Origin of the sequence: Endozoicomonas sp. ALE010 (assembly GCF_049310165.1) — a bacterium.
Taxonomy (GTDB): Bacteria; Pseudomonadota; Gammaproteobacteria; order Pseudomonadales; family Endozoicomonadaceae; genus Endozoicomonas.
Genome location: NZ_JBLYNV010000004.1, coordinates 1 through 57,671, shown reverse-complemented (window position 1 = coordinate 57,671; position 57,671 = coordinate 1). Strand labels below are relative to the sequence as shown.

At 47.8% G+C, this 57,671-nt stretch carries 54 protein-coding genes (1 of these 54 running past the window's edge); 30 read left to right on the top strand and 24 right to left on the bottom strand.

Annotated features, from left to right (window positions below; translation table 11 throughout):
- The 10 genes from nhaA to ACO6UY_RS03120 all read left to right on the top strand — a co-directional run.
- A protein-coding gene (gene nhaA, locus ACO6UY_RS03165) for a Na+/H+ antiporter NhaA (protein WP_422449444.1) crosses the window boundary here: on the top strand, positions 1-52 show its 3' end. It extends 1,124 nt beyond the left edge of the window; only the last 52 of its 1,176 coding nucleotides appear in the window; its start codon lies off the left edge, out of view; its stop codon occupies positions 50-52.
- Positions 53-249: 197 nt separating this feature from the next.
- Positions 250-1,272: a ferrochelatase gene (gene hemH, locus ACO6UY_RS03160; protein ID WP_422466015.1), complete on the top strand. Its 1,023-nt coding sequence runs from the start codon at positions 250-252 to the stop codon at positions 1,270-1,272.
- Between the two features lie 431 nt (positions 1,273-1,703).
- Positions 1,704-3,257: a 2-isopropylmalate synthase gene (locus tag ACO6UY_RS03155; RefSeq protein WP_422466017.1), complete on the top strand. Its 1,554-nt coding sequence runs from the start codon at positions 1,704-1,706 to the stop codon at positions 3,255-3,257.
- Between the two features lie 287 nt (positions 3,258-3,544).
- Complete coding sequence (locus tag ACO6UY_RS03150; protein ID WP_422489027.1) at positions 3,545-4,477, top strand: hypothetical protein; 933 nt, start codon at positions 3,545-3,547, stop codon at positions 4,475-4,477.
- Between the two features lie 30 nt (positions 4,478-4,507).
- Positions 4,508-4,975 carry a ribosomal protein S18-alanine N-acetyltransferase gene (gene rimI, locus ACO6UY_RS03145; RefSeq protein ID WP_422449452.1) on the top strand — a complete coding sequence of 156 codons (468 nt, stop codon included), beginning with the start codon at positions 4,508-4,510 and terminating at the stop codon, positions 4,973-4,975.
- Positions 4,976-5,239: 264 nt separating this feature from the next.
- Positions 5,240-6,211, top strand: coding sequence for a GIY-YIG nuclease family protein (locus ACO6UY_RS03140; protein ID WP_422449454.1), 972 nt, complete (start codon positions 5,240-5,242; stop codon positions 6,209-6,211).
- Between the two features lie 67 nt (positions 6,212-6,278).
- Entirely contained in the window at positions 6,279-6,479 is a 201-nt protein-coding gene (locus ACO6UY_RS03135) for a hypothetical protein (RefSeq protein WP_422449456.1), read from the top strand.
- A gap of 36 nt (positions 6,480-6,515) precedes the next feature.
- A complete protein-coding gene (gene trmA, locus ACO6UY_RS03130; RefSeq protein ID WP_422489025.1) occupies positions 6,516-7,643 on the top strand; it encodes a tRNA (uridine(54)-C5)-methyltransferase TrmA in 1,128 nt (375 codons plus the stop codon).
- 83 nt (positions 7,644-7,726) lie between these two features.
- Positions 7,727-8,905 (top strand): hypothetical protein, encoded by a 1,179-nt coding sequence (locus ACO6UY_RS03125; RefSeq protein ID WP_422449460.1) that lies wholly within the window; start codon positions 7,727-7,729, stop codon positions 8,903-8,905.
- Between the two features lie 89 nt (positions 8,906-8,994).
- The gene (locus ACO6UY_RS03120; protein ID WP_422449462.1) at positions 8,995-9,663 is read left to right on the top strand and encodes a SanA/YdcF family protein; all 669 of its coding nucleotides are present in this window, start codon (positions 8,995-8,997) and stop codon (positions 9,661-9,663) included.
- A gap of 121 nt (positions 9,664-9,784) precedes the next feature.
- Here the strand turns inward: ACO6UY_RS03120 and ACO6UY_RS03115 are convergent, their stop codons facing one another.
- The 4 genes from ACO6UY_RS03115 to ACO6UY_RS03100 all read right to left on the bottom strand — a co-directional run bounded on the left by ACO6UY_RS03115 (position 9,785) and on the right by ACO6UY_RS03100 (position 14,199).
- Positions 9,785-10,492: a CpsD/CapB family tyrosine-protein kinase gene (locus ACO6UY_RS03115; RefSeq protein WP_101744791.1), complete on the bottom strand. Its 708-nt coding sequence runs from the start codon at positions 10,490-10,492 to the stop codon at positions 9,785-9,787.
- Complete coding sequence (locus ACO6UY_RS03110) at positions 10,489-13,332, bottom strand: SLBB domain-containing protein (protein ID WP_422466029.1); 2,844 nt, start codon at positions 13,330-13,332, stop codon at positions 10,489-10,491. The genes ACO6UY_RS03115 and ACO6UY_RS03110 overlap by 4 nt, the downstream gene beginning before the upstream one ends.
- Positions 13,329-13,688, bottom strand: a complete 360-nt coding sequence (locus ACO6UY_RS03105; protein WP_422489023.1) for a hypothetical protein — start codon at positions 13,686-13,688, stop codon at positions 13,329-13,331. The genes ACO6UY_RS03110 and ACO6UY_RS03105 overlap by 4 nt, the downstream gene beginning before the upstream one ends.
- A gap of 178 nt (positions 13,689-13,866) precedes the next feature.
- Positions 13,867-14,199: an STAS domain-containing protein gene (locus ACO6UY_RS03100; protein ID WP_209199922.1), complete on the bottom strand. Its 333-nt coding sequence runs from the start codon at positions 14,197-14,199 to the stop codon at positions 13,867-13,869.
- Between the two features lie 338 nt (positions 14,200-14,537).
- Here ACO6UY_RS03100 and ACO6UY_RS03095 point away from each other — a divergent pair, with 338 nt between their 5' ends.
- The 11 genes from ACO6UY_RS03095 to ACO6UY_RS03045 all read left to right on the top strand — a co-directional run bounded on the left by ACO6UY_RS03095 (position 14,538) and on the right by ACO6UY_RS03045 (position 27,680).
- Complete coding sequence (locus tag ACO6UY_RS03095; protein ID WP_422449469.1) at positions 14,538-16,634, top strand: putative bifunctional diguanylate cyclase/phosphodiesterase; 2,097 nt, start codon at positions 14,538-14,540, stop codon at positions 16,632-16,634.
- Positions 16,627-17,730: a glycosyltransferase family 4 protein gene (locus ACO6UY_RS03090; RefSeq protein WP_422460897.1), complete on the top strand. Its 1,104-nt coding sequence runs from the start codon at positions 16,627-16,629 to the stop codon at positions 17,728-17,730. The genes ACO6UY_RS03095 and ACO6UY_RS03090 overlap by 8 nt, the downstream gene beginning before the upstream one ends.
- A 5-nt stretch (positions 17,731-17,735) precedes the next feature.
- On the top strand, positions 17,736-19,166 hold the full coding sequence (locus tag ACO6UY_RS03085) for a lipopolysaccharide biosynthesis protein (RefSeq protein ID WP_422466030.1): 1,431 nt from the start codon (positions 17,736-17,738) through the stop codon (positions 19,164-19,166).
- 12 nt (positions 19,167-19,178) lie between these two features.
- Positions 19,179-20,675: an O-antigen ligase family protein gene (locus tag ACO6UY_RS03080; protein WP_422489021.1), complete on the top strand. Its 1,497-nt coding sequence runs from the start codon at positions 19,179-19,181 to the stop codon at positions 20,673-20,675.
- Between the two features lie 85 nt (positions 20,676-20,760).
- Complete coding sequence (locus ACO6UY_RS03075; RefSeq protein WP_422489019.1) at positions 20,761-21,363, top strand: acyltransferase; 603 nt, start codon at positions 20,761-20,763, stop codon at positions 21,361-21,363.
- On the top strand, positions 21,356-22,486 hold the full coding sequence (locus ACO6UY_RS03070) for a glycosyltransferase (protein WP_422489017.1): 1,131 nt from the start codon (positions 21,356-21,358) through the stop codon (positions 22,484-22,486). Before ACO6UY_RS03075 ends, ACO6UY_RS03070 begins: the two co-directional genes overlap by 8 nt.
- Before the next feature lie 229 nt (positions 22,487-22,715).
- A complete protein-coding gene (locus tag ACO6UY_RS03065) occupies positions 22,716-23,228 on the top strand; it encodes a hypothetical protein (RefSeq protein WP_422460887.1) in 513 nt (170 codons plus the stop codon).
- On the top strand, positions 23,218-24,723 hold the full coding sequence (locus tag ACO6UY_RS03060) for a GumC family protein (protein WP_422449483.1): 1,506 nt from the start codon (positions 23,218-23,220) through the stop codon (positions 24,721-24,723). The genes ACO6UY_RS03065 and ACO6UY_RS03060 overlap by 11 nt, the downstream gene beginning before the upstream one ends.
- A complete protein-coding gene (locus ACO6UY_RS03055; protein ID WP_422449485.1) occupies positions 24,720-25,814 on the top strand; it encodes a glycosyltransferase in 1,095 nt (364 codons plus the stop codon). Before ACO6UY_RS03060 ends, ACO6UY_RS03055 begins: the two co-directional genes overlap by 4 nt.
- Positions 25,811-27,007, top strand: coding sequence for a glycosyltransferase family 2 protein (locus ACO6UY_RS03050; RefSeq protein ID WP_422449487.1), 1,197 nt, complete (start codon positions 25,811-25,813; stop codon positions 27,005-27,007). The genes ACO6UY_RS03055 and ACO6UY_RS03050 overlap by 4 nt, the downstream gene beginning before the upstream one ends.
- A 31-nt stretch (positions 27,008-27,038) precedes the next feature.
- Positions 27,039-27,680 carry a sugar transferase gene (locus tag ACO6UY_RS03045; protein ID WP_269673307.1) on the top strand — a complete coding sequence of 214 codons (642 nt, stop codon included), beginning with the start codon at positions 27,039-27,041 and terminating at the stop codon, positions 27,678-27,680.
- 171 nt (positions 27,681-27,851) lie between these two features.
- On the opposite strand, the gene yvcK is transcribed toward ACO6UY_RS03045, so the two are convergent.
- Positions 27,852-28,766 carry a uridine diphosphate-N-acetylglucosamine-binding protein YvcK gene (yvcK, locus tag ACO6UY_RS03040; protein WP_422449489.1) on the bottom strand — a complete coding sequence of 305 codons (915 nt, stop codon included), beginning with the start codon at positions 28,764-28,766 and terminating at the stop codon, positions 27,852-27,854.
- A 92-nt stretch (positions 28,767-28,858) separates the two neighbouring features.
- Positions 28,859-31,060, bottom strand: coding sequence for a type III secretion system outer membrane ring subunit SctC (gene sctC / locus ACO6UY_RS03035; protein WP_422449491.1), 2,202 nt, complete (start codon positions 31,058-31,060; stop codon positions 28,859-28,861).
- Between the two features lie 160 nt (positions 31,061-31,220).
- Here sctC and ACO6UY_RS03030 point away from each other — a divergent pair, with 160 nt between their 5' ends.
- The 3 genes from ACO6UY_RS03030 to sctV are packed head-to-tail and all read left to right on the top strand — an operon-like array spanning position 31,221 to position 34,125.
- The gene (locus ACO6UY_RS03030) at positions 31,221-31,694 is read left to right on the top strand and encodes a hypothetical protein (RefSeq protein WP_422449493.1); all 474 of its coding nucleotides are present in this window, start codon (positions 31,221-31,223) and stop codon (positions 31,692-31,694) included.
- 12 nt (positions 31,695-31,706) lie between these two features.
- Positions 31,707-32,000, top strand: a complete 294-nt coding sequence (locus ACO6UY_RS03025; protein ID WP_269673303.1) for a hypothetical protein — start codon at positions 31,707-31,709, stop codon at positions 31,998-32,000.
- A 43-nt stretch (positions 32,001-32,043) separates the two neighbouring features.
- Positions 32,044-34,125 carry a type III secretion system export apparatus subunit SctV gene (gene sctV, locus ACO6UY_RS03020; RefSeq protein ID WP_101744773.1) on the top strand — a complete coding sequence of 694 codons (2,082 nt, stop codon included), beginning with the start codon at positions 32,044-32,046 and terminating at the stop codon, positions 34,123-34,125.
- A 397-nt stretch (positions 34,126-34,522) separates the two neighbouring features.
- On the opposite strand, the gene ACO6UY_RS03015 is transcribed toward sctV, so the two are convergent.
- A complete protein-coding gene (locus ACO6UY_RS03015; protein ID WP_163369423.1) occupies positions 34,523-35,038 on the bottom strand; it encodes a GNAT family N-acetyltransferase in 516 nt (171 codons plus the stop codon).
- 848 nt (positions 35,039-35,886) lie between these two features.
- Here ACO6UY_RS03015 and ACO6UY_RS03010 point away from each other — a divergent pair.
- The gene (locus tag ACO6UY_RS03010) at positions 35,887-37,590 is read left to right on the top strand and encodes a serpin family protein (RefSeq protein WP_422449496.1); all 1,704 of its coding nucleotides are present in this window, start codon (positions 35,887-35,889) and stop codon (positions 37,588-37,590) included.
- 460 nt (positions 37,591-38,050) lie between these two features.
- Here ACO6UY_RS03010 and ACO6UY_RS03005 read toward each other — a convergent pair whose 3' ends face one another.
- Complete coding sequence (locus tag ACO6UY_RS03005) at positions 38,051-38,956, bottom strand: TIGR01212 family radical SAM protein (protein WP_422449498.1); 906 nt, start codon at positions 38,954-38,956, stop codon at positions 38,051-38,053.
- Between the two features lie 93 nt (positions 38,957-39,049).
- On the bottom strand, positions 39,050-39,355 hold the full coding sequence (locus ACO6UY_RS03000; RefSeq protein ID WP_163369420.1) for a hypothetical protein: 306 nt from the start codon (positions 39,353-39,355) through the stop codon (positions 39,050-39,052).
- 260 nt (positions 39,356-39,615) lie between these two features.
- On the opposite strand from ACO6UY_RS03000, the gene ACO6UY_RS02995 reads away from it, so the two are divergent.
- The 3 genes from ACO6UY_RS02995 (at position 39,616) to ACO6UY_RS02985 (ending at position 42,478) form a co-directional block, all read left to right on the top strand.
- Positions 39,616-39,900 carry a hypothetical protein gene (locus ACO6UY_RS02995; protein ID WP_101744768.1) on the top strand — a complete coding sequence of 95 codons (285 nt, stop codon included), beginning with the start codon at positions 39,616-39,618 and terminating at the stop codon, positions 39,898-39,900.
- Between the two features lie 265 nt (positions 39,901-40,165).
- Entirely contained in the window at positions 40,166-41,989 is a 1,824-nt protein-coding gene (locus ACO6UY_RS02990; protein WP_422489015.1) for a DUF1631 family protein, read from the top strand.
- 165 nt (positions 41,990-42,154) lie between these two features.
- On the top strand, positions 42,155-42,478 hold the full coding sequence (locus tag ACO6UY_RS02985; RefSeq protein ID WP_209199942.1) for an Hpt domain-containing protein: 324 nt from the start codon (positions 42,155-42,157) through the stop codon (positions 42,476-42,478).
- Here ACO6UY_RS02985 and ACO6UY_RS02980 read toward each other — a convergent pair.
- Positions 42,473-43,132, bottom strand: coding sequence for a hypothetical protein (locus ACO6UY_RS02980; protein ID WP_422460876.1), 660 nt, complete (start codon positions 43,130-43,132; stop codon positions 42,473-42,475). The genes ACO6UY_RS02985 and ACO6UY_RS02980 overlap by 6 nt on opposite strands.
- 23 nt (positions 43,133-43,155) lie before the next feature.
- Positions 43,156-43,851, bottom strand: a complete 696-nt coding sequence (locus ACO6UY_RS02975) for an SDR family oxidoreductase (protein ID WP_422449505.1) — start codon at positions 43,849-43,851, stop codon at positions 43,156-43,158.
- A 130-nt stretch (positions 43,852-43,981) separates the two neighbouring features.
- Here ACO6UY_RS02975 and ACO6UY_RS02970 point away from each other — a divergent pair, with 130 nt between their 5' ends.
- Complete coding sequence (locus ACO6UY_RS02970; RefSeq protein ID WP_422449507.1) at positions 43,982-44,401, top strand: hypothetical protein; 420 nt, start codon at positions 43,982-43,984, stop codon at positions 44,399-44,401.
- A complete protein-coding gene (locus ACO6UY_RS02965; protein WP_422460874.1) occupies positions 44,398-44,718 on the top strand; it encodes a hypothetical protein in 321 nt (106 codons plus the stop codon). The genes ACO6UY_RS02970 and ACO6UY_RS02965 overlap by 4 nt, the downstream gene beginning before the upstream one ends.
- Before the next feature lie 49 nt (positions 44,719-44,767).
- Here ACO6UY_RS02965 and frdD read toward each other — a convergent pair whose 3' ends face one another.
- The 13 genes from frdD to sctE all read right to left on the bottom strand — a co-directional run.
- Entirely contained in the window at positions 44,768-45,121 is a 354-nt protein-coding gene (frdD, locus tag ACO6UY_RS02960) for a fumarate reductase subunit FrdD (RefSeq protein WP_422449511.1), read from the bottom strand.
- 19 nt (positions 45,122-45,140) lie between these two features.
- On the bottom strand, positions 45,141-45,530 hold the full coding sequence (locus tag ACO6UY_RS02955; RefSeq protein ID WP_101745957.1) for a fumarate reductase subunit C: 390 nt from the start codon (positions 45,528-45,530) through the stop codon (positions 45,141-45,143).
- Positions 45,530-46,279: a succinate dehydrogenase/fumarate reductase iron-sulfur subunit gene (locus ACO6UY_RS02950; RefSeq protein ID WP_422449513.1), complete on the bottom strand. Its 750-nt coding sequence runs from the start codon at positions 46,277-46,279 to the stop codon at positions 45,530-45,532. Before ACO6UY_RS02950 ends, ACO6UY_RS02955 begins: the two co-directional genes overlap by 1 nt.
- A gap of 9 nt (positions 46,280-46,288) precedes the next feature.
- Positions 46,289-48,088: a fumarate reductase (quinol) flavoprotein subunit gene (gene frdA, locus ACO6UY_RS02945; RefSeq protein ID WP_422449515.1), complete on the bottom strand. Its 1,800-nt coding sequence runs from the start codon at positions 48,086-48,088 to the stop codon at positions 46,289-46,291.
- Between the two features lie 277 nt (positions 48,089-48,365).
- Positions 48,366-49,562 carry an amino acid permease gene (locus ACO6UY_RS02940; RefSeq protein WP_422449517.1) on the bottom strand — a complete coding sequence of 399 codons (1,197 nt, stop codon included), beginning with the start codon at positions 49,560-49,562 and terminating at the stop codon, positions 48,366-48,368.
- A 181-nt stretch (positions 49,563-49,743) separates the two neighbouring features.
- Positions 49,744-50,403 (bottom strand): HrpE/YscL family type III secretion apparatus protein, encoded by a 660-nt coding sequence (locus ACO6UY_RS02935; protein ID WP_209199951.1) that lies wholly within the window; start codon positions 50,401-50,403, stop codon positions 49,744-49,746.
- Positions 50,382-51,074: a SctK family type III secretion system sorting platform protein gene (locus ACO6UY_RS02930; RefSeq protein ID WP_422449519.1), complete on the bottom strand. Its 693-nt coding sequence runs from the start codon at positions 51,072-51,074 to the stop codon at positions 50,382-50,384. Before ACO6UY_RS02930 ends, ACO6UY_RS02935 begins: the two co-directional genes overlap by 22 nt.
- Positions 51,075-51,171: 97 nt before the next feature.
- Positions 51,172-51,963, bottom strand: coding sequence for a type III secretion system inner membrane ring lipoprotein SctJ (gene sctJ / locus ACO6UY_RS02925; RefSeq protein ID WP_101745963.1), 792 nt, complete (start codon positions 51,961-51,963; stop codon positions 51,172-51,174).
- A 164-nt stretch (positions 51,964-52,127) separates the two neighbouring features.
- Positions 52,128-52,550 (bottom strand): EscI/YscI/HrpB family type III secretion system inner rod protein, encoded by a 423-nt coding sequence (locus ACO6UY_RS02920; RefSeq protein ID WP_101745964.1) that lies wholly within the window; start codon positions 52,548-52,550, stop codon positions 52,128-52,130.
- Positions 52,551-52,635: 85 nt separating this feature from the next.
- Complete coding sequence (locus ACO6UY_RS02915) at positions 52,636-53,004, bottom strand: hypothetical protein (RefSeq protein WP_101745965.1); 369 nt, start codon at positions 53,002-53,004, stop codon at positions 52,636-52,638.
- Positions 53,005-53,013: 9 nt separating this feature from the next.
- A complete protein-coding gene (locus tag ACO6UY_RS02910) occupies positions 53,014-55,596 on the bottom strand; it encodes a TyeA family type III secretion system gatekeeper subunit (RefSeq protein ID WP_422489013.1) in 2,583 nt (860 codons plus the stop codon).
- Positions 55,597-55,694: 98 nt separating this feature from the next.
- Positions 55,695-57,227, bottom strand: coding sequence for a hypothetical protein (locus tag ACO6UY_RS02905; protein ID WP_422446242.1), 1,533 nt, complete (start codon positions 57,225-57,227; stop codon positions 55,695-55,697).
- 47 nt (positions 57,228-57,274) lie between these two features.
- Positions 57,275-57,671: type III secretion system translocon subunit SctE (gene sctE, locus ACO6UY_RS02900; protein WP_422489012.1), on the bottom strand; the 397-nt coding region annotated here is incomplete at its 5' end.

The window sequence follows — 57,671 nt, the reverse complement described above, 5'->3', positions numbered from 1 at the left end:
CGCTGTCTTTGGCTTTATCACTCTTTACTGGGCCGGACGCAAACAGGCCTGAGCCTGTTTCCGGCCTCTGAACAGAGGCCGGAACTCTCAACCAACAAGAAATGACACCATTCTCACCAAAGTCTCTGCAAAGCTGTTAAACTCGCTGTCAATTAATCAATCCTGAAGTACTCCACCCATACGATCCAACCTGAACAATGAAAAGGAATTGGCGGTACTTCTGACAAATCATAGAGAGCTCTTTAGCCCATGGAAAACAGAGGCGTTTTGCTGGTTAATCTGGGGTCACCGGACAGCACATCTGTTGAAGATGTTCGAAACTATCTCAATGAGTTTTTGATGGACAAGCATGTGATTGACCTGCCATGGGTGATTCGCAGGCTTATCCTCAGCCTTTTTATCTTACCTTCCCGTCCGGCAAAATCCGCTGAAGCTTACAGCGCCATCTGGACTGAGCAGGGCTCACCACTCATTGTCAACAGCGAAAAGTGCGCGGAACAGCTCAGAGAGCGCACCAGCATCCCGATTGAGCTGGCCATGCGCTACGGCAAACCGGATATGGCAAAGGCCCTGAGCAATCTGGCAAAGCAACCGGGCATTGAAGAGATCCTGCTGTTCCCACTCTACCCACACTACGCCATGTCATCGGTAAAAACCGTGATTGAACGGGCCAAAAGCCTGATGCAGGAAATGGGCATCACCCTGCCGCTTCGCGTCCACCCGGTGTTCTATGATCACGATGGCTACATTGAGGCGCTGGTCGAAAGTGCAAAGCCCTGGCTGGAAAAAGAGTTTGATCACCTGGTGTTCAGCTACCACGGCGTACCAGAGCGCCACATTACAAAAGATGACCCAACCGGCAATCACTGCCTGAAAGATAAAAGCTGCTGCCAGAAAACCTCCATTGCCCACAAAACCTGCTATCGACATCAGGTATATCAGACAACAGAGGCCTTTGTTGAAAAAGCAGGCGTCCCGATCGATAAATACAGCGTTAGCTTCCAGTCCCGACTGGGAAAAGCCAAGTGGCTGGAGCCAAATACTCTGGATGTTCTCAAGCAACTGGCAGATCAAGGAGCCAGAAAAGTACTGGTTATCTGCCCTTCTTTTGTTTCTGACTGCCTGGAAACGCTGGAAGAAATCGGCATTGGGGCCAAAGAGGAGTTTATTAAAGCCGGGGGTGAGTCACTGGAACTCATTCCCTGCCTGAATGATCATCCAGCCTGGATAGACCTGTTGAAGCAATGGTCAGAACACCCTCTGACTCATTGATGATAAAAATGAGTGGGCATGAAACATGCCCACCACCCCATATCCATCTTGTATCCTGCAAACTCTGCCTTTATAGTACAACTACCTGGCCGATCTACGTATTTCCCTCAAGAGAAGGGCGCAATGAGTAGCGTGATAAACTGGCAAAGACTGTACGTTGATATCAAAAGTAATAATAAGACTTCTTACCAGGAGGGAGTTCTTCTCCTGCCTGAAACTTTCTTCGCTCCTGCTCGCCTGCTACTTCTACTACTGCCTTAGGGCATATTAATTACTATCTCCCCCAATACCCGGCCTTGATGGCCAAACCGCAAGACCACTGATAAAGCGGACTTGCCAGACAAGATTGCTGCGCAGACAAAACAAGTTACAGCAGCATAGCCAATAAGAAATTGACCAGCCTTTCGGACAGCAAAGGCAAGGGATACACCATGAACAACAATCAAGTTGTGATTTTTGATACCACCCTGCGCGATGGAGAGCAAAGCCCCGGCGCAGCCATGACCCGTGATGAAAAATTACGCATAGCCAGAACCCTGGAAAAACTGCGGGTAGATGTTATTGAAGCCGGTTTCGCCATGGCCAGCCCGGGTGACTTTGAAGCCGTCAAAGCCATTGCCACCAATATCACGGAAAGCACCGTATGCAGTCTCTCCAGGGCACTGGAAAAAGATATTGATCGGGCCGCCGAAGCCCTGAAACCAGCCAGACGGGGCCGGATTCATACCTTTATTGCCACCTCTCCCATCCATATGCAGCACAAATTGTGTATGAACCCGGACGATGTGATCAAACAGGCCGTATTTGCCGTCAAACGGGCCAGAAACCACATTGACGATGTTGAGTTTTCCTGTGAAGACGCCGGCCGTTCCGAAATAGATTTTTTGTGCCGTATTATTGAAGCAGCCATTGATGCCGGTGCCAGAACCATCAATATTCCAGATACCGTTGGCTACGCCCTGCCACACCAGTTTGGAGAAACCATCAAAACCCTGATGGAACGTATCCCAAACGCTGATAAAGCCATCTTCTCCGTTCACTGCCACAATGACCTTGGCCTGGCTGTAGCTAACTCACTGTCTGCCGTTGTGAACGGGGCACGTCAGGTTGAATGCACCATCAATGGATTAGGGGAAAGGGCGGGCAATGCCTCGCTTGAAGAGATTGTCATGGCCATTAAAACCCGGTCGGATTGTCTGGGAGTAACCACCGGTATTAACACCACTCAGATTGTACCGGCTTCACGACTGGTTTCCTCCATCACCGGCTTCCCGGTTCAACCCAACAAAGCCATCGTGGGAGCCAACGCCTTTGCCCACGAGTCTGGCATCCATCAGGATGGTGTACTGAAGCACCGGGAAACCTATGAAATCATGTCTGCCGAAGATGTCGGCTGGAATACCAACCGGCTGGTACTTGGTAAACTGTCTGGTCGCAATGCCTTCAAAACCCGAATGGAGGAACTGGGCATATCGTTCAGCAGCCAGGACGACCTGAATGATGCCTTCCAGCGTTTTAAAGTTCTGGCGGACAAAAAATCGGAAATCTACGACGATGACCTTCAGGCACTGGTGAGTGATGCCCGCAGCAGCAGCGAGCTGGTGGAGAAATATAAACTGATCGATCTGAATGCCAGCTCAAAAATTGGCAAAACACCGGAAGCAACACTCACCCTGGCAATCAACGGAAAACAGCAGACGGTATCCAGCAGCGGTGATGGTCCTGTTGACGCCATATTCAAAGCCATTGAAAAGCTGGCCAACTCCCGGGCCAGGCTGGCACTGTATAACGTCAGCGCCATTACAACGGGCACTGACTCCCAGGGTAAAGTCTCTGTCCGGCTTGAGGAAAATGGGCAGATTGTCAATGGCTCCGGGGCTGACACCGATATCGTCATTGCTTCCGCCAAAGCCTACATCCATGCCCTCAACCTGTTGGAAGCCGATATCACCAAAGCCAATCCACAAACCGGGGGAACGGTTTAATCAATTTGGTTTGATTAAAATGCCAACAGGATCTTTCAATGATATTATTGGCGTTTTAATCTTCCTTCTGCTCTTAACCTAGGAGGCTGTCCGAGAATAGCGCCCGTAGCGAGGATGGCAGAAAATTGAGGATAAAAATTTCGTTTTGTGAGGTGAATAGCGGGGCTATTTGCCGAACAAAACGGAATTTTTAGACCAATTTTCTGCCACCGCAGTAGGGCAGTCTATTCTCGGACAGCCTCCCAGAGAGCAGTAACCGTAAATAGCGGCAACCATTGAGAACCGACATGCAGGGCGAAACCGTTGACCACCCTTCACCATCCAACAGTGATCAGGCTGTCGACAGTTCTGCAGCAAACATTCAGATTGCCCACCGGGAAAAACTCAGACAGAACTATTTGGGAGCCATGGGCATACAAACCTGGTTTCCCAGGTATCAACTGACCAATGCTCAACCGGCCAGACCTTTTGACTGGATAGCAGAGGACGCCCGGGCACTTGCCGAAGCAGAGTCAGCTCAGGCTGTTTCTGCCACTGAAATCAGCTCAGCGTTTAACCAGCAGAATGCCAGAGAGCAGCCCCAGACAGGATACTCGCCGACCAAGCCAGTAGATATCCTTGGGCAATTTATTACCCCATCCAAACCTGTTGAGGACATCAAACAGGAAGCTCAACCTTCACCAGAGCCTGTAAAACAGCTGTCAGGCTCCGTCAGCAAATTCCGTCTGGTGATAAAACCCGTCAGCGATGACTGCCTTGTGGTGGCCGAAATGCCACACTCCGGGCTCAACCAATTCAGCCGCTACCATCAACGCCTTTTAGATGACATTCTCAGAGCACTCAAGCTCAACCCGGAAGGTGCACAGACTGTTCGTGAATTTGTCTGGCCCATGAGCGAAAGCCGGGGCCTGCTGAGCCAACTAAGCCAGGATGACTACGCTGCCGCCGATGCCGTCTGTGCTTATCTGAGCAACCAATACGGCTTATCCCGCAGAAAGGTGATTCTGTTATTTGGACAGTCAGCGGCCAAGTTTGTTATGGACCCGGAAAAAGATTTTGAGCAACTACGGGGCATCCAGCCGGGCACTCATACAGGCCAGTGGTTTGCTGTAACCCATGGGCTGAATGAACTGATGAAACAGTCCATACTCAAAAGGGAAGCATGGCAGGATCTGGCTCCGCTACTCACCAAAACACCAGACACACAGGGCAATGCCTGAAGATCAAACGATTCAGATAAATCATCAACCATGACACAACCCTCACTCACGTTTCGCCCCATGCTGGAAAGTGACCTGGAACAGGTCAATGCCGTGGAGCAACAGTCAGCAGAACACCCCTGGCGAAAAGCACACTTTTCCGCCAGCCTGTCCTCCGGCTATACCTGCGAACTGGCAGTGCTTGATGGCAGAATTGTAGGACACTGCGTCATGATGACGGTAGCCGGCGAAGCCAGCATTCTGATTCTGACGGTGGACAAATCTTTTCAACGGCGAGGTATCGGTCGGCAGCTATTGCAACACATGCTGCAGACAGCAGGACAGTCTGGCTGCAACACCATTCTGCTTGAAGTCCGCCGCTCCAATATCAAAGCCTTCAACCTTTATCTTCATGAAGGCTTCAGCGAGATCGGCATCAGGAAAAACTATTACCCCATGGGCAGGGGTTGGGAAGATGCCATCGTGATGGCAATGGAACCTGATACTTTCCTCAGCTGACAACAACTGACAACAACTGAAAACAACAGCTGCTCTGGAAGCGACTTATTCCTAATAAACTCGTCAAGTTACCGCATTAAACGACAATTGCATCGTATTAGCGCAATGGGTCTTCGTGTGAACGATAAAGTCATCGACCAGGCTTCAAAATCAAACCGGACATCGTAAAAAAAAACTACAAAATACGAGCTTTCCACCCCTGCACAGGGATAAATTGACAGGTATAATCGCGCCCCTGTTTCAGTCACAGCAAGGTCTTAAGCGTTGATTATCTTCACCGTCACCAACAAAACCACCTCTCAAGTCTATGTTGGGTCAACCCGCAATGACCTGGTTGACCAATGGGAAAAAATGGTGGCTGCAGCCGAGCAGAATCTTGACTACCCGCTATACCAGGAGATCCGTGTACACGGCAGGGATGGCTTTGTCGTTGAAGAGTGGGATTTCGTAGAAGACCGCAATGAGCTGAACGCGCTTGAACAGGAAGCCATTGAAACGCTGGGTGCTCGCAGTCTCCGTGGCTATAAAACCAGCACCGTCAAGATCCAGCCTAAAAAGAAAACACGAACCCGCAAGTCCAGCGTGGAAAAAGAGCTTGCCAGCATCTTTGACGAGTTCGACGGCGACATGGATGACTTTGATGAGATTTCTCCAGAGCCGAAAAAGCAGACGGAAGAGAAAACCGCAACACCACAACAGCCCGGCATTGCACAACCAGTGACGCCTGTTTCTGTTGAACGCGTCAGATCACCGGACATCAAACTGGATGTTTCTACCGCACAGGAAAACGCAGCAGAAGCCCGGAAAGAAAAGCTGGTGGCAAAACCGGAAAACGGCTCTCAGGTGAATGCCGTTGTGCAAATGAACAACATCTGTCTCAGCGACGACATTTCGGCCCAGCTTGAAGCCATTCAGGCAGCAGCCAACGCCGTCCTGTCAGGAGACAGCAATGCGGTTGAACTCCTCAACAGCAAACCAGCCGCTCCCGTAACGGTTGAGATCGAAGTGGCTGAACCGCAGCCTGAGCCAGTGAAAGCGGCTGAACCAGAGATCATTATTGAGCTTGACCCACGGGAACAACGCATCCGCGAAGCCATTGAGCGGCACCGCAAAGCCAGGGCCCAGAAGACGTCGGATAGCCAGGCATCCGATCGCCAGCAAATTGAACAACTGCTGGCAGAACTCACCGCAAGAGCCATGGGCATGAATAGCCAGAGCGTGGCTGTCGCTGCCTGATTCCTTATACCGGCATTTTCTTCCCCTGAACGTGCCGGCCACCCTACCTCACATCTATACTTGGGCTATGAACAAGCCCAACGATCGCTCACTTGAACATCTTCAACGAACACTTCCTGACAAACTCCGGGCAGCCTGCCATGTTCTGCAACGATTTGAGCAGAGAATGATCCTGATCAGCCATCGCAGTGATCAAATCGCCTTAAAAATGCAGCAGATCCGAAAAGACATCCAGCAGTCAATGCATGGCCACTCAAATCAATCATAAACCACGCTTCACGCCCATGCTATTACGGCCCATAATATGGGCCGTTTTTATTTGATCACGAGCGCTATGTCCCTACCAACAGTCCAACCCGAAAGGTATGAACAGCAACTGGCCCAAAAGGCCAGCAGCATTTGCAGCGAGTTTGCCGAATTCGATATGCCTGAACTGGAACTTTTCCGCTCCAGGTCGGACCATTACCGGATGAGAGCAGAGTTTCATGTCTGGCATGAGGGCGATCACTGCTACTACCGAATGTTCGATCCACAAACCAGGCAGCCCTTTGAAGTCACCTCCTTTCCCAGCGGCTCCGAAACCATTAACCGGTTAATGATGCCCTTGATGGAGGCTATCATCGCCAGCAGCCATCTGAAGAAACGGCTTTTTCAGGTTGAATTTCTCACCACCCAGACAAAGGAAGCCCTGGTTTCACTGATCTATCACCGCCAGCTGGATGATCAGTGGCAACAGGAAGCAACAGCACTGCAGGAACAGTTTGGCATTGCCATTATTGGACGTGCCCGCAAACAGAAACTGGTGCTGGATAAAGAATATGTCACTGAAACATTGACCGTGGATGGCAAACCATTTTATTACACCCAGGTAGAAAACAGTTTTACCCAGCCTAATGCCAGTGTTAATGAGCACATGCTTGCCTGGGCCAGTGGCACCGCACGAGCGATTACGTCCGACCGTAGCAGTGATCTGTTAGAGCTCTATTGCGGAAATGGTAATTTCACCTGCGTGCTTGCCAGACATTTTACCCGGGTACTGGCCACTGAAATTGCCAAAACCTCAGTCCATTCGGCCCGGGAAAACTTTAAGCTGAATAATGTAGAGAACGTAGAAATCGCCCGTCTATCCAGTGAGGAGTTGACCCAGGCCATGAACAGGGAACGGGCATTTCGCCGCCTGAGTGAGATCGACCTGGACAGCTATGATTTCTCAACCATTCTGGTGGATCCTCCCAGGGCAGGTCTCGATGAAGGAACAGAAAAGCTGGTGCAGAATTTCGACAATATCCTGTACATTTCCTGCAACCCTGAAACGCTCAGGAAAAATCTGTCAACCATTTGCCAGACCCATAGAATCGAAAAAATCGCCCTTTTTGACCAGTTCCCATACACTCATCACGCTGAAATGGGCGTTCATCTGATTCGGAAATAGTCAGATTTACACTCCCCGGCGGGACTCCTACCTTGATTCTTAGGAAGAAAAAGTTTTAAGGAAGTTCTCCGGGGTAGCCTCACGTGAAAAACAACAAGCTGAAATATCTGCCAGCATCCATCATTTTCTCTGTTTTCTGGCTTTTCTTTGCACCGACTTCTTACAGCAGCGATGCGGACTATATCAAAACTGCGGTATTGTTCGTGGCCTATGACCAGGGGGAAAGCAACGCTTTCCTGCGTATTCAGGAAAAACTGAAAAACGCCAATATTCCCTACCGGATATTGGCGATGGGCCGTGCTGCTGAAGTCTTCAAAAATGACCCGGCTCTGATTCCATTCGATAGATTGACCCACAACGAAGCGCTGTATGAAAATCGCGACCATCTGCTTAACCAGAAGCTGGTTTACCAACTCGCTGAAAGCATCTCGACCAAAATTGTCTATACCGGTATGGCAAGTCGGGCACAGGCTCAGATTGCCAATATCTGGGAGAGAAGAGGTGCCAGGGTCATCGCGTTTTATGATAATTTTGAGCCAGTTGATTCCATCAGCTATGTACAGCCTTTTTTAGAAGAGCTGAGCTACCTGGACGAGTTCCATGTCCCCAGTAAAACCACCGCGCTTAGCTTTCAGAGCATCGCTGCCTCCCTGGGAGCAGCAGTGACCGTTACCGGACAGCCCGCACTGGAAGACTGGGACAAAGTCTATGATGAGACCGATATTTTCCTATTACGCGACACCCTCAATATACACCCGGAGCAGCCTGTAGTGTTGTTTGCCGGTGATTACAGCAGCAGCTATCCCAAGGCTTTTCAAACCTTTATTGCAGCAACAAGGAAGCTGCCCAACATTCTTTTTCTGGTTTCATATCACCCCAAGTTTGATGGTGAGCTTGAGCGCAGGATCATTGAGGCTCAATCGGACGGCAATGTCCATCTGTTACACCACGGCACTTATTCCACCGCATCACTGAGCACCATTGCCTCTGCGGTTATTGTCCATAAATCATCCGTCGCCCAGCAGGCCATCTACCGGGGCAAGCCGGTCATCTATGTGGCTGATGAAAACTATCAGAACCTGATGCTGACCGAACAGCTGGCCATTCGCGCATCAAACCCGGATCCTTTGGCCGTCATGATTTATGCTCACATCAGGGGCTTCAGGCCACCGGCGGTTGCCGAAAGCCTGGGCATACCGGATGCGCCCAGCAAAACCATAACAAAGCTGATGATTGATGAGCTAAGACGAATGTCTGATTAAAAATAGAGAGTTTTTTGATTCACTGGCTTTATAGAATGTACGCAATGTGATCTACTCAGGAATGATGTGACTCGCATTGAAGGTATACGATGGGTGTCCGAATACCCCATGTACTGATTTTTGTCAGGCTGGCCATTCTCTCTACCATTGTCTTGCTGGCATTGACTGTACTTTGCAACTTGATGGTGGCCAGGGCAACCAATAACGCCCTGTACTCTAACCTGAGCAAGCTCCCCTATAATCAGGTTGGTGTTTTGCTGGGTACCAGCAAATACTCTCGCCTGGGCGGCTTTAATGACCACTACCGGCTCCGGCTGGAAGCAGCCTTCCAACTCTACCAAGCGGGTAAGATTGATTACATTCTCATCAGCGGCGATAACAGCACCCGTTTTTACGATGAACCAAGCACCATAAGGCGTGACCTGCTCAAGAAAGGCGTCCCTGCAGAACGCATATATCGGGATTATGCCGGTTTCAGAACGCTTGATTCCGTTCTCAGGGCACATCATGTTTTTGATTTGGATAGCTTTACTATTATTTCCCAGGCTCCACACAATAAGCGGGCTCTGTATATCGCCATGAATCATGATATTGACGCCATTGCCTTTAATGCTGGCGAGGGCTATGACATTGATATCAGCAATAGAGCCAGAGAGATGCTTGCCAGAGTGCTGGCTGTGCTGGAGGTACATTTTCTCAATACTGGCCCTAAATTCCTTGGCCCGACCATTGAGATTGGTGTTACGCCCCCTACCTGATAAACAATACCGTTTTCATCTATCTACGGGACAAAACACTACCAGCAGAGCCCCTTTGATATTTCACTGTGTGCTACGACAACCTGTTTGATGACGCAGATAACCAAAGGGAACACAGCCCCTAAAGGTCAATATTAAAGAACGAAGATTTTTTAACGTAATTTCTGACTTTCTGCATGGCATTAGGAAACCAGTTGTCCAGGCGACGGGTTTCCCGGCAAATTTCATCCGCCAGACGAGGATTTAGAAAATCATTATAAACAACACCTACTAATGACACATCATGCTGGGTCAGCCTGTCCAGTGCTGTTTTGAATTGTGTTTGTCGAGTCACTCCAGCCATGACGATCATGATTGTTCCATCAACCATGGCACAAATGGACTCTGCGGGAATATTATTACGATTCCTGGCATTTACCGGGGAGGTATCAAAAATCACCGCGTCATAGTTTTCCAGCCAATGCTCCATAAGCTTGCTCATGTTGGTAATACTGCGAAATCCAAGCACATCCGTATCACAAGGAGCCGGCAGTATATCCAGGTTCACATCGTCCGAACGCATAATACAGCCATCAGCAGACTGAGGATTGGGCAACCAGTCGGTATGAATATGCCCGGAAATATCACCCAGTTCAGGGTGCAGCATGTTCACTTCCACCAGTAACGTTCGCTTGCCATCGATTTCACTGCGCTGACTTAACGCATAAGCCAGGGTACTGCAGCCCTCTTCCGCATTGGCGGAAGTAATAGCGACCGAACGCAACCCTTTACCAATACTGTTGCCATATACCTCTTCAATCTCCAGATAGTTAATGGGTAGCTTGATCATGGCGTAAACCATCCCAGATTGGTGAGGAATTGAATTACCGTCAAAACAGCGGCCGCATCAGCAACCAGCCCCATGAGAACATTCCAGTTTGATTGTGATAATTCTGGCACAAAGACCGTATCACCAGCCCTTAACACCGGTAACCGTGAAGCATCCGGGTCTTTCATAAATTCCACCAGATCAAATGTCGCCGTCCGGTTCTCACAACAGGAACTGTTGACTATGAGTATTTTCTCAACATAAGCGGTCTCCTTTGGTCCTTTCGCCTCTGCCAGTAAATCCAGAATGGTCATGTTATTGGTAAATTCATAACGGCCTGAGACAAAAACAGCACCCATAATCCTGACCGTATCTTCAGGTTTTTTCTCAACCCATTTACGTGCTCTGGATGGGAAAAAGATAGAGTCACCGGGTTTCACTTTTGGTAGCAAACTGTCATCACCCGTTTCAAAATATCTCACAAGGTCAAACTTGGTGACTCTGGGGGCTCCCTCATTGCGATGAACGATTCGAATCTGGCTCAGGTCTGCTTCTTCTGAAGGTCCTGAAGTAGCACCGACTATATCCAGAAAGCCCATTTCATTGTTAAAAGCGTAGCGCCCCGGTGTTTTAACAGCACCCATAACGTAGATGGCATTTTCCTTTGGTAACTTAACCCAGCTGGAAGTATTGGCTGATGGGTTCTCCGGCAACTCGGGAATAACGATCGTTGTACCACCCGTCAGTTGAGGCATATCTGACCATGACCCACCAACTTCAATAAACTCCTGCATATTGAACTCAATGATATTCCGCTGATCATTGGGGCCTGGCTTAATAACTTTCACATGGGCGAGGTCTGCTTTATCAGTCGGGCCACCAGCGTTACTGATATAATCCATAAAATCTACCGAAGGTGCCCACTCATAGCGGCCGGGCTTTTTAATAGCCCCGAGTATCTTCAGTGAGTCATCAGTTTCAAGCTTGAGCCAGGACTTATCATCCTCAGGACCTTTTTCGGGGAAAAACACCGCATCGCCCGAGTCAATCGAGGGTATGCTGCTGGTTCGTCCTTCGGTAAAATCCTGAAAGTTAAATGGTACTACTGTACCATTATTTTTCAAAATCCTGACCGAACGAATATCGGCATATTGGGTAGGGCCCCCTGAGCTAGCGAGAATATCCAGAAAACCAACGCCTTCAGATGTTTCGAATGCACCGGGCTTCTGAACCTGTCCCATCACATACACTTTACGCGCGCCACCAGAAACAGAATCAACCTGCTGAGCAACATAGATGGTTGATCCCGGCTCCAACATTGGTAAATCTTCATCTTTTCCACTGTCAAGAAACTTCTTAAGGTCAAACAGCTTGGGCTCTGTACCAGAAAGCAACCGAATCTGTTCAACATTGGCATAGCGGGTAACCCCCCCGCCTTTCAAAATGGCATCCACAACATTAATGCCTTCCTGGTAAGGAAAGCTAACGGGCTTCAGCACTTCACCAAATACCTTGATCACGGTCCTGTCAGAAACAGAATCAAGCGCCTTATCATCTACGGCTCTGGGCTCTCCGTGCACACTGCTCAAACCAGGTGAGGTAGGCACAAAAATCTCATCCAGAGACTTTATCTCCGGAAGAACAGAGGGGTCCCCGGTATCCAGATAGCGTTTAAAGTTAAAGACGTTTTTCTTACCATCCCTTCTCAACTGAAGCCTATCCAGCTGGGCACCATCAACGAAGCCCCCTGCCTCGGTAATCGCCATTTGGATATTACCGGTACTGGGCAGTTCGACCTCACCCGGGTTGTTGACAAAACCCAATACAGTGATCAGTAGCCGTTTTTCCTTCAAATGAATGGTCAGTTTATCAAGCCCGAGAAACACATCGGACAACGCCGTATAAATGGCTTTATCTGCAGCCCTTAACGTAAGGTCGGCTACTTTCAACTGCCCTACTTCAGGCAGGTGGATAGTCCCATCTCTGCCAATAAGGAAGTTCGTATTAAACCCCTCTTCCCCCGGCAGCCCTATAACCAGAATATCCCCTGACTGCAACTGATAATGTACAGGGTCTCTCGTCCGCCCTGATGATTTATCAACCTCAACGCCTGATACGTCAGCTACTTCCGGGGTAGCCACCTCCGCAGTCGCCGATTCTGGCCCCGTCAGAACAGTCTCCTCTTCGCTTACCGGTGCAGCCAACATGTGAGCTTCTATGCCAGCGCTTTGATTGTTTTTCAAACCAGGTTGAGGTGAAACTTCTTTTTTACTGCCCGTCTGCTTCTGCGGATCAACTGTTTTTTCAGGAGTTTTCTCCCGTAAAGAAATCAGCACAGCATCATCGGCTTCCAGCTGCCATTCCCCTGACTGTGCGGCTGGCACTTTAATATGCTGGCTGTTCCTGATCAGGGTAAAATCTGCATCAACATCAGTATCGTCAAAAAAAGTGTGGTACGAATTAAGACTGGTTAACAATGAGTCAATGGGAAAAGGGTACTTCCCGGGATTTTGGATATCACCGAGGATGGCAATGTTGATCAAACGTTCCGGGGCAATATAGTTTATGCTCTCTACATTATAAGATTCACCAGTTTTACTGAGTATTTCAGAGGAAGCAGCCTCTTCATCCATTCCCATCAAATTGAGAACCATTCCATCAGGAAAAGTGACTGCCACCGCCTCATCAACTCGAAGAAGCGGCACAGATTCTCCACCATCACTCAGCTTTATGAGGAACACTCCACCTTTTTCGATGGGTGCATTGGCAAGTACTCCGCCAGAATAGACGACGAATAACAGGAAAACTGCCAGAGTCTGCAATAGCCTGCTGCAAATACCTGTGCAATGGAGAGTCTTCATTGAGGCACCCGCATAAACAGCCATAAATTTACAGGTCTTGGCCAGTCTGAAAGCCCCAGAACAGAGTCTTTCGACCGTAATGGTTTGTGGCCCTCTTGAATCAGCCCTGAAGCATACTGTAAAGGGCATCCGCCATCTTCAGCCATCGCCTCCATGATCAAACGAACCTTTTCCAGGGCCACAAATGATTCACTGAGTTGATGACTGGCATCGCCCAGAAGGTCACCATCAATCTCATGCCTGATAAGCCGATGCTTATCATTGATTAAGCTCATCTGCCCGGGAAGGCAATATTCACCACCAGCGTCTTTGAGCTCAATATATCTGGATTGGCTGATATTCAATAACTTAATCACATGAGACCGGTTAATATCCCTGATATTGCGTTTTTCATCAACTGTAAGGCTAAAATCACGGTCAGCATGAAATGGCCATAGAAATGAGCATGAGGAGAGTAAAGGAAATAAAAAACAAACAAACAGATACCCGGCAGATTTACCACCCGATATCAAAATAGAAAAAAATAAAAATAATTTATTTTTTCGACAGATACTCTTCAATACTCTCATATTGCTTGATCGTCTGGTTAATCCTGAGCATTGTCAATAACTCGTCAGGCTTTCCATTAACACCAAGCAATCCAAGATTTCTGCTCTCAGTCTTTAGACGCTTATAAAGAAAAACCAGCGCACCGATGCCTGAAGAATCAAGTTCATTAACAGAACTCATATCAACAAGGACATCTCCTGCACACTCTTTAATTAAATGATCAAAGTGACCTCTAACCTCATTCACTGTCTCTGCATTGAATTTGTTATGCAATTCAATAATATCACAGCTGCTGGCTTGATAAGTCGCGTAATCCATTACCTGTTACTCCCAACTTCAATACTTCTTATTATTTACCTGATAAAAGTAAAACATAATTTTACACAACACACATTCAATTAGATTAGACAAAAGAACAGAGATGCATTCTGTAAAAGTCATATTTTAAAGAAAAGAGCAAAAGATCATGAAATAGTCTCGGGAATTAAAAAATAATTAAAATTTCATTTTTTTATAAAACACAAATCTGAGCAAACCCTATAGTTAATTCGTAAGGCTGTAAAAAATACCAACCAGACAACACGCCTTAATGCATTCAGACATGAAGCTGTATCCAAATAACTCTGAATCGATGGCTAATTATTAAAGTTATTTTTATGGATACCCAGAAGGGCGTGCATTCTGCAGAACACTTATCCATCAAACTGCTTAAAGCGGTCCTTCTCTGTGCCTGCACATTAGGCATATTACTAAGCCTTGTGCAGGTGTTTCTGGATGCTCACCTGTCCAGCGCTGATATTGATCGAAAAGCCCGGGAATTGCTGGCAATGATTCATGATCCCGCCAGCAAGGCGGTTGATCGTCTGGATACCGATATGGGACAAGAAGTGCTCAATGGTCTGCTGGAAATGAAGTCGGTGCAGGTGGCAGCAATACGACTGGATGATACGGCAAATCTGGCCAAGGTAGAGAGGCCCATTTTTGCTTCCCGGTACCGCCTCCTTTCTGACTATATTTTTGACTCCATCCGTACCTACCGTCAGCCACTTGAATCAGGGAAAGAACACTTTGGGGAATTGATTCTCTCCATTGATACGGCCTACGAAGGTAAGGCGTTTATTCAAAGATCCGTCGTTGTGGTATTTGCCGGGATAATCAGGGCCATAGCAATGGCTCTGTTGATGTACCTGATCTGCTCAACGTTGCTGACTCGCCCCATGAATCGTTTGATTCGCCATTTATCAAGTATCGATCCTGAAGCACCGGGACAACAGCAGCTGCCTGTGCCTGAAGGTAATGAAAATAATGAGTTAGGTCTCTGGGTCAGAACGGCCAATAAACTGTTAACATCCATTAACTACCATCAAAGTCTGCGTCAAAAAGCAGAAGCCCGTATCATGCGGCTGTCCCAATATGACTACCTGACCAGACTACCAAATCGCCGCACCCTGCAGAACCAGATCAATACCTTTATCCAAAAGGCCACTAACAAGCATGAGAACATCGCTATTCTCTGCCTCGGACTGGATGACTTTAAATCCCTCAATGCCCAAGTCAACTTCAATGCCGCCGAACATATTCTGGTAAAAGTCTCGGATCGCCTTAGAAACTGCATCGGCAATAAAGCCTATATTGGTCGATTAGGTGAAGATCAGTTTGCCATTATCCAATCAAAGATCGAACAGCCCTACGAGGCTGCTGAGATGGCCCAGTCTCTGATCAGGCAGCTTGACAGACCGTTCGAGATTAACAATGAGCAGCTGACCATCAGTGCTACTGTCGGAATAACGCTCTTTCCTGATGATGGTGAGGATGTCGACACCCTCCTGCAGCAGGCTGAATTTGCCATGATCATGGCCAAGTCCAGAAGCCACAACCGCTACCAGTTCTATGTAGCCACGATTGATACCGAAATCCGCCAGCGCAAGCGGTTGGAAATGGACCTCCACCAGGCCCTTGAAAACCACGAACTCAGCCTGGCGTTCCAGCCACAGTTTAACTATCAAAAAGGCGAGCTGGTGGGTGCCGAGGCCTTGCTGCGCTGGAATCACCCGGAGAAAGGGGTGATCTCACCGGATATGTTCATTCCCATGGCAGAACACAGTCTTGATATTATTCCTATTGGTAACTGGGTTCTGGAGAATGCCTGCCAACAGTTAAACAAGTGGCACCTTGACGGTCATCAAAACCTGCGTCTGGCCGTCAACCTCTCGGCCATTCAGCTGCAGGATCAGAATATTGCTGATCGAATCGCTTTTTTACTGAATAAATACCAGATTCCCCCTGAAACCCTGGAGCTTGAGGTGACAGAAACCTCCATTATTGATGACCTGGAAGCATCGAAAGCCCAGCTCCAGAATATGAAAAACATTGGGGTAACACTGGCACTTGATGACTTTGGAACAGGTTACTCCTCGCTGGGTTACCTTAAACAGTTTCCCTTCGACAAAATCAAAATTGATAAATCCTTTGTCGAAGATCTTCCTGATAACCGCGAAAACTGTGGCATCGTTGAAGCGATTGTTCAGATTGGCAAGAGCTTCGGCCTGAAAGTTCTGGCTGAGGGTGTAGAGACTGTTGAACAGGAAACCTACCTGGCTAACAAAGGCTGTCAGGAAGGACAAGGCTATTACTACGGAAAGCCACTGTCCGCCCACGACTTTATCAGCCTCATATCAAGTCAGCGTGCCTTGTCGGGTAATACGCAGGTAGAGGGCGGAGATTATGAAACGCCGGGAGACAATAATGACTGATCATCCCATTGTCATACTCCTGGACTCCCGACAGGCAGGTGGTATCGAGACCCATGTTTACCAACTTGGCAAAGCGCTGAAAAACAGTGGCTGGCCTGCAGAAATCTGGTTTTACCAGCAATATCAGGCTGAACACCCTCTTGAACAGGCCTTAACAGACTCGGCCCTCCGTTTTCGCTACCTCAGCGGCAAGTTGCCCGGGTTGATCTCAGCACTCAAAAACACACAGCCTCTGTTACTTCACACCCATGGGTACAAAGCCGGTATTGTTGGCCGCCTGGCTTCGGTAGTCACAAGGACGCCTGTTGTTTCCACCTTTCATAATGGTGATCCGGGTGAAGGTATGGTCCGGCTATATTCACTGCTTGATCAGCTGAGCAGCCCCATATCTGAAAATATTGCCGTCAGTGATGAGATTGCCAGAAGATGGATCAGTGCTCCCCATCGGATTGATAACTTTGTGGAGGTTCCGGAACATTATCCCTCCTCGGGAACAGCCATCGCCTTTGTTGGCCGGTTGAGTCACGAGAAAGGTCCTGACCTGTTTCTGCAACTGGCCAAGCACCAGCCACATCTCCCCTTCCGGCTCTATGGCAGTGGCCCAATGGAAGAAATGCTGCAAAAGCAGCAGGTCAATAACGTCATGTTCATGGGACAGGTTCAATCCATGGAAGCCCATTGGCGCGATATTGGCCTGTTGTGTATCACCTCCCGCTTTGAAGGGTTGCCCCTGGTGGCGCTTGAAGCCATGGCTCATGGTGTGCCTGTCCTCAGCTTTCCATTGGGCGGACTTCCGGACCTTATTGTGCAGGGCTTCAATGGCTGGACGTCTCCGATTGGCGACCTTAATGCAATGAGCAATTTACTGCTGTTCTGGGACTCACTGCCAGAGGCCGTAAAGTGGCAAATCAGAGAAGCCTGTATTGCGACAGTGATCAATAACTATTCAAGTCAGGCAATCCTGCCAAAGATTCTTGATGTCTACCAGCAAGCCGTGCAGGCAAAAGGGTACGATTGGCCCAATAACCTCATCAAAGAGTCCCCTGCCCATGGCCTGGCTAATAAGAAACAGGATCGCTCTCAAACGGTTGGATAAACTCAATGGAACTTGGACAGAATGTTATCAAAGGATTGAAAGTTGGCGCGATCCTGCGCCTTGTGGCCCAGATTTTCACCTGGCTCAATACACTGATTCTGATCCGCCTGCTGACACCTGATGATTATGGCCTTATGGCCATGACCATGGCTTTTATCGGTATCTTTGCACTGATGGGAGACTTTGGTATCGGCAAAGCGATCATTCAGGCAGAAGAGCTCACCACAGACCGGCTCCGGCAGGCTTGCACGATTAACATTGTTTCCTGTCTGGTCTTTTTCAGCGTTTTCTTTTCCATCGCCCCGGTTATTGCCAGCTTCTTTGATGAACCAAGAGTGACCGTTCTGGTCCGGGCAGTCGCCTGCCAGCACCTTATTATGATCTTTCATACCCTCCCTTATGCCATGGCAAGCCGCAGGATGCTGTTCAAAGAGCGGGAAAAAGTCCAGTTTTATACCGCCCTGATGACCAGCCTTGTCACCATCGCCATGGCTGCCTCCGGTTGCGGCGTATGGTCACTGATTCTGGGGCATCTGTTTATGCGTCTGGCTCTGACCATTGGCTATAACCTAATAGCCCCCTGCTGGGTCCGGCCTGCATTGAGTTTCAGGGGTTTTGCCAAAATGGCAGGATTCAGTGGCATCGCCACCGTTAATGATGTGTTGCGTTATTTCGTCAATGTCTTTGGCAACATCAGCATTGGCCGCCTGCTCAGCAAAGCCGATCTGGGGGTGTTCTCTGTTGCCAGGAATCTGGCCAATCTTCCCAGCGACAAGATCGGCGAACTTCTCAACCACCTTGGGCTTTCATCATTTGCCAAGCTTCAGAATGAACGTAATGTTGCCGGGCAATATCTGCATAAATCCGTTCAGCTTGCCAGTCTGGTACTTTTCCCCATGTATCTCGGTATGTGTGCCATATCGCCTGAATTAATCACTCTGGTCCTCTCTGATAAATGGGCTGCGGCAATTGTACCGTTTCAAATTCTCTGCCTGACCAGCCCATTCCGAATGCTGTCGGAAATGCTGGCTACCGGTATAACGGCCATTGGTGAACCGAAAAAAAATAGCCATACTTTACTGTTAACTATTTTGACCCTGCCAATTTTTTTCGTTGGTATCCAATATGGTGTTGAAGGAGCATGTTGGGCCTGGTTAAGCATTAACCTGATCAGTTTCGCTGTTCACCTGAAACTCATGCTGCCAGCATTCGAGCTGAAATCGTCGTCTTTCCTGCACGCTCTTTTACCCAGCTTTTGCAGCGCCATGATTATGCTGGGAGGGTTACTCCTGCTTAGGGATAATTTGACCGGCCAGGTACATGAGGCAGCTCAACTATTTCTGATGATTCTGGCTGGAGTGCTCCTGTTTTCAGCCACTCAGCTGCTGTTCTTTCGTCGCCCGCTCTTTACCACCCTCAAGTACTTAAGGCACTAGGGTGTTTTAAAGATGCGGCTACCCAACCTTGAACGGCTGTTTGTTAATCGCTACCAGACAGCAACCGTCACCGTTTACTGCGCTCTTGCAGCACTGCCAAGCCTGATCTTTCCACACCCTATAGCCCTGCTCCCGCTGGCAGTGATCCCGCTGGGGTTGATATTTATTCTTAAAAAACCCTTTGTGGTCTGTTTGATTTTTATCATGTTCTCATTTTTCCGGCTCCATGAGGTTTTTCCTCAGCTGGACCCCATCAAGATCCCGCTGTTAACCGCACTTGGGTCCTATTTTGTGCTGGCCTGGCACATTATCCTGACCAAGAAAGTTCAGGTTTACTGGCGTCATGAACACACCATTTTTGCCCGCTTTTTTGGCTGGGTGGTCATTGGTATCGCATTTTCCAGCTATCCCCCCACCGCTTTTGGCAGCTTCACCAGTGTTTATATGAAAATCGGTATCATGGTATTGGCCATCTCGTGGCTGATGACCGAGCACTGGCACTTCAAGCTGGCGCACTTTCTGATCATCTGTTCTGGTCTGGCTGTGGGCGGTGTCACACTGTATAACAATGCCAACGGTATCGGTATGGTCGAGGAAACCCGTGTCACCATTCCGGGCACCAGTCTGGGTGACCCCAACGACCTCTCTCTGGTTCTCAGCTTTCCCATGAGCTATGCCGTGGCCCTGGCAACCACCAAAGGCACCGGCAAGATCAGAACGCTGCTTGGCCTGATTGGTATTGTCATCTTTGTGTCATCTATCATTGCGACGCAAAGCCGTGGCGGCTTACTGGCGACGGTTGCCGTGTTTGGTATCTTTGGTCTTCGCATCATCAAATCAAAATTGCTGCTCATCAGTATTGGCAGCTTTAGCCTGATGATTCTGGTGGCCGCTGCGGGCATCAGCGACCGTAAATCCGGGGGTGCCGCAGAGGAGGGCGTTGATGCATCAGCGATGGGCCGTATCCACGCCTGGGAAGCGGCTTTTAACATGGCCCTCAGAAACCCGATGACCGGCGTTGGTCTATCTCTCTTCCTGGATAATTACTGGGATTATGCAACCCACAGCCGGGCGGAGGGTCAGGCCCACGTTACCCACAGCACCTGGTTTCAGGTCATGTCAGAATCCGGCTTTGTTGGCTTTGGCCTGTTCGGTTTTATGATTTTCACCATTTTCATGTCGATACGCAGCTCCCTGACGCGCCTGGATAGAAATAAAGGGTCACCGGAGTACGATCCCCATATGACCGCTATCGCCGTAGGAACCTATGCAGGACTGGTTGGTTTCTGCGTTTCCGGATCTTTTCTGAGTCAGGGCTTTCTCTGGCCAGTCTACATCATTACATCAATCAGTATTGCCATTGCCAACTTTATGGACAATCACTATCCGGCCGAAGAAGAAAACGCAGAGACAGAAAAAGCGTCTATAGTTAATGGATTAGCGGACACCATACACGGCAAGGGTTTGCCACATGCTAAACAGCCTGAAAGCCCGAATAAAAAACAGTGACTCTGTCGCAGGAAGGGCTCTATTCTCTTTTTTGAAATCCATTCGCAGCATTGAAATGCCAGTAATCAGACCTGCCCACGGCTTAATGTATCAATTGCATAAAATGATTACCGGGGCTTTCAGTAGTCTGATTCGTATTTTCTACTGGACACCGCTGTTCAAATCTCAACTTGCCAATGTCCCGGGGAAGCTCTATCTCTACTCAGGCATGCCGCTGCTACTGGGGCCATTAACCATCACCATGGGTGACCATTGTCGTCTTTCCGGCCACACCACCATCAGTGGCAGAGCTTCAGGCAATAAAAAGCCGGAACTGAAAATAGGCAACAATGTCGGTATCAGTTGGCAAAATGAAATTTTTGTCGGTGACCGGATTGAAATTGGCGATAACGTTCGGTTCGCCGTTAAAGTCAGGCTGGTTGGGTACCCCGGGCATCCTGTTGACCCGGCCGCCAGGGCAAAGGGAAAGCCGGATACGGATGATCAGGTAGGCAGTATTATTATTCAGGATGATGTATGGCTGGCGGCTGGCGTTACAGTCATGGGGGGCGTAACCATCGGAGCGGGAACCATTGTTGCCACTGGCAGCGTTGTCACCAGGGATTTACCTCCCGGTGTTCTTGCCGGGGGGATTCCAGCCAGGGTCATCAAATCACTGAACTTGCCATCGGAGCGTGACAATGGCTGATCTCATTGTATTTGGCGAAGACTGGGGAGGCTTACCTTCCAGTACCCAGCACCTGATCAGCCATTTAATGAAAAGGCATCGGGTCATCTGGGTAAACTCCATTGGCATGAGGTCGCCGCAGTTTTCGTTAAGGGATATAAAAAGAGTCTGGCAAAAAATGTTGGCCATGATTAGGCGTGCTGGTGAACCTGCGCAAACACCCTCAGAGCAAATCCCCCCCATTATCATCAATCCCAGGGTTCTTCCTTTTCACCGCTCCAAACGGGTTCGTCTACTGAACAAACGACTTTTACTGAAAGACATTAACAGGGCAATAGAGCAGGAAGGATTTGATCAGGTTATTCTCTGGCTCTCACTGCCCACTGCCGTCGATATGGTGGGTAGCCTGAATGAACGGGCTTCTATCTACTACTGTGGTGATGATTTTGAAGGCCTTGATGGCGTTGATCATACCATGGTCAAACCATTAGAACAGGAGCTGGCTGAAAAGGTTGACCTGATTCTTGTGGTCAGCAAAACACTGGCCAGGAAGTTTACTCATCCCAACACCATTATTCTGCCGCACGGTGTTGATTACCCGCTGTTTTCATCACCGGCAGCCAGGCCCCATGATCTTCCGGAAAACGGGCCTATTGCCGGTTTCTACGGCAGTATTTCTGCCTGGCTGGAGACAGATATACTGGCCCAGTCCGCCATTGCCCTGCCCAGCTGGCAATTTGTTTTTATTGGCGATATCAAAACTGATGTTTCATCTCTTCAGGCTCTGCCAAATGTACACTTTCTGGGAGCCAGGCCCCATCATCAGCTGCCCTCCTATATTCAGCACTGGAATGTCGCCATGCTGCCCTTTCGCAACAACAAACAGATAGCGGCCTGTAATCCCCTGAAGTTGAGAGAATATCTTGCCTCGGGTACTCCCATCGCTGCCACTTCTTTTCCTGCGGTTCGAGAGTATGAGAATCTTCTGGCCATTCAGTCACCTAAAGAACCCTTTTCCAGAGTCATTTTGAGGGCCAATGATCTGCGGGAGGAGAAAGCCAGCAGGCAGAACAGGGTCTCAACCGAATCATGGCAGCACAGAGCCACGCAGTTGGAAGCACTGATCAACCACTTATCACGTTAAAAACACACTGCTCATTAAATTAATTCCCTGTTAAAACAGCAGCTACAATTAATAATAATGAAGCATAAATGCTTGTATTTATTATTAGAAAGTGTCATGAAAGCTAACACTATTACCAATCAGGAAAATCAACTACTCACTGAAGGACAAAAAACTGTCAATCAATGACAATTTGCCACTGAGCCAGTTGACTGAAGAGTAATATGAGGCTGATAACAGGGAAGTCACCGTGATTAAGCGATATGAATCCCGCATCCTTGCGGTACTGATGTTTTTCAGCATGTCACTCCTTTACGGATGCAAATCACAACTGAATGTTCAGGCCCTGATGGAAAATGAGCAAACAAGATCAACACAGCAGATTGCCGATGTTATCGCGCGAATGAATGAAAAAGAAAACGCATTACCTTTTTCCAAAAACAGGTATCGTCGTCAGTTGTCTATTAATTTCACTCAAAAGGAATTAGAGGTTAATAATCAACATAAACAGGTTATTGATCTCTTTTTTAACTCATTACCCGAAAGCCAGCATCTCAACATCATTATTTCCGTAGCTCCCTCTTCTGCCGGGCAACCCTTCCAAACACTGAATGACTCCTGGGCAAGGCTACAGAGTCTGAAAGATATACTGGAGCAATACAGCGAAAAAATAGAGCTGGTTTACCAACCTGAACTGGATCTTGATTCAGCCACTATTCATGCGGTGGGCAATGATATTTCCGGAGGTAAGGGTGTCCAGTGAAATCCTGAGAAACCTCTTCCGACTTCTCAGCGCAGCCTGGCGGCGCCGTTACACTATTTGTGTGCCTATTTTGATCATGCCGGTGATTGGTTTTTTTGCCAGCTTCATGGCCCCCAAATTTTATGAAGCACACACCACCATACTGCTTCAGAATACCACTGAGTTAAATCCCATTCTGGAAGACTTCACCATATCCACAAACCTGGAAGAACGGCAATTAGCACTGAAAATACTCCTTAAGAGTCGCAAGGTATTAAAGGGTGTTGCCAGAGCTGTTGGGTTTATCGACTATAAATCTTCTGAAGAGCAAATAGATGAGGCCATTGATGAACTATCACGTTCACTGTCCATCGTCTTCGGCGGTGACCTGGTCAAAATCTATTATCGAAGTCAAAACAAAACCGATATTAAAGAACTGCTGACCAAAGTGACTGAACACTTCCTTACTCTGGTTCAGGCACCACAAAAATCCTGGCAAGTTGCCTCAACCCAGTTTCTAAAGGATCAGGTAGATCGTCGACACAAGGAGCTTTCTGAGGCAGAGCTGGAACTATCTGATTACAAGGCAAGGTTCGCATTGGAGCTTCCGGAACTCCATAAAGCAAACGTAACCAGACTGGCCGAACTCCGCCAGCTGTTAATGGAAAAAGAGACTGAACTGGTCGGTGCCAAAGCGGCAATGGAAGAGTTCAATGGTAACCTGGCTCAAACCAACCCCGTTATCGGTAAACTTGAAGAACGAATTATTAACACCCGCACCACTCTGAGTATGCTTCGCTCACGTTATACAGAGAGGCACAGCAAAGTTCAGACCCTGGTCAGAGAACTCGATAGATTGCAGGCTGAACGCCAGAGAATGATTGCAGAAAGCAGTCAGTTAAAAACGGAAGATGTTCAACGTCTCTGGAACCTGGCGTCATCAACCCCCTCCGTTTCAATGGATAACACCCAGGGAGGACAAACCACCATACTGGCCTCTCAGCTGCAGGCGGTTCAGGAAGCCAAGGCCAAAGTGAACAGCCTGCAGAACGAAGTGAAAAATATTAAAGATCAAACCGACCAGCTCCAGAGTAAAGTGCAGCAGTTTGCTGATGTAGAGCGGACTCTCGTTGAACTGCAACGTGATTTTGGTATTAAACAGAGACTTTATGATGATTTTCTGAACCGTTATGTCATGGCAAAAGTGACGGAAGACCTGAGCTCTTATCAGGAATCAGAACAGGTTAAAATCATCGACGAGCCCTTCACTCCCAGCAGTCCTAATGCGCTGCCGGCGTCGTTATTTATTGTTGCAGGTATCTTTGCCGGTCTGGGTATCGGTACTGGTCTGGCGGCGATTTCAGAAATATCGGATACCACCTTACGACTTCAGGACAGTATTGAACGCATTGCAGGTGTTCCTGTTCTGGCCAGGATACCATCAATGCCCACAGCACCAACGCTGGTTTACGATCCGGAAAAAGACTGGTTCGACGAGGGGGAGGTATCATCATGACAGCGCCTCTCGTTATAGCACAGATAGTCCAGCACCTTGCCCCGGGCGGTATCGAGACAATGGCTTTAGACATACAGCGAAAAGCCAGAAACCCGGAACATGTTCATATTATCAGTCTTGAAGGAACGCAATCTGAAGCCGTTGAACATTGGCCAAGACTTCAGGGCATGGAAAGGGTTCACTTTCTGGCCAAGCCTCCCGGATTGAGTCTCACGACGGTGACCAGGCTCGCACAACTTTTACGACAACTTAATATTGATGTGGTTCATACCCACCATGTAGGCCCGCTTATCTATGGTGGCATCGCCGCTAAACTGGCCGGATGTGGCCATGTGCATACTGAGCACGATGCCTGGCATCTTAACCAGCAAACACGACGCTGGCTGGTAGCGGCCTGCTTCCACCTGCTTAAACCGACCGTTGCCGCAGATGCAGAACTGGTTGCCGCCAGCATTCGACAGCATATTCCGCTCTTTACACCAGCCGTGGTTCTTAATGGAATTGATACCGATAAATTCCAGCCAGCAGACCAAACCGCAGCCAGAAATAGACTGAATCTCCCCCAGGATGCCGCCATTATTGGTTGTGCGGCACGCTTTACCGAGGTTAAAAGCCATGACCTTTTGATTCATGCCTTTTCCAGACTACCCGACAGTGCACACCTCGCCCTTGCCGGGGGAGGCGAACTTGAACATGAACTCAGAGAGCTAACCAGGCGGCTTAACCTGGAGCAACGGGTACACTTTCTGGGGGTCATTGATGATATGCCCGGCTTTTACCACGCTATTGATATTTTCTGTCTTGCCTCAAAAAAAGAAGGCCTGCCACTCTCGCCGCTGGAAGCCCAGGCTTGCCAGAGAGTGGTTGTCTTGACCGATGTGGGTGGCTGTCGTGAAGCGGTTGATCCACAGAGCGGTATCCTGATCAAGGCTGAAAGTGCACAGGCATTGGAAAACGCCCTCAAAATACAGCTCAGTTCAGGCATCAATAAAGAAAAACAGGCGTCGGCACGCAGCTTTGTGGTTAACCATTGCAACCTGGAGAGAATGATCAGTCAATACGATGACCTGTATTGCGGGAGGCCACTATGATAGAGTGGCTGGCCTTGATTACCTTCTTCATGGCAGGCGTGGTCGTTGTATATCACCATGTTGGTTATCCCATCGCTCTGAAATTGATGACACAGGGACTGGAAAACACACGGCCCAACTTTTATCAACGACACCACCACATCACGCCTCTTGATCACATGCTGCCAAGCATCAGTCTGATCATGCCCGCCTATAATGAAGCAGGCACTATTCAGGAAAAACTCAGAAACCTCGCTGCCCTTGATTACCCGGACTATAAACTGAAAGTGATTCTGGTATGCGATGGCTGTACGGATGGTACAGCCCAGCTGGCAAAGGAGACACTGGCCGAGCCTGAATGCAACCATCTGAACTTATCCGTAGTAGAGAAGCCTGAAAACAGTGGAAAAGTCGCTGTTTTGAATGAAGCCATCAGCCTCTCCCGTTGCAGCGTGGTTGCCCTCTCCGATGTATCATCACTGTTATCAAACGATAGTCTTTTAATCGTTGCGGCTCACTTAAGCAATGAAAACACCGGGGTCATTTGCGGTAGCTACCACTTTTTAAAATCACTCAGTGTTGGTGAGCAGGCTTACTGGCAGTACCAGCGAAGCATTAAAACAAGAGAAAGCTCTCTGGGTGCAACCCTGGGGGTGCATGGTGCATTTTATGCCTTTCGCCGTGAGCTGTTTGACCTGATCCCCGCAGACACGATCAATGATGATTTCACCCTTCCGGTACAAATAACCATGAAGGGCTACCAATGTCTTTATGACCCGAGAATCATCGCCATGGAGCTGGAGCAGGCGTGCAATGAGATGGATTTCCAGCGAAGAAAGCGAATTGCTGCCGGCAATATTCAACAAGCCATTCGTCACGCTGGCTTATTACATCCCAAGTTTGGAAAGATCGCCTTCAACTTTTTTTCCGGTAAGTTTCTGCGCCCATTCATGCCGCTGTTCCTGTTTATGGTACTGGCATCTTCAGCATTACTAGCTCTATCCTACCCTGTTTTTCAGATTATTCTGGCCATTCAGCTGGGCATTTACAGTATCACTGTCTTTTATATTTTCCGTCGATCACAACCAGATCATAAGAAATTGAGAGTGCTTTTTTACCTGGTATCCGGGCACCTGGCCATGGCTATCGGTTTGATTAACTATCTTTCAGGCCAAACCAAAGGCCAATGGAAAAGAGTAACGACTGAAACATAAGGATTTAAACACGTACTTAAGGAGTGTACCCATGAAAGAGTCAACCTACGTCCATCCTCTCGCCTCAATGTGCAAACGATTAATGGATATTCTTATCGCCCTGGCCGGGCTGGCAATCACCCTGCCACTGTTTCCCTTTATCGCGCTGGCCATTCGCCTTGATAGCCCAGGACCGATTATTTATCAGCAGATGCGTATTGGCTATCAGAAGGAAAACTATATTCGCTTATTTATGATGAAAAAATTCAGGACCATGCGCAATGATGCCGAGTCAGGAACAGGCCCTGTCTGGGCTCAAAAAAATGACCCGAGAATTACCAAAGTGGGTAACTTCCTGAGAAAAACCCGTCTTGATGAATTGCCACAACTCTGGAATGTGCTGGTCGGTGATATGGCCATTGTTGGCCCAAGACCTGAACGACCAGGGATGTACAATAAGCTGGAAACGAACATTCCATTTTATAGCGAACGAACGTTTGATGTTGTTCCCGGTATTACCGGTCTAGCCCAGGTCAACATGGGTTATGATGAAACATTGAATGATGTGAGAAATAAAGTTGCCTATGACCACGCCTACGCCTTGGCTTTGAGCAGCCCATGGGAATGGCTGAAAATGGATATTTACGTCATGTTCAAAACCATTTTTGTCATGGTAACCGGCAGGGGGCAGTAGAGCGGTAAGTAGTTGGCCAAATGGAATCGTATATTTCTGGCTAAGTGGGCAGTTGCTATGCAAGGCGCAACGTAGGGAGCATAGCCGTAGCTATGTGACCGGAGTTGCAACGCCGCAGAGTGACTGACAACTTAGTCAGAAATATATGATTTCATTTGGTTAACTACTTAATCAGATCTGCTGAAACAAAACACCGGCAATCTCATCCAGGCCTTGCCTTAAGGCCTCCCGGCTATGCACGCCCGGCTGGTGGGTATCAGCCAATGGCATGGTGTGTATATCGCATCGGAGGTTTTCCGGTGGTTCATTCTCCGCAGGCCACAGCAGCACGTCTGGATATACGCCCGTCATGTCACTCATCCATGACAGTTTATCGCTGATGGACATTTTTCCGACAGCCGACACTTCCTGATTAATGTTACCCACAAAGACTTTCAGGGCCTTGCTGTTACCAATACTTTCGGCAACCTCTGGCATCAAGATCGCCGGTAAGATGCTGGTCATGAAACTACCCGGTCCTAAAATAATCATATCGGACTCTTTTATTCTGGCGACTGCTTCATCCGTCGGCTGAATCGCAGGCAGAATCATCAACTTCTCCGGGCACTTCTCCAAAGCATCAATGGTCGTTTCACCGACCACTTCCTGACCACCCACAATAGCACCAAGGCGGGCAGGCTCTTCTGACATGGGTATCAACTCTGCACCGACCTGTAACATCTGGCGAATCAGGTTTATGGCATCCAGTGGGCGAACACACATCTGATCCATTGCCAGTAAAATCAGGTTACCGAGGTTGTGCCCACTGATATCACCGCTATTTTTAAAGCGGTACTCAAAGAGAATCCGAGCAAGGTTTGGGGTATCCGAACACAGCTGGTTAAGGCAATTCCTGAGATCTCCCCAGGCAATACAGCCACTGCCATCCCTGAGTCGTCCCGTTGACCCGCCATCATCCGTAGTTGCAACAACGCCTGACAGGTGCCCACCGAGAAATCCCAGGCTTGCCATGACCCGACCAAGGCCATGCCCACCACCGATGGCAACAATCCGGCGACACTGATAAAGCGTTTTGACAGAATACATGGCAAGTTCTTTTAGACGTATAAAATACGGTCTAGAAGATCATTGTCTGTTAACTGCTCAGCCATTACGAAAATGATCTCCTTTAACCGATATCAGGTTTGTGTTGAACCTATGATGCGTGGTGTTATCAGGAATAAACGTACCTGTTTAATCTTTGACTTTGACTCTGCACGGAACAAATGGCCAAGAACCGGAATATCGCCCAGCAACGGAACTTTGGTAAGCTTTGCTTCATCCTGCTCTTTATAGAAGCCACCGATTAACAGGCTCTCCTGTTCACTGATGATAGCCTGAGTATTAATTGAGCTGTTAGTCACTTCCGGTAGTTTACTCCCGATGTCTTCTGTGCCCTGGCTTCCTGAACCATCCTGAATATTGACGGTCATATGGATACGTCGACCCTGCTCTTCACGAACAATTCTTGGGGTAACCTGAACAACTGTCCCTGAGGTCACCGGGAATAGTTCAGAGTCTTCATTACTGGCAACTGACACATAGAAAGTACTGCTGTTATCGAGAATGGCTTCTATGTTGTCGAGTGTCAGAATAGACGGCCTAGATACAATCTTGACCCTCCCTTCATCAGCCAGTAACTGTAAATTTGCATTAAAGGAGCCAAGTGCACTGGAGACAATGGTTGTATAGTTTGGCGTCGGGGCATTTGGGTAGGGAGTAAAAGATATCTTGGTATCATTTGAGCTGGCAGAATTACTCCAGTCAACGCCAAGCGCTCTCAGGTCCTGTGTATTGATATCAATAATTGAAACACTGATCTCTATCTGCGATGTCGGTTTATCAAGAGAAGCCACCAGTTCTTCATACATTGGCATCTTGGATTCAAGATCATGCACAATGATCGCATTCAGTCGCGGATCAGCATTGATATAGACTTCATCGGCTTCTGCACCGGCATTCAGCGGGTCTCCTGCGGATGATTCAGAGCCATCTTTCATGCCGGGTTCACCGGATCTGCTGACACTCTCTGCCGGAGTCACCGATGGGTTAGGCAATCCCTGTTTGGTCACCTGGGCGACACCGCCACCTTTAATAATTCTGGTCAGAATCGTGGCGACGCCGGGGACTGTCAGTTGCTGACCTCTGAAGCTGAATGACTTATCAGTTGCCCAGGCATATTTGAGCGGAAAAGTGCGAACCGTCAGCTTACTCTTCTGACGCTCCCCCTCTTTCGCATCAAGCAGCAGCGCTGTCTGAGACACCAGCTCGATATAACGGGGAGGCCCGGAAATAAAGACAAGCCCCTCTTTCGGCTGTTCCTTCCAGAAAAAGCGACCGTCCCAGATACCAATCTTTTTCAGGGTTTTCTTCAGCTGCTTTATTGGTAAATAGTTTAAGCTGATAATCTGCTGGCTGGAGGAGCTGCCATCATAAACAAACAGGGTATGCCCATCAAAATACCAGATAAAACCATAGATATTGGCCAGGTGATCCAGGAAATCAACAGGGGTCATAGGACCAATCTTGCCATTAACCTCTCCAACCACCGTATCCGCTATGATGGATGGCATATAATAACTACCTGCAAAATTCTGCAATACTTCCTTCAAACTGTCGCCATTGCCAAAATACGCATACGGGCGCGCACCAAACGCTGCCAGGGCAGGTGATTCGTCATCACCAATGGTACCTTCAAAATCATCAATCGCATCCTGAATGGCATCCTCTGCAGAAAGAACCATACCATTTCCGGATGGTGTATGTTGTCGCATCATGTAGGGGTTGGTTGAAGCTTGATTTGCCTGTTGACGGTCGTCTTTCTGGGCAAAGTTATAATCAAAGTCAGATGTGGCTGCATAATGAGTTTGACTACCATACTGGGAAAAACTCGTCCCTTTCCCGGACAGTTGCCCATCATTTATATATGGCATTAGTCGTGCTCTTTCGGCATCAACAGATGAGCCATCTGGCCTGGGAAACGCCCTGGCATCCAATGGTCTCCCCCAGGAAACAGGGTCCCCGGCGGAATCGGGAAAAACTCTGGCGTCCAGGGCTCTCCCCGGCTCAGCTGAAGGACGGTCAGGCTGTTCCGACACGATGTCGGATGGAAAATAGATAATCTGTCCTACCCGTAAGGCCTGGGTAGTATCCAGTTTGTTATAGCGGGCAAGCTCATTCACCTCAAACCCGTAGCTTCCGGCAATCACTTCCAGAGTCTCGTTGGGACGCACTAAATGTTTTCTGGTTTGTGGCTCTTCAGATGACCAGTTCGCCAGCGCCTGAAAGGTAATCGCCAGTAAAAGGGACAGGATTATCAGGGTATTTCTTATAAAGCCCATCAGACGCGTGCCTCCATGCTCATGTCTGCTCCAGCTTATTCAACAGCCCTTAATGAATAGATGCCTTGTAAAGTCGAGAGTGTCAATAAACGTTCGTTACAAACCAGTTTATCGGAAAACAAACCGGATTCACCAGTATTTCGTCAAAAAAATAATTAACATGAGAAAAATCCATTTATCACTTTGTACACACGCCGATAGAACGAAAGGATTAAATTATCAGGCGGACTTTATCATGGCAGCACCAGTTTCTTTCGGTAACGGTATTTCAGGCATTTCACGGATCGACAGTGCTTTAGTGCACTCAGACTATCCTAAATCAAAATCAAATTTCAGAACCTCCGGTAAAAATGTTGTTTGTCACACTTGGAAGACTCTGGAAATGAACCGAAATTATGAGCGCCTTGAATTTGAGTTTGCGACTAAGGTTTCCGGTCAGAATATCCCTTCAAGCCCGGAGGAGCATTACCGCTTCACACAGGATGCCATGGACTCTTTTTCCGACTTTTTAAAGCAACTGCCTGAGAATAGCGGTCACGCCAAAAGAATGAAAGAAGCTTTGTCAGTCATCGAAAAAGCCAAAGCCGACAGTGAATATTTAATGATGTGCCGTAATGTATTGATTGCCAGCTAAAGGATGAGTGAAATGGATAAGTCATTAAAAACCTGGATGCTGTCACAGGCGTCCTATTATCTTGAATACCAGCAGCCCAGAAAATCCATCGCTCTGTTAGAAGCACTGATGTCAATAGACAAGAAAAACCCCGATATTTATCGCATGCTCAGCTACGCCTACTTACAGGCAGAACGGCCTGAAGAATCCATTCGCGCAGCCGATAATTTTCTAAAATACGCAAAGCCCGGTGGTGATATTCGGGCTATTAAATGGATCAAGGGGCGAGCCCTGCTCAAGAAGAGAAAAGCTGCACTGAGCCGCTGATCTTCAAGACCATAGCCAGCCCCATAGCAGCGGCGCACCTCTCATGGCACAACTGTTACCCGGGCTGAATTTTGGCGGCAGAAATGATCTGGTACTGGCAGGCCTGCTGGTATCCATCATCGGGCTTATTATTCTGCCCATGCCAACCCCCCTGGTGGACTTCCTTATTGCATTGAACATGGGGATTTCCACCATACTTCTGATGACCTCCATCTACCTGAAGTCGCCCCTGGAATTCTCATCCTTTCCGGGGGTGTTGCTGATAACGACCCTCTTCCGTCTGGCTCTGTCCATTACCACTACCCGTCTGATCCTTCTTCAGGCAGATGCCGGTGAGATTGTCTATACCTTCGGTAACTTTGTGGTAGGGGGTAACCTGGTCGTTGGTGTCGTTATCTTCCTTATCATCACCATTGTCCAATTCCTGGTCATCACCAAGGGTTCGGAACGTGTAGCAGAAGTCAGCGCCCGTTTCTCTCTGGACGGTATGCCTGGCAAGCAGATGAGTATCGATGCTGACCTTCGGGCCGGGGCCATCGAAATGGAAGAAGCCCAGCGCCGTCGTGAGCTGGTGACCAAAGAAAGCCAGCTGTTTGGTTCGATGGATGGAGCCATGAAGTTCGTAAAAGGTGATGCCATTGCCGGTTTGATCATCATCTTTGTCAACATTACTGCTGGTGTCGCTATCGGTACCGGTAATGGTATGAGTGGCGGTGAAGCTCTCCAGCTCTACGCCATCTTAACCGTAGGGGATGGACTTATCTCCCAGATACCAGCCCTGCTGATATCCATTACCGCCGGTATTATAGTCACCCGTGTATCCAACGAAGATGCCAAGGACCTTGGTAATGAGATAGGCACTCAGCTTACCGATAAACCAAAGGCCCTAATGGTTGGCGGAGCACTGTTACTCGGCTTTGCCCTGATCCCCGGCTTCCCGACACTGACTTTCATGGCTCTTGCTGCTGCCATTGGTGGCGGTGGCTACTTTCTGATGAGGAAAGTGGAAAAAGCCCGGACAGCTGAGGAAGATGGCGGCATTCCGGCCATGGCCGCAGCAACAGAATCACCCAGTGAGGCCAAATCCAGATTGGATCAGCAGGAAGAGTTCACCCAGACTCTGCCCTTGATTATTGATGTCCCTACCTCTGTTCAGAAAAGCCTGAACACAACCTCCCTGAATGAAGAGCTGCTTAAAGTCCGGAAATCACTGTACATGGATCTCGGGGTTCCCTTTCCCGGTATACATCTGCGGTTTAATGACGCCATGGATGAGAACACCTACAGCATACTGCTGCAGGAAGTTCCCGTCGCATCGGGCTATTTCAAACCAGGCTCGCTGTTCGTGAGAGAGAGTAATGAACATCTGGACATGCTGAAGATCCCTTATGAAGTTGGCGATCCGTTTCTGCCCAGCCTGGACTCTCTCTGGGTCATTGAAGGCCAGCAGGACAAACTTGAGCGCAACAATGTCAACTTTATGGATTCCTCAAAAATCCTGACGTACCACCTGGCACATGTCCTGAAAAAATATGCTGAAGATTTTGTGGGCATTCAGGAAACACGCTACCTGCTGGAAAAAATGGAAAGCAGTTTTGGCGAACTGATTAAGGAAGTCCAAAGGCTGTTACCTGTTAACAAGATCACCGAGATATTCCAGCGCCTGGTATCCGAAGATATTTCCATCAGGAACCTCCGCTCCATCCTGCAATCCCTGGTTGTCTGGGGACACAAGGAGAAAGAGGTGGTTCAGTTAACCGAGTATGTCCGCTCATCATTAAAGCGCTACATCAGCTACAAATACTCTAACGGCAAAAATATGCTGCCAGTATACCTGCTTGACCAGGATGTCGAAGATACCATCCGCTCCGGTATCCGCCAGACTTCAGCAGGCAGCTACCTGGCGCTTGACCCATCGACCTCTGCCCAGTTTGTGGAAAATGTTAAACACTCTGTTGGCAAAATCGGCCATCTTGAGCATAAGCCCGTCCTGATTACTTCGATGGATATACGCCGCTATGTCCGAAAACTTCTGGAGCTGGAAGTGTATGACCTGGCAGTGCTTTCACACCAGGAGTTAACGGAAGAGATTACCGTTCAACCACTGGGCCGTATCTCCCTGTAAGCAAGGTCATAACCGTACCGGAGGTGCTTCTCAATCTGCTGGCAGTTGGTATCAGCCAGTAGATGAGGACGGATGTTTCTGACAATCGCACCTTTAATCAACATCCCCATTAAAATGAATCAGCGGCTTATCACCACCGCAAAAGTTAATTAGCCGATATTTACTTTGAATTTCATTGATTAAATCACTGCTTCGAGGTAGAGAACAGGCGTTATGGACGGATGATGAGTGGAGTGCTCAGTAAGAATTGGCAGGTATGCTTTCTGCGCAAAATCTCCGATAGCAATCAAATCAGCTCTTATTTTTTCTCTCTTACTTTCGTACAGCATAGCTTCTAACCCAGAACGGGGTAGAAGTTATGCTGTACGAAAGAAGGAGAAGCAGAGAAAAAGAACGATTAACGAACTAACGCAAAAACCAGTTGGTCAATAAACTGCTCTTCTTTATAGACATGCTTTTTCATCACACCTTCAAGCTCAAAGCCACACTTCTCCAGCACACGGCGAGAGCCATCATTCCCGGCCTGCACATCAGCAAAAATACGAACCAGCCCCATCTCATCAAATGCATACTGGCACACATAAGAGAGTGCTTCGGTCATAATGCCTTTACCCCAATGATCCTCTGACACCCAAAAGCCAATCTCTGCGCCAAAGCGATGAACATCCAGCTGAACAACAAACCCGATCTCACCAATAGCCTCACCACCACAGTCAATAGCAAAGCGGGTTCTGGTCTCATGCTCCTTGACATGCTGAACCCAGGCTCTCGCATGCTCTATGGTATAAGGGTGTGGAAAAGTATCCCGAAGGTTTCTGGCTATCTTGGCGTTGTTACCATGTTTGGCCAGAGAGATCGCATCGCCATAAAGGAACCTTCTGAGGCAGTAACCATTACCCAAGTCTATATGCATATCATTATCCTGATAGTCAGCTATCAGGTAAAACATCGGCAAAAGTACCATGGGCTTTATTGATATACCTGTAACCCATTGATAGGACTTGATGTGCCGAGGATTATCCAACCAAGCTGAAGTTTAAGTTTATCTAATCCATTTAGCAGGCTTGATTTTGTAAAGGGGACTTCAAGATGAAAGCCCCGAACATCTTTGCAGATGAATTATAATATCAAATATAACTTTTCCTTCAAAACCCGGAAGATTTTATTATTCTTATTTCTTATTAAAGACATTTATATGATTTCATAACAAGAAAACTCCAAACCATCTTTAAAACTCAATGACTCTTACTAAACCAGCACAAACTATTCTAAAGCAATGATGGAAACAAGGGAATTAATAGCCCTGTAATCCTGAATTTTTAGAGGATATCATTCAGCAAGAAACAGAGAATATACTGTTCTTTCAGGCAACCTATCTATTCAAGAGTAAATTCATTGCCTATTAAATTGCATCATGCATACAATTGTGACTGTATTTTTAAATGCTTAACCCGCTAATTATCAAGAAATCAAAACAATCGTATGAATATCTTTCTATCAAAAGAGATTCAGACTCATTCATAGACTTACTGCTTGCTTTTTCTCACACTCAGGTGCAAGAAATATTACCTGAACAATAGTACCAATTCATCCAAACCAAAAGAACGTCAACAATCGTTGACAGAAAAATCAAGGTTAGCACCATCAACAAACCTGTTAGTGACTTACATGAAAGCAAATGATTAACTGTGGTCAGTTTTTGGAACCTTAAACCTCGGAAAGCTGTCCAAGATAATAAATTTTAAACAAGGAAATATTATAATGATCAATTCAGCCAGTACTTTCCCCGTTAATCCTTACGGAGTCCAGGAAGTTATCATCAACGAAACTCAACCTGACGACCTCAGTGATTGTGCCAAAACTATTGTTCAGAACCGCATTCGGCAATTATCCTTTGCACTAATAGATCCTGCTGGCAATCGCAGCACTGCGTTATCCACCGAAAGCCTGGCTTCAGCACTGGGCATGTTGTTGGCTGCCATTGATGATGCTGGCGTGAAGGAAAAAATTCTGGGCATGACAAACCAACCCCTTCGATTAACAACCGCACTGGAAAAAGAAATCCACAAACAACTGGGTCAATTCTGCCTGAATTACACTGTCGATAAGAACTCACAGAGTTTTATTGTGAACTATTTTGCTTCAGAGGATCATTGTCATGATAGTAACCTTACTAAAATTTTGTCCAAATATTACAACACAATGAAACTGGAAATTACGGCACATGACAAAGTAGCCGATGTGACTGATACATTCATCAAATCTATAACCAAAGGTCGCATATCCAGCTTGTTCACCCCTGATGAACGTGATGATGTCAACGTCTCTATGGGTAATGTTGTTTGTTTAGAAACGATTTGGGCTGATGCTTTTGATAAATTTAAAACTGCACCCTCCAGATTTAAGTGTTCAGATGGCAAGATAGCCGAAGTCGAAATGATGAAATCTGAACCCATGAATTTAAAATATGCCTTTACAAAGGATTATGCGGCGATCGCAAAACCATTCCAACACGACACCGCAAAGCTTTATTTTGTTGCAATAACACCTGTCAACAGTTCATCAACTGGTATTAATCATCTTGATACTGAAACACTTTACCAACTGATTGACCAATCACTGGAAGCGAAAGAGCAAAAAATCACCTTAAAACTGCCTAAAATGAAAATAGACAGTACTGACACTTCATTACTTAACGAAATTGGCAAGCTCAGTGATATTAAAATAACGGCAGACATGTTATCGAAACTAGGTAAAACAAGGCATGATCATCTGGACATGCGTCAAAAAATTCATGCCATCATTGATGAAGAGGGTGCCGAGGTTGTTTCAACAACAGCCGTTAACAGGAAATACCGGGGGGGTAATTTCGAGCCACCAGAACCATTCAATTTTGACTGCCCCGGCTATATTGCGATTATTGTTAAGGACGATAATGGTAAACATCTGTTGCTTGAATCGATAATCAAGGATGCAAGCTATCTTGTCCCTGCAAGAAGTAAAGAAGTTCAGCCTCCCTCCCTGAGCGCCAGATCTGTGCAAGCTCATCAGGGGAGTACTGTGGATACTGATTCACTTTTCAGACCTGCAAAAAATGACAATGGAGATGAATCTTTAAAAAATTCTGACAAATTATTTCAGGACAATCCGAAACATCTCGTTCAGAACTTTTTAATATCTAAAATAATACAAATGATACTGAACGGCGATAATAAATTGAACATTCTTGGAGCCTATTACTACCAAAATAATCAAAAGCTGCTCATTCAGGTCCAAGATTTTAATCAAGCCCAAATACTCATGCAAAGAATAATTGATTTCACCAAAGCAAGTAATCTAAGCGATCGTGTCAGCGCTGTAGATTTTAATGCTTTGGGAAAACATAATTTTGGAATCTGCACAGTGGTAAATGAGCCGCTCACTACCCAACTGTTAGAAAAATTATTTCACTATAAACGCTCATAGCATTAAAATGATCAATCACATCCTCATCGATGCGAATGGTCATCTGCTTTTTTCAGCTGCTTGGCGTAAGTTTTTTTTCACCCTGACTAAAATCATACTTTGCTCTCATCACGTCAATCTCGCTGTGCTTATGGTCTGGGCTTAAAAGAAAGCAAAGCAGGTAGATAGGGTGCGTGGTCAGGAGCTGGCTATGAAACCACTGACTCGTGGCAAAAAACTGGCAAGCAATGCAGTCAACTATCACAGTGTTTTCAGGGAGCCAGAGAACGAATGAAGGGGCAGCTCCCTCCTTAGCGGGAACCAACCCATAAAATGAGCCAGGCTTAGGCTGACAGAGTAACAGAGCTGGACAAATGTTTTAATCAGCTATCACAACCAGAACAATCCTGCTAATCACTTATCTGGTGGCGTAGTTGATTATTTTCCGCCGTTTACCAACTAACTGCGCTGATTCACTGACTCAATTGGATGTCTGACAATTTGCTTCTAACTTTTTATACAGCATGGCAAGTACGTCCCACTTATACATTGCCCATTCTGGTGAAAGCAGGTATTGCCTTTCCCCGGAACCGGTCAGTCGATGGAACAGTAATCCCTCTGGAGCCCGAACGATCATCTTTGTCAGCACATCCGTGTAGGATTCCATGGATAACTCCCGGACCTGCTCTTTACGCCATTGTCGGGCCAGTTGAGTGCCTTTAACGATGTGAAGTGGGTGAATCTTGATGGCATCAACACCTAAAGCAATAACCCGGTCAAAACTTACCAGACTGTCTTCAGGTTCTTCCCCCGGAAGGCCAACGATCAGATGAGTACACAACTTCAGACCATAGCGTTTGGCTCGGATCACTGCATCTTCATAATCGCTGAAGTTATGGCCTCGGTTAATGGCTTCAAGCGTAGGATCAAAGCTTGATTGAAGGCCCAGTTCCAGCCAGACCTCATACCCCTGCGCCTGATAATCCGACAACAGTTGTAACACCGGATCCGGCACACAGTCAGGCCGGGTTCCCACGGCAAGCCCTATCACACCGGGCTGAGCCAGGGCCTCATCATAATAGCGCCTGAGATCTTCCGGAGCACCGTAGGTATTACTGTAGGACTGAAAATAAGCGATAAACTTTCTGGCACCCGTTCGGGCACTCACCTTTTCCTGAGCCTGTCGAATCTGCTCAGAAATTTCTCCCGCTTTAGTGCTGCCAGGACTGAAGGAAGCGTTATTACAAAACGTACAACCACCAATACCTTTAGTACCATCACGGTTTGGGCAGGTAAACGACGCATTCACCGAAACTTTGTGTACTTTTTCTCCGTACTTCTGCCGAAGGTAACGGCCAAAAGTATTCACGAAGCGGGTCATGTCCATAGCGAGTTATTTCGTTATCAAAAACGCTACAAAATACCGACAGCCCCCTGTTTAGCCTATAGGGAGTTTAACGCATGACTTAATGGCCAATGCTTAGCCTGAATTTTTTTTCATTTTTTCCAAAGCTTCCTGAACGACGGCACGAGCCTCATTTTGACAGGCATCCATTGCATCAGGGTCATCGGGAGCTACACGCCATTCAATTATTCTTTTTGCCAGCTTCCTTGCCATCACACCGACAAGATCATCCAGATACGCCTCATCGAACATAGCCAATGGCATAAACCTTAAATGAACTAACAACTGCTCAGGTTTATCAGGTTCTTTCATATGTATGGCAAAATCGCCGGCATCAGACGTGCTTTGACTGATCGTTAACGTAAAATGCTCACCGCTCATAGTATTCTCCCGGCTGTACTAGTTTCAGTTGTCGGCGGTGATACAGGTGGCTTTACGATCTTCAGACCAGCTGTCAGCTCATTCAGTCAGTAGGCATTATCAAACAAAAAACCGGGCCTTCTACCTTTTTATAATCTCTGTTCATAATCTAAACTGAGCTTTATAAGGATTAAAGCATTAGCTGACAATGCCGCCAGATATGGCGATATTCTCATCAATTATCAGCAGCCAGCTTGCACTGGGCAACGGAGAGCCAGACCATGTCACTTATTACCAATAAGGATGTCGAAAACCTACCCTCTGATAACTCGGGCCAGGTAGGTAATGTCAAACCGGTAGATCGTATTGATCCGATGCAGTCACAGGAGTTTTCAAACCTGGTAAAAAACAAGGAGGACAATAAGCTTGCTGAAACAGCGGTGGAAGATGGAGAGATTACGCCGGAAGAACTTCAGCGACAGATTCGTGAAAACCTGTTTAAAAACGGCTTCAACAAAGCCCTTGATAAAGCCAGGGAAATAGCCAAAGAACTCAGACAGGGATAGCACTCTGACCCGATGTCATTTTTTTGGCCGAAGGTAGTTAAAACGCCCCATTAATAGCTACTTAATATAATCAAAAGTTCTCAATATAATTATATTTAGTAAAGTGATATGGGTGGTCTCTGCGGGTATTCCATACCCTGCAGATGACATTGTGCAGTACAGGGATGTGGCCAGCATGTCAATTCAGCCTTCCAGCATTTTTCCGCTCAGCCCAGGTGGTGATAACAAGCCACTGCAAAGTGTTTTTTTTTCTGAATTAAATCAGTTGGTCCAAGAAATTATTTACCCCGAGTCCGACACGCTGTTTCCTGTTCTACTTACCAAATTAAATACTAATCTGGAGGATATCAAAAACGATCAGGATATGATGCGCTGGATCGATATCAAAAACCGTTTGACAAAGTCTGAATCTTTCATCAAGAAAAGCTTCCTCGATCATTTGACCAGTGCAGACAGTGAACAGCCCGCACCACAAGAAGGTGTCTTAACCCTTGAATTACTCGACAATTCTGAACTTGATCACCAACTCCTCTGGCTTTCTGCAACCAACAATTTTGAGAGCAGTAACAACTCTGAACGTATTTGCCGAATCAAAAGCAGTCTTGAGAGCACCTATCCCCGGCATGACGGTACTTATCCTGCCACCCCGGAGCGCATCTGTGAAAGTTTTGCCATGGCTCTGGAAAGTCTCCATCCAGACCGTGATATTGAACAACAATTATTTTGCTGGTTTGCCAGTCATCTTAATAATGCGGCTGATGAGCTCTGGCTTAAAGTCGACCAGTTAATAATCCATAAAGGGCTGGGACCCAAACATTCATCTCCGGTTGAGCGATTGCAAGCAAACCCAGCCTCCGACCCAACCCATCATCCACTATCTTCATCCCGCCCCACAGATCAAACACAACCAGCGCCTCAGCAGAGTTACTATTCAGATATGGGAAACCCTCAGTTTCTGGATAGTTTTGCTGAGAAGCTAGTATCCCGGCTGGAAGACATGCTGGCAGAAGATGAACTCATCCCTGAGGCCAAAGCTAACCGGGTCAAGGCTATTGATCTGGCCAGTGTCCTCAGCTCACTGCAACTGGATGTTCTTGAGCAGCACGTGTCAATAAGAAACCTGCACACCTCGGTCATAGATGCCCTGGAAATACAAGGCGTTAATTCAAAACTCTCACGCCATCATGAAGACCTTATCAATATGGTCGGCTGGTTGTTTGAGTTCATTCTGGATGATCACAACCTGCCTGATGACGTAAAAAAAACCATAGCCCTATTGCAAATCCCGATTTTAAAACAGGCGATTCTGAACGATGCTTTTTTAACCGATAAAAAGCACCCGGCCCGTCTCTTATTAAATGACTTAACGTCTGCAGGCATGCTGTATTGCCGGGATTCTCAACTGAGCAAGCATGTGCTGCTACTGATTGAGCATACTATACGCACCATCATCTCTGACCACAGTGAAAACCCGGACGTATTTCAGGATTGTCTTGATGGATTTCAAACCAATCTGGATGTCATTCTGGAACCAGAGCCTGAGAGTTCAAAAAGTCATCCTGCTGCACTCAACGAACCACCAGAAGAGGTTCAGGCAACAGACTCCGACGTTGACCATGCCATTGACTTTAAGACAGAAAGTCTCACGGAAGAAGACTCAGAGGAGATAATTCTTTCCTGCGAACAGTCCGGGCTCAGTCTGAAAGAGCTCCAGTCTGAATCCGCCCCAGAGGCAACCGAACCCTCTCAGGAGCTTGAGCTGCTTCCGGATGAACAGACCGAAGTGGCTGATGCTCAGGAGCATTTACCCGCATTTACCCCGGTCATTATTGATGGACTTTACCCGGGCCAGTGGGTTGAGTTTATTGGCGAAGGTGACTCACACCGCCTCAGCTGCAAACTTGCCCGGCTCAGTAAAGACCGTCATCGATATATTTTTGTCAACAGCTCGGGGATGCGTGTTGCGGAGCGCTCTGGAAGTGAACTCAAAAAGGAAATTAAAGACGGTTCTGTCCGTATTATGGAAGAGAATCCCGTGTTCGACCGGGCTATCCAAGCTGTTCTTGAGCGATTCAAAAGACATTTGTAACTCTGCAACGGATGACTATAGCAAGCAGTGAAAAAGGTGAGAACTTTTCAGGCCTGCTTATCGCAACACCGGTAAAAACATACGTTATGGAACAGGCTGCTGACTAAAGCACTGCCGTTTAATGGCGAAAAACTAATTTATCTTTAATTTGTACAGGAAGTTTTTATGATCAATCTGGAAAATTTACATCAAATCACCGACGGTGATGAAGTCCTGCTGGAAGAGTTGTTATCAACGTTTTTTCAGAGCACCCGGGAAGACATCCTGAATTTGAAAGCAGCGGTCAACAATCAGCAAACGCCCCTTATTGTCAACTTTGCCCACCGGATTAAAGGTGGTGCTGCAATCGTCGGGGCGGAGCAACTGGCAATACTTGCCGGAGACCTTGAGCAGTCAGGGCAACAAGTGGAACCGGAACGTTATGACCCTCTTTTTCTTGAACTGCAGGATACGTTTAACAGCATCGAAGCCCTGTATCCCAAACTATAAAGGCCGCTGACTGGTCAAGCTGAACAGCCGAAAGCCAACCACAACGGCAAACGCCATAAAGGGCGCTTCCAGAACACCACCCATAACCTGTAACCACAGTACATTCTCAGGGCTCATCAATAGATAGCTAATAAGGAATTGTGAGAACAGCAGAGTGAACAGCAATACAGTAAAAGGCAGTAATAACAGGGACCACTGCTGCTTCGTCTGATTAAAGCTTGCCTGAATAGCCTCCACTGGAGGCTCACCCTTAAGGGCAACCCGAAACTCCACAAACATCAATTTGTACAGCAGATAAAATCCCGGTATCAGGTAGAGGCTAAACCCAAGCATGACTAATACAAACACGATCAGGTAACTGGTCGCCAACGGAAAATAGATACCCGCCGACTTTATTAAACTGTCATAAAGGCTTAGCTTCTCGCCCTGATCACGACTCTCAATAAAGAAAATCGCTGCCCCCGTTGCCAGCGGTTCTATCAACACTGATGCAAACAGATCTGCAAACCCACCACTTATCTCGCTATTGCCAGCAAAAGACTGTTGGAGGTAAAAGCCTGCAATTTCAGAGGGGATAGCAGACAATAGAAACAAAACCGTCAGGCTCAAGCCATAACGGGCAAAAAAGTGTAGCGATTGAACAATAGATTGCATGCAAATTTCACCGGTTAATCAACTTACCAGGGAATCACTGATCCATCATAATTGATGAACTGGCCACTGTTTTTCAAAGAAAGTTGATCAATAACCTTGCGCACGCCCCTGATGGATGTTTCCGTATCAATCGGAGCATTTACGCCCCCCATATCCGTCTGAACCCAGCCCGGATGCAATACACCAACACTGATACCCTTCCCGGCAAGGTCAATAGCCAGACTTTTAGCCACCGCATTCAATGCGGCTTTGGCAGAGCGATAGATATAACTCCCGCCTTTCTGATTGTCCCCCATACTGCCCATTTTGCTGGACATCATGATGATTTTTTTCTCATGACTCTGGGCTACTTTTTCCACCAGTGCCTGCGTAACCATCATCGGGGCCACCGAATTAACTCGCAAAACCTCCATCCATGAATCAACAGTCACCTCATCATAAGACAGACCGAAAGGGCCATAAATTCCGGCATTATTGATCAGGATATCAATGGGCTCTTCAATCACATACTGCAGGTTATGGATCATTCCGGGCTGGGTAATATCCAGGGGAACCAGCTCAAACTGATAACCAGCACTGCGTTTCAGCTCCAGCAGTTTCTGCGACTGTTCCGGAGAGCGGCAACAACCATAAACCTTGGCACCCTGCGCAAGATATTGACGACACAGTTCCAGACCCAGCCCCCGGCTAACGCCGGTCACCACCACTATTTTCTGCATGCAGACTCTCCCGGATAAACTGGCAGCTTCCGGTAGAAATAAAGCTGAAGCCGCCGATAAATTATCTTACTCGTAAACAAGGCAAAAAACTTACAAAACATTCTATGATGGCAAACCGGGGATGGAAAAGATGCCTCCAAAAATAACTGGCGACAACCAGACGTCTTATATACCTGCACAAGAGGCTCCCTCCCCTGCTAATAACAAAGCCAGTCATAGAGGACGGGAGGTCAGTGAAACCAGGGCAACTCCCCAATCGGACAGAACCGCTAATGCAACCAGCAATCTGGCCGTTGGCCAACGTCAGGTTGAGTCTTTATCACCTGATCATCTGGAAATGATCAAAGCACTGACAGAACAAGGCCAATGGGGCGGTGTTCTGCCCGCAATTCTTGCTTGTAAAACAACGGACCAACTGGAAAAAGTTCTGGCCGCAATAAAAACAGTCAGTCCTCTGCCCAAAGAGATTCATCAGCAAATATGCAATCACTTTGCGAGACTCTATGCAAAGGGAACCACTACTTACCTAACCGCAGGACTCACATCATGACACTCGAAAACCTGGGCAGTCTCGATCTTATTCTCCAAAAGTCCGATGAACATGACAGCCCGCTGGGTTCCATGATCAGAATGGCGGTGGACAGCTTTATCCAGACACACTCGCTAACCGCGGCGAATCGTAATCAAATGGTCAATAGCATCACCCAGAAAATTCACGAGCAGATCAATCAAGTGATGTTCGAGCAGGAAGAGTTACTGACAAGAGACCCGACATTAGCGGAAAAAATCGCTCAGGCACGCAATCAACGGCGCATCGAGCAAAATTATCTTCAGGAAAAAAGCCAACGCTCTGAACAAGCTTCCTAGTTTTTTATGCCAAAAAAAGGGGCTTACTCAGCCCCCTCATAAAACCTGATCAGACCAGCAATAAAGCAATGGTTGCCAGGCTGAGAATCAACGTACCACCATAACAGGCCATTTTTACCCCAACCCCCGGGTGGAAACCCAGATCGTGAGCACCGTGGTAAATACGGTGAATACAGGCCCAGTAAGAAGGCACCAAAGCCACCATCAGTGCCAGCTTGCCAATCCAGCTCTCCAGAAAGAACGCAGACATTCGCTCATAAGAGAGCGCTTCTGCCGGAATAATTTCCAGAGGCACGCCCAGACCAACCACAAAAATAATGGCCGGAAAGAAAAAGGCGATAGTGGTACCACCAGCCCCAAACAGACTCCACAACAGAGGTTCGATATGGCGTTTATTACTCATGTTCCCACTCCTATCCCCGTCAAAGTCCCATGGTGGCCGCAGCCAGAATGATGGCAGAAACCACTGCCAGGCCAACGTACATCAATTTGTTAACCACACTGTCTTTTACCATTTTACGAATCTGCTGTGGCAGAACGCGGGGCGTCATATCGAAATAGGTGACGGCATGGTAAATAGTCAGACCCAGGGTAACCACGGTAAACAGAATCATTAACGGGTTGGCCTGGAAGGCAAGCCAGCTATTCCAGGCGGCTTCACCCTTGACCAGCTGCATCAGACCGACAAACAGGTTGATGGCATAGAGGCCATCAAATACACAGGAGGATTCCCGGATCATGTACTGGCGGTAGAAGGGATGATCCATATACCAGGTGCGCTTCATGGGACGCACATAGGGGCGACGACTCATCACTTGTCTCCTTTACGTGGCATCAGGAAAGAGAGCGCCCAATCCTGAGAACCCTGCAGTTTGTTCTGGTTGATGGCAGCGGCCGGGTCAACATTCTTTGGACAAACCTCAGAACAGTAACCCACAAAGGTACAGGACCAGACACCATTCTTGCCCTGAATCACTTCGGTACGCTGTTCATAGCCATCATCACGGCTGTCCAGGTTATAGCGGTGGCCCAGGGCGATCACCGCAGGACCGGTAAACAGTGGGTTCAAGCCCATCTGTGGACACGCGGAGTAGCAGAGCATGCAGTTAATGCACATGGAGAACTGCTTATAAAGGCCCAGCTGCTGAGGCGTCTGTTTATTCACTCCTTCCTCAATCGGCTTCTCCATCGCATTGATGATGTACGGTTTCACTGACTCCAGTTTCTTGATGAAGTCTTCTGAGTCAATCACCAGATCCTTTTCAATCGGGAAGTTAGCCAGTGGCTCAACCCGAATGGGGTTCGGATAGTAATCCCGCAGAAAGGTTTCGCAGCCGAGCTTTGGTGTACCGTTGATCACCATGCCACAGCTGCCACACACCGCCATACGGCAGGACCAGCGGTAAGCCAGGCTGGAATCCAGTTCATCCTTGATATGCTCAAGGGCATCCAGCATGGACCAGGCTTCCACATAAGGAATAGTGAAAGTGCCAAATGTCGGCTTGTCATCGGTTTCCGGGTTATAACGCAGAATCTCGATGGTTATGGTTTTATCACTCATGGGGCCTCCTTACTTCCCTTCACCGTTTTTCTCAGCCGCCGCGCCATAGACGCGCTCTTCTGGCTGGAAGCGGGTTACATTCACGTCTTCATATTCCAGACGAGGCTTGGCATCACCGTTATAGAAGGTGACGGAGTGTTTCAGGAAGTTGACATCATCACGGGCTTCGAAGCCGTCAATACGCTGGTGCGCACCACGGGACTCTTTACGCTCAACACCACCAATGGCCATACACTCAGCAACCATCAGGGAGCTTTGCAGCTCAAAGGCCTGCAGCAGTTCGGTATTGAAGACCTTGCTCTTGTCTTCCACCTTGACGTTTTTGAAGCGCTCACGCAGTTCGGAGATCTTGTCCAGACCGGCCTGCATCTCTTCACCCACCCGGTAAATACCAAAGCTGTCCTCCATGGTTTTCACCATTTCGTGACGCAGGTGCGATGCTTTCTCAGTACCGTTGGCGTTACGCAGACTTTCGATGGCTGCCAGGTGCGCTTTCGCCTGATCCAGCAATTTGCGTTCATCAGACATCACGTTCTGGCTGGCAAAATCCGCCGCACTTTCACCGGCAACCTTACCGAAGACAACGGTCTCTGCCAGAGAGTTGGAACCGAGACGGTTAGCACCGTGCATACCGACGCTGGCACATTCACCGGCAGCGAACAGACCGGCCAGATCGGTGGCACAGTTGATGTCCGCTCTGACACCACCCATGGTGTAATGAACCGCAGGACGAACCGGAATTGGCTGATGAACCGGATCCACTCCCAGGTAGTTTTTCGCCAGGGAACAGATCAGTGGCAGACGCTCAATCAGCTTCTGTTCGCCAAGGTGGCGCAGGTCGAGGTGTACCGCATCACCCAGTGGCGTTTCAATGGTGCGGCCCTTGCGCTGCTCTTGCCAGAAGGCCTGGGACAGCTTGTCACGCGGGCCCAGTTCCATGTATTTGTTCTTTGGTTGACCAACCGGAGTCTCTGGCCCCAGGCCATAATCCTGCAGGTAACGGTAACCATCCTTGTTCAACAGGATACCGCCTTCACCACGACAACCTTCTGTCATCAATACACCGGAGCCTGGCAGACCGGTTGGGTGGTACTGGACAAACTCCATGTCACGCAGCGGTGCGCCAGCACGCAGGGCCATGGCATGGCCGTCACCGGTCACAATGGCACCATTGGTGTTAAAACGGAAAATACGGCCAGAGCCGCCTGTTGCCAGCACCACTGACTTCGCCAGAAATACTTTTGGTTCGCCGGTTTTCACTTCGATGGCAACAACGCCCTGGGCACGGCCATCTTCCATGATCAGGTCAGTGGCAAAATACTCATCGTATCGTTCAATGGATGGGTACTTGGTGGACGTCTGGAACAATGTGTGCAACATGTGGAAGCCAGATTTGTCGGCAGCAAACCAGGTGCGCTCAATCTTCATACCACCAAAAGCACGAACGTTTACGTCACCGTCGTCCTTTCGGTTCCAGGGGCAGCCCCAGTGCTCCAGGCGGATCATCTCTTCAGTGGCGTGGGACACAAAGTAATCCACTACATCCTGATCGCAGAGCCAGTCACCACCGGCCACCGTGTCAACAAAGTGGTTTTCCAGAGAGTCATGATCCTGAATGACACCGGCTGAACCGCCTTCTGCAGCCACCGTATGACTCCGCATAGGGTAGACTTTGGAAATCAATGCCACTTTAAGCTCAGGATTTTTTTCGGCAACGGCAATCGCAGCCCGAAGACCGGCACCTCCGGCACCGACAATGGCTACATCAGCCTTTATGACCTGCATACGCAAACCTCTACCGCCGTTCACCACCATCTCCGGGAAGGTCCCAAACAGAGACAGCCAGCGAACTGGCCAAAATGAATAATAAGAGAAGGGTTAAAAATCTAGAACTGAAGTTTATATAAACCTGAAATTAAAGCCATTGATATAAAACAAAAATAAATCAACATTTCGGAAAACCCGTAATTTCAAGACGACCCAACAGGATCAACCACTATAAACAACCGCTTAAATTACAAGGCACGCAGATTTATTGTTTAATTAACAAAGGTTCACTTTTAATTATTAACTTACACAAAAAAACCTATAGCCTCGAAATAAATTGAGACACAATGATGATACAGCCAAATACAAAACAGGTTGACATCAAAACCGTTCCCCCGGGTGCCCGAAACGGGTTTTCATAGGCCGGTTGCTTTCTTAGTACATAGACCATTGCCGTAGGCAGAAGGATAGCCAGAATGGCCAGAGCAACCGCCGCATAACCCAGGGCGGCGACAAAACCATCCGGAAACATAATGGCAATAATAACCGGTGGGATAAAGGTCACCAGGGCGGTCTGCAGCCGATGAATGCGGGTATCCGCCCTTTGCAATAAGTTGGCAAGATAATCAAACAGCCCAAGGGCAACGCCCAACACGGATGTCAATAACGCCAGATCAGAAAACAGGTACAGAATAGTGTGTACATTTTTATCACTGCTTAATGCTGAAATTAAATGAGCCGTTGCCCCGGTTGACTGACTGATTTGCAGCAATAAGCCCTCGGGCAATACCCCCATCACCGCCACCAGCCACAAGATATAAACCACCAGCGGGATCAGGGTCGCTAACAAAAAAATAAGGGGAATATGCTGCAGCTGCTTCTTTTGATAAATGATAATGCTGGGAATGCCACCATGATAACCGAACGAAGTAAATATCACCGGCAGTGCCGCCAGAACCGATAGATACTCTACCCTCGCCGTATGTATCATGCTCTCATAACGCACCGAAGGTGCCAGTGACATCAGGGCAAGAATAAAAGTAACGATCATCAGGGTGAAAAAGATACGGTTAACAAGATCCACTGCCCGGGTGCTGTAATAAACAAAGGCTCCGGCAATCAGGGCAAAGAATATCACGCACAGTTGAGCGGAAGCTCCGGGAACCACTGCTTGAGCGTACTGCGCCAGTAACGATCCGCCCCCGGCAAAGTAGGCGGACATCAATGCGTAAAAAAGCCCGAGAGGGGCAATGGCAGAGAGCACCTTCCCCATCCGCCCTAATGTTCTGCTGGCCATGGTATACAAATTACAGCCAGGCTTGATGGCAACATTGGCCTCAAAGGCATAAAGGGCAGAGATAACCGCGAAGAATGCCGTCACTGCAAAAATAATCATAACCGGCATCAACCCGGTACTGGCTGATACCAGCGGCAAAGCAAGCATGCCCGCACCGATGGCCGTTCCTGACAAAATTAACGCACTGCCAATTACGGTGGAACGACTGGATTCAGACATAAGCAAGTACCTTTACTGAATATAAATTTCAGTGATAAAGATAGGGGAATTTAATGGAGATACCTGCCTGATTATGTCCTGCCGGACAAGGTAAGCCTCAAACGGAGGTATATACTGCTTATCTCAGCGGCTTCTTCCAACAACAGCTGCCAGGGTACTCTGACAATCTGCAGAGCACTCGCTATTCAGCCTTGTCAGCCATGTCGGCCTCACGACTGCGCGCAGCTAATGATTGGAGACTGTCAAACCGCTTCTGTAATGCCCGTAACTGAACATCAACACTGGCATCAACAACGCCGATTTCACTCTCCATAATACAATCACCGGATGAGAGCCGGGGATCAGCTACAAGATCAATAAAACCAACACCTTTATACTCCGCCAGAATGGTATTCAGGCGCGCCTGAACAGCACTGTACTGAGCAGATGGCACACGGATGGTGACATGTTTCTCATTTCTGACATGTTGCAGGGCATTTTTAACCAGGCTTATGGCCAACTCTTCCTGATCGAATTCACCGATGATTTTTTTCACCCCGGAAAGCAGGATATTCGCAAGGGTATTTTCAATATCTGAAAGATAATTGATCGTCCTGCTGACCACTTTCAACATGTGATCTGTCTGTTCAGCCTTACTTTCCGCCAAACCTTCCTGATACCCGCGTTTTTTTTCCTGCTCATAGGCCTGGCGGGCTTCCTCAGTAATACCGGCAGCCTGCTCCCGGGCTGCCTTAATAATTTCCTGGGCTTCAAGATAAACAACATAGTCGTCTGCCTTGAGCACTTTGCAGGTTGGATCCAGCTCCAGCTGGACATTATTCAGGATAACAGGTGCCGCCACTGTCGATTCACCTCTTTATGAGTTTTTACCAGTAACTTCACACACTGGGCTTTGTCCAGTCCCCCGGCACCTGGTGAACTCAAGGTCTTCTTCCAGCTGCTGGGCATTTTTAATATCAACCGTTGCCGAAAGGCTCCGGGCAAATCAGAAAACGCTGTGGCAATAACCTGTCGGCCATTGAGTTCCAGAAATGCTTTAAATCGATCCAGGTGTTTCCAGTCAATGAGTACACCGGGACCATTTTTTTCTGAAGCACGGCTGATAAACTGCGCTTTTTTCACGGTAAAGCGGTAGGCCTCTTCGCCCAGGCATTTCTCCAGCGCCTTACGCTCATCACGACGAATCACTGACCGGACAGTGGCTTCGTTGAGAATCAGCCCGATGTACAAAGCCAACTGTTCAATTTCTTCGGCACTGGCAAATACTATCCTTTTATCCGGGCGATCAAAGTCATAATCAAACTGCTTGGCGATGCCAAACTTGCTCAGCAGGTAGTTTGACAGACTAAATTGTGCAGGCACACTGGTCTGAAGCGATTTCAGTAACTTGAAATGTTTATCCGATTTAAGCCAGCTAGCATGCACATAACGAACAGGAAAGAAGTTAAACTCAACCATATGATTGAACAGGCTTGTTCCATTATGTTCCTGAAAAACATTGTTACTGTTCATTGGTCATTTCACTCCAACCCCATACACTCCAATGAGTCACCATTTAACGGCACATGCACTGTCCCACAAATAATTGTGGTCTTGAGCAAATCATCCGCTATTTGCGATCACCCTTTTTTTTCTTCGACTTTTTCTTCTGTTCCATCATCCAGAAGAAATAGCCACCGGCTCCCAGGGCCAATAACAGCAAGAGAATCAAAGCATAGACAACAATGCGAATAACCCCTGCAGAACCGGGAGTAACATCGACAAACAGCACAGTCTCTGTTGATGGGCTGTCAAAATTGCCAGAGTTCAGGCGGGTTGCCGGGAACAGGGAAACAGCGATCTTCTCCAGGGAAAGCCCCTCAATACTGTTTGCCACCAGAGTTTTTACTTTCGGCACCAGGCCCGCCAGTTCCAGCTCAGGGGTATACTTGATAAACACTGAAGCTGATGAGGGGTAGTTGACATCCGTCAGGCTATCCTGCTCCTGGGGCAATACCACATGAACACGAGCAGTCACGACACCATCAATCATCGACAATGTTGACGAAAGCTCCTGTGACATGGAATAGGTATAACGGGCCCGCTCTTCTGTCGGGGAAGAAATCAAACCATCTTTAGGAAAAATATCACCGATCGACGAGTATTTTTCTTTCGGAAAACCAAGACTGCTCAAAATCTTGATAGATCTTGCAACATTACCGCTTTCCACCATGATGGTGACAATTTTGTCTTTATCCACCAGCTTCTCAGTGGGAATGTCATTATCAAGAAGGATGGCAAGCATTTCATTACCTTCTTTTTCATCAAGCCCTGAATAAAGCTCGACCTTACACCCCAGCAATAAAACACCGATGAGACACAGTAATGTAACCTTAAAGCTCTGGACAAACCCCTGTTTCATGACGAGCCAACCTTATGCACGTTAAAATATAATTACTCATACATTTAACGGCCAGTTGCGAAGAAAAATTATGATTTACCGAGTATAGTTTTAAAAGAGAGGGGCAATGACGATAGCTGAAGAAAAATCACCTTATTTTCCTTCAGCTTACAGAAAAGAAAAAATTACTGGTTACGTAACAGCGTATCGAATGTCTGAGTACTTTTACTGACAATCTTCCCAATATAGTCTTCAGTAATCATCAGATTGGTCATAGCCATTTGAGTTTTGAACATATCCTTCATCCCCATCGCCTCACCGGGTGCCAGGTGCTGCTTGACCAGGTCAGCCCTGCCTTCCACATGATTCCTGAGACCCTGCATTCCCTGAAGCACCTTATCTCCCAGCGTCAGGGCCGGGGCATCCGGATTAGCTGCCACGTCAATAGGTTTAACGTTCGCCGCCTGCGAGGCTCCATCTGGCGAAACCAGCTGGGCGAAACGGCCTGCCGCCCCATCTTCTGGTTGATTCGGATTGGCAAAGCCTTCCTGCGTTTTTTCCAGCGCTTTATCTGCCAGATTACCCGTCTTGATAATATTGTCCGCCATGATAGTAACCTCTATTCATTATTGATTGGTTGAGGTACTTCAAATCCTCTTATCTGTTTTAAAACACCTTTTTAATATTTTTATCTTACAATTTTAGCTCATCTGCCTTGTTCATCAAAAACTGCATAGCGCGCTCCACACTGGGGCGGTTGAAATCAGAATCATCCACAAACAAACAGATAACCAGTTGATTTTCTTGAAGGCCTACCTGTAAGGGATAAGGAAAGCTCTTTTTGTAATGGCACTCTGCCAGTGCACTTTCTAAAACGGGCAGGCTGTTAAAGGGGTCAATCTCCCGGGCCAGATACATCAAAACACCCTCTTCCTTTTGTTCCATATAAAAGGATCCGGCACCCTCAATTTCAAAGCATGCTACGCCGGTATCACCGAAATCGAACCCCTTGATACCCATGGCCTCAGCAAATTCAGAGACTACGCTATTACGCCAATCCATTCGTCCTCCTTAACTTTTCACTTCACCCGCTGGTGGTTCATATCCTCCCGGATTCATCCGCGGAGCCCCCTGAAGATCAACCAGTGACTGGATGTACGTCTCGATCCTGGTTTCATTACCACCCAGTAGAGGTATTTCAATTTGTGATTCTTTTGCTTGATCCATATAACCAAGTAACTGTTCTAACTGAGCCTTGTCCCCTGCCATTGACTGGATATCTTTAAGGACATCACCAATATCACCATATAACTCCCCTTCCACTTGCCCTTGAACCTTAGCGGCAATAAACGCTGCGGTTCCCCTGGCAGGAATTGACGGAACTGAAGCATTGTCAGTCTCAAATGTTGCTTCAACCGTCATTCCATCATCTACCTCCTGATTTCCCGTTGCATCCAGGGTTGCCTCGACCTGCATACCCTCCGCGGCATCCTGACCATCAGGCTCATTCCAGCTTGACTCAACAGACAGGCTCTTCTCCTCAGCCCTGATGCTGAACGTGTGGGAATATTCCATCCGGTCAAAGATATCGGTACCCAGCGGACGTGTTTTCGGCTCACTAACAGGGTCAAACGGATGCTTAAAGAACGACTTCAAACGAGCACTGAAGGGACCTTCTTTGAGGTGAGGAGACACACTGTCTCGAAAGGATTTAGATGGCCTTTTCTTTATTTTCGAATCTATTTCAGCAATGGTTGATTTAAGGCTGGCAAGATTGTTTTCTAACTGCTCAAGATCTAAATCCGGACCACGATCCTCTTTCAATACTTCCATTGCCGTACGAACCAGATCATTCACACTTTGACCAGGATGAGTTTTCACCCACTCTCCCAGCGCTTTGGTATCTGGCGGGATAAGCTGCAGTTCTCTGCCCTCCCCTTCGGGGGTAATAGCCACTTTAAGATCTTTGGCAAAGGCTTTACCCCGTTGGCTGGCGACATCTTTCAGCGCATCAATAATATCAACACCATTCTCTTCTGCATGTTGCAATGCAGTTAATGAGCAGTCAAAAACAAAGTTGGTATCCTTGCGTTGATGCAAACCCCGGGCCTTATCCAGTAACTCATCCTGTTTCTGTATGAGCTCTTGATCGGAAAGCCCATCAAAGCTGCCTTTTGCCGTCACCTCGGTTGCCCCATTGGCTCCTCCTTTAGCAGTCACCTCAGGGGAGGTGGCTGTTGCCGGGTCAACGGTGGCTTTAGTTGCTGTCGTTGACATTTCACCCTGTGCCGCAGGCTCAGGCTGCGTCGTTCCAGCTCCAAGAGTGGGAACACCGGTAGATGCCATAAACGGATTATCTGGTTCCTGAGCCCCTTTGAATTCACGACCCAAATCATCAATAATACTGTTTGAACCAAGAAAACCTTTTAACGCATCTTCCGAGACTTCGGTTTCTCCACCCTTGCCATAATTCTCATCCGTCTTCACAGAACCTTCTTCTTCCAAAACCAGATTATCCTGTACTTCCAGGATTGCTTGACTCAGGCTTTCTTTAATTTGTTCATTGGCAAAAATTTCTTCCGGAATCTCACGAATCAAGGTCGCAGTCTTATTCATGAAGGCTGTTCTGACTTCAACGGGCTGCTCACTCAACCCCATTTGCTTAATTAAATTGGTAAAGTCACTTCCTGAAACAAACTGTTGATCCAATAAATCCAGAACATTGGTCATATATTTCTGACCATCAAATTGCCCAATACTAACCGGTGGCCTTCTCATCTCCCCTTGTGTTTCCATACAGCAATCATGGATACCCACCAGCCTTTTCAAGGTCGTCATATCATTAATCACTGAGCGCAGGTGGGTGTCTTCCGTTGAGGAAGTCATGGAATTCAACTCGCCACTCAAAAACCTGAGCCTTCTATCGACTGAGTTCTCAAAACCGGTCGCCACCTGATTATTGTCCGGATCAGCATCCACCCCACCCAGATTATTAGTCAGGTCTTTAAATGCTGCGCCGAGGGATTTATGATCCTTGACATGACCATATAGCTGCGAACGAACTTCATCCGGGGTTTTACCGGGATGGTAGTCCTCGGCCAGTTTACCGGCAGCGTTTGAGATCTCTCTGCCAATCTCAATATATTGAGGATGCTCATTTTCAAGCGCTTCAATGGCTTTAAAAATTTCATCTTTAGGCAGGGCGTCAGGATCGGCTTTAAAATCAACAGCGATCTCATAAAGCGCAAGATACTGGTGGTAAGGGTCCTTGAACTCCTCTTTAGCCCCTTTTAGATAGTCTTCTTGTCGATAATCCTCTTTTGATTCTTTAGGAAAGCGTCTTTTGAAATCCTGTGTTTCAGGAACTTCTTCAACATTCTTGATTTTTTCAATTAATTCAAGCTGCCGCGCACTTGCCGATTTACCCTTATCTGCTTCAATGTCTTTTGGATTCTTGAACTTAGCCAACAAACTGGTAAGTTCTTCCGCAGCATCGGCAGTGGAAAGCATCGATGGTTTCTGATTGGAGGCTTCTACCCCCTGCCCGGTTGACAGTTTCCCAGCCTTGCCAGCTGCGCTCTCACCAGCCGCACCGGGAGCCTGCATCTGCTGCACCGCTGCTGAGGCTTGTATTCCTCCAAGTGGATTACCCATGCGTTCCCTCTGTGCAAGAAAAAGCCAACCCGCAGGGTTGGCTACATCTTATAAACCACGTCCTTTGATTATGTCATCAAGCTCAGATTGACCTGTGATCAGGCTCTTGTTGTCGATTTGAGCGTTTCAAACCATGAGCGGATGATCTCATCCATCTTGCTGATCACCGTTTTCACCATATCCTGATGGAGGTTCATAAACTCGCTATCAGACTGTGCAGCAGAATCATGCATTCTCTGGTTTGCCTCGTGTAATTTGCCCTGGGCCTGATGCATGCCTGCCTGGTAGTCTGTACCAGCCTTGATCATATCACCGCTTGCAGCGGTCATCTGGGAAAGACCATTACCAATTGCTACCTGCCGTTGCATATTCCCCTGGTCCAGTCCACCGGCTTTAGCTGACATACCAACCTGGATACCACCGGAAATGATCTTGGTACCAGCACTGACCCAGCCACCAATGGCAGTCATCAGGGCTGCATTCTTCATTTCTTCTGCCTGGTTGAGAATCTCAGATTTTGCCGCCTGCTGCTCAATGGAACGAGACTCCCTTGAGGCAGCACGCTGATTGGCACTCATCTTGAACAGAAGCTCCATCACGGCAAAGATATCCACCAACTGCTCAAGCACTTTCATATCCGCAAAGGCTTCACCAGCAGCAAGCAGGTTCATTCCCTTGCTGCTGTTCATTAGAAATTGTGAAAGTCCCTGGGGAGCATTACGCATAAGGGCGGACTGGTTCTTTAATGAAATAGGATTGCTGGCTTGCAGAATGACCTGTATTTCCTCCTGGCCAAAGCCCATTTTGGCCAGCAGCTGCTTTTGCTCTGCACTGCCAAGCTGACCAAGTTTGCCGTTCAATAGTGCTGCCAGCCCTTTGGCCGTATCGGCACCAAACCCCAGCGCCTGCAGAACGGCCTTGGTATCAGAGCCTGCTGAGCGCATCATATCCAGACGACTGCCGTCAGTATCCGGCGGCGCAAGAGAGATCATCGTTTTGATCTGGCTGTCTGAAAAACCCAGAGATCTCAGGATGGCCGTTTTCTGGTCCAGACCTTTTGCTCCTCCATGCTGATCGGCAAGAAACGTCTGGATATCTTTAGAGGTTGACAGCTTTTCCAGGTTATCCAGCTGAGTCTTCTGAAAGCTGCCCATACCGGCCAGTACCTGCCGCTTTCCTGCAGAGGTTTCCACTCCTTTGCCGGAGAGCAACTGCATGTGCGAAGAAGCATCATCAAGAAGCGCGGCCTGTGATTTCAGCTTTGCGGTTTCTCCTTTGGTCACCGTACCATTCTGGATATTAGTGAACAGCTGTTTGGTTGACTCCATGGCCTCGTCGGTTGACTTGGACAAAGTAGCCAGGGTTTTACTGGCATTGGTCATTTGGTTCGGTGACAGATCATCGGGCGAGGCCAGTGTCGGCTTGGCCTGTTGACCTGCTTTGTTAAGGTCGTTCAAAACCTCGGATTTAGCGTGTTTGGTTGAGGCGAGACGGACGCTCTCTTGCTGAAAGTCAATATCGCCTTTTTTGATTGCCGCTTTCTTTGCGTCAGCTGTTGCTGGTTTTTCAAGGAGCATCTGCATATTTGCACTGTGTGCCGCCCGGTCTGCACTAGAAATTCCCTCGGCCATGAGTTACCTCCATGTATCAGTGTTAAGGGTAAAGCAACTTTTATTAATTATCCTTTGAGAGAGCTATTGAGCTTGGTCATCGTATCGTGGTTGTCTTTCATCATGCTGGTCATGACTTGCCATACCTGCTGCATATCTTCGATAACCTTTTGGATATCCTCAGTCAGATTATCGATGGCATGCTGATTGGCCAGCATCCAGGCATACAGCTCTTTCGCCTCGGCTCTTAACATATCTGCGTCATAATTCAGGTTGGTAATGTGAACATTGACCGAACCATCAGCAATCATGGCAGCCCCACCAGTAAGTCTGGCGGCCTGGGTACAGCGGGTGGTAATCGCTGCCATCTTGGCTGTCTTGGCTGTCGCTGTTGCCGCCGTCGTTGTTGCCGAGGCTGTGACTGTCGCGGCACTGGATGCACCACCCGCCGCCGCAGCAGTACCC

Bases quoted from the DNA above. Each gene is read 5' to 3' on its own strand.
- hemH (WP_422466015.1), top strand. From the start codon at position 250: ATGGAAAACAGAGGCGTTTTGCTGGTTAATCTGGGGTCACCGGACAGC.
- ACO6UY_RS03155 (WP_422466017.1), top strand. From the start codon at position 1,704: ATGAACAACAATCAAGTTGTGATTTTTGATACCACCCTGCGCGATGGA.
- ACO6UY_RS03150 (WP_422489027.1), top strand. From the start codon at position 3,545: ATGCAGGGCGAAACCGTTGACCACCCTTCACCATCCAACAGTGATCAG.
- rimI (WP_422449452.1), top strand. From the start codon at position 4,508: ATGACACAACCCTCACTCACGTTTCGCCCCATGCTGGAAAGTGACCTG.
- ACO6UY_RS03135 (WP_422449456.1), top strand. From the start codon at position 6,279: ATGAACAAGCCCAACGATCGCTCACTTGAACATCTTCAACGAACACTT.
- trmA (WP_422489025.1), top strand. From the start codon at position 6,516: ATGGGCCGTTTTTATTTGATCACGAGCGCTATGTCCCTACCAACAGTC.
- ACO6UY_RS03120 (WP_422449462.1), top strand. From the start codon at position 8,995: ATGGGTGTCCGAATACCCCATGTACTGATTTTTGTCAGGCTGGCCATT.
- ACO6UY_RS03115 (WP_101744791.1), bottom strand. From the start codon at position 10,492: ATGATCAAGCTACCCATTAACTATCTGGAGATTGAAGAGGTATATGGC.
- ACO6UY_RS03110 (WP_422466029.1), bottom strand. From the start codon at position 13,332: ATGAAGACTCTCCATTGCACAGGTATTTGCAGCAGGCTATTGCAGACT.
- ACO6UY_RS03100 (WP_209199922.1), bottom strand. From the start codon at position 14,199: ATGGATTACGCGACTTATCAAGCCAGCAGCTGTGATATTATTGAATTG.
- ACO6UY_RS03095 (WP_422449469.1), top strand. From the start codon at position 14,538: ATGGATACCCAGAAGGGCGTGCATTCTGCAGAACACTTATCCATCAAA.
- ACO6UY_RS03090 (WP_422460897.1), top strand. From the start codon at position 16,627: ATGACTGATCATCCCATTGTCATACTCCTGGACTCCCGACAGGCAGGT.
- ACO6UY_RS03085 (WP_422466030.1), top strand. From the start codon at position 17,736: ATGGAACTTGGACAGAATGTTATCAAAGGATTGAAAGTTGGCGCGATC.
- ACO6UY_RS03080 (WP_422489021.1), top strand. From the start codon at position 19,179: ATGCGGCTACCCAACCTTGAACGGCTGTTTGTTAATCGCTACCAGACA.
- ACO6UY_RS03075 (WP_422489019.1), top strand. From the start codon at position 20,761: ATGTATCAATTGCATAAAATGATTACCGGGGCTTTCAGTAGTCTGATT.
- ACO6UY_RS03070 (WP_422489017.1), top strand. From the start codon at position 21,356: ATGGCTGATCTCATTGTATTTGGCGAAGACTGGGGAGGCTTACCTTCC.
- ACO6UY_RS03055 (WP_422449485.1), top strand. From the start codon at position 24,720: ATGACAGCGCCTCTCGTTATAGCACAGATAGTCCAGCACCTTGCCCCG.
- ACO6UY_RS03050 (WP_422449487.1), top strand. From the start codon at position 25,811: ATGATAGAGTGGCTGGCCTTGATTACCTTCTTCATGGCAGGCGTGGTC.
- ACO6UY_RS03045 (WP_269673307.1), top strand. From the start codon at position 27,039: ATGAAAGAGTCAACCTACGTCCATCCTCTCGCCTCAATGTGCAAACGA.
- yvcK (WP_422449489.1), bottom strand. From the start codon at position 28,766: ATGTATTCTGTCAAAACGCTTTATCAGTGTCGCCGGATTGTTGCCATC.
- sctC (WP_422449491.1), bottom strand. From the start codon at position 31,060: ATGGGCTTTATAAGAAATACCCTGATAATCCTGTCCCTTTTACTGGCG.
- ACO6UY_RS03030 (WP_422449493.1), top strand. From the start codon at position 31,221: ATGAGAAAAATCCATTTATCACTTTGTACACACGCCGATAGAACGAAA.
- ACO6UY_RS03025 (WP_269673303.1), top strand. From the start codon at position 31,707: ATGGATAAGTCATTAAAAACCTGGATGCTGTCACAGGCGTCCTATTAT.
- sctV (WP_101744773.1), top strand. From the start codon at position 32,044: ATGGCACAACTGTTACCCGGGCTGAATTTTGGCGGCAGAAATGATCTG.
- ACO6UY_RS03015 (WP_163369423.1), bottom strand. From the start codon at position 35,038: ATGCATATAGACTTGGGTAATGGTTACTGCCTCAGAAGGTTCCTTTAT.
- ACO6UY_RS03010 (WP_422449496.1), top strand. From the start codon at position 35,887: ATGATCAATTCAGCCAGTACTTTCCCCGTTAATCCTTACGGAGTCCAG.
- ACO6UY_RS03005 (WP_422449498.1), bottom strand. From the start codon at position 38,956: ATGGACATGACCCGCTTCGTGAATACTTTTGGCCGTTACCTTCGGCAG.
- ACO6UY_RS03000 (WP_163369420.1), bottom strand. From the start codon at position 39,355: ATGAGCGGTGAGCATTTTACGTTAACGATCAGTCAAAGCACGTCTGAT.
- ACO6UY_RS02995 (WP_101744768.1), top strand. From the start codon at position 39,616: ATGTCACTTATTACCAATAAGGATGTCGAAAACCTACCCTCTGATAAC.
- ACO6UY_RS02985 (WP_209199942.1), top strand. From the start codon at position 42,155: ATGATCAATCTGGAAAATTTACATCAAATCACCGACGGTGATGAAGTC.
- ACO6UY_RS02980 (WP_422460876.1), bottom strand. From the start codon at position 43,132: ATGCAATCTATTGTTCAATCGCTACACTTTTTTGCCCGTTATGGCTTG.
- ACO6UY_RS02975 (WP_422449505.1), bottom strand. From the start codon at position 43,851: ATGCAGAAAATAGTGGTGGTGACCGGCGTTAGCCGGGGGCTGGGTCTG.
- ACO6UY_RS02970 (WP_422449507.1), top strand. From the start codon at position 43,982: ATGCCTCCAAAAATAACTGGCGACAACCAGACGTCTTATATACCTGCA.
- ACO6UY_RS02965 (WP_422460874.1), top strand. From the start codon at position 44,398: ATGACACTCGAAAACCTGGGCAGTCTCGATCTTATTCTCCAAAAGTCC.
- frdD (WP_422449511.1), bottom strand. From the start codon at position 45,121: ATGAGTAATAAACGCCATATCGAACCTCTGTTGTGGAGTCTGTTTGGG.
- ACO6UY_RS02955 (WP_101745957.1), bottom strand. From the start codon at position 45,530: ATGAGTCGTCGCCCCTATGTGCGTCCCATGAAGCGCACCTGGTATATG.
- ACO6UY_RS02950 (WP_422449513.1), bottom strand. From the start codon at position 46,279: ATGAGTGATAAAACCATAACCATCGAGATTCTGCGTTATAACCCGGAA.
- ACO6UY_RS02940 (WP_422449517.1), bottom strand. From the start codon at position 49,562: ATGTCTGAATCCAGTCGTTCCACCGTAATTGGCAGTGCGTTAATTTTG.
- ACO6UY_RS02930 (WP_422449519.1), bottom strand. From the start codon at position 51,074: ATGAACAGTAACAATGTTTTTCAGGAACATAATGGAACAAGCCTGTTC.
- sctJ (WP_101745963.1), bottom strand. From the start codon at position 51,963: ATGAAACAGGGGTTTGTCCAGAGCTTTAAGGTTACATTACTGTGTCTC.
- ACO6UY_RS02920 (WP_101745964.1), bottom strand. From the start codon at position 52,550: ATGGCGGACAATATTATCAAGACGGGTAATCTGGCAGATAAAGCGCTG.
- ACO6UY_RS02915 (WP_101745965.1), bottom strand. From the start codon at position 53,004: ATGGATTGGCGTAATAGCGTAGTCTCTGAATTTGCTGAGGCCATGGGT.
- ACO6UY_RS02910 (WP_422489013.1), bottom strand. From the start codon at position 55,596: ATGGGTAATCCACTTGGAGGAATACAAGCCTCAGCAGCGGTGCAGCAG.
- ACO6UY_RS02905 (WP_422446242.1), bottom strand. From the start codon at position 57,227: ATGGCCGAGGGAATTTCTAGTGCAGACCGGGCGGCACACAGTGCAAAT.